The sequence below is a fragment of the Acidobacteriota bacterium genome (assembly GCA_034211275.1).
Taxonomy (GTDB): Bacteria; Acidobacteriota; Thermoanaerobaculia; order Multivoradales; family JAHZIX01; genus JAGQSE01.
Genome location: JAXHTF010000039.1, coordinates 1 through 41,924 on the forward strand (window position 1 = coordinate 1; position 41,924 = coordinate 41,924).

At 65.6% G+C, this 41,924-nt stretch carries 29 protein-coding genes and 1 pseudogene; 16 read left to right on the forward strand and 14 right to left on the reverse strand.

From position 1 onward, the window contains the following. A pseudogene (locus SX243_08800) lies at positions 1-106 on the reverse strand (glycosyl transferase). Next, positions 93-293: a mersacidin/lichenicidin family type 2 lantibiotic gene (locus SX243_08805; GenBank protein ID MDY7093055.1), complete on the reverse strand. Its 201-nt coding sequence runs from the start codon at positions 291-293 to the stop codon at positions 93-95. The pseudogene SX243_08800 and the gene SX243_08805 overlap by 14 nt, the downstream one beginning before the upstream one ends. Before the next feature lie 407 nt (positions 294-700). Here SX243_08805 and SX243_08810 point away from each other — a divergent pair, with 407 nt between their 5' ends. Both SX243_08810 and SX243_08815 read left to right on the forward strand, forming a co-directional pair. Further along, on the forward strand, positions 701-1,390 hold the full coding sequence (locus SX243_08810; protein ID MDY7093056.1) for a hypothetical protein: 690 nt from the start codon (positions 701-703) through the stop codon (positions 1,388-1,390). Continuing rightward, positions 1,383-3,596, forward strand: a complete 2,214-nt coding sequence (locus tag SX243_08815) for a peptidase domain-containing ABC transporter (GenBank protein MDY7093057.1) — start codon at positions 1,383-1,385, stop codon at positions 3,594-3,596. The genes SX243_08810 and SX243_08815 overlap by 8 nt, the downstream gene beginning before the upstream one ends. A gap of 8 nt (positions 3,597-3,604) precedes the next feature. On the opposite strand, the gene SX243_08820 is transcribed toward SX243_08815, so the two are convergent. Beyond that, entirely contained in the window at positions 3,605-5,761 is a 2,157-nt protein-coding gene (locus SX243_08820; protein ID MDY7093058.1) for a 3-hydroxyacyl-CoA dehydrogenase NAD-binding domain-containing protein, read from the reverse strand. A gap of 216 nt (positions 5,762-5,977) precedes the next feature. Here SX243_08820 and SX243_08825 point away from each other — a divergent pair, with 216 nt between their 5' ends. From SX243_08825 to SX243_08845, 5 genes are all read left to right on the forward strand, one after another. After that, positions 5,978-6,715: a competence/damage-inducible protein A gene (locus tag SX243_08825; protein ID MDY7093059.1), complete on the forward strand. Its 738-nt coding sequence runs from the start codon at positions 5,978-5,980 to the stop codon at positions 6,713-6,715. A 656-nt stretch (positions 6,716-7,371) separates the two neighbouring features. Further along, positions 7,372-10,377 (forward strand): ribonucleoside-diphosphate reductase subunit alpha, encoded by a 3,006-nt coding sequence (locus SX243_08830; protein MDY7093060.1) that lies wholly within the window; start codon positions 7,372-7,374, stop codon positions 10,375-10,377. Between the two features lie 145 nt (positions 10,378-10,522). Next, entirely contained in the window at positions 10,523-11,518 is a 996-nt protein-coding gene (locus tag SX243_08835) for a ribonucleotide-diphosphate reductase subunit beta (GenBank protein MDY7093061.1), read from the forward strand. Positions 11,519-11,541: 23 nt separating this feature from the next. After that, positions 11,542-12,084 (forward strand): DinB family protein, encoded by a 543-nt coding sequence (locus SX243_08840; protein MDY7093062.1) that lies wholly within the window; start codon positions 11,542-11,544, stop codon positions 12,082-12,084. Between the two features lie 323 nt (positions 12,085-12,407). Further along, on the forward strand, positions 12,408-12,827 hold the full coding sequence (locus SX243_08845) for a hypothetical protein (protein ID MDY7093063.1): 420 nt from the start codon (positions 12,408-12,410) through the stop codon (positions 12,825-12,827). Positions 12,828-12,901: 74 nt separating this feature from the next. On the opposite strand, the gene SX243_08850 is transcribed toward SX243_08845, so the two are convergent. Beyond that, positions 12,902-15,598 carry a tetratricopeptide repeat protein gene (locus SX243_08850; protein MDY7093064.1) on the reverse strand — a complete coding sequence of 899 codons (2,697 nt, stop codon included), beginning with the start codon at positions 15,596-15,598 and terminating at the stop codon, positions 12,902-12,904. A 404-nt stretch (positions 15,599-16,002) separates the two neighbouring features. Between SX243_08850 and SX243_08855 the strand changes: the two genes are divergently transcribed. The 3 genes from SX243_08855 (at position 16,003) to SX243_08865 (ending at position 18,185) form a co-directional block, all read left to right on the forward strand. Beyond that, positions 16,003-16,500, forward strand: coding sequence for a helix-turn-helix transcriptional regulator (locus tag SX243_08855; GenBank protein MDY7093065.1), 498 nt, complete (start codon positions 16,003-16,005; stop codon positions 16,498-16,500). 150 nt (positions 16,501-16,650) lie between these two features. Next, complete coding sequence (locus SX243_08860) at positions 16,651-17,436, forward strand: thioesterase domain-containing protein (GenBank protein ID MDY7093066.1); 786 nt, start codon at positions 16,651-16,653, stop codon at positions 17,434-17,436. Further along, on the forward strand, positions 17,433-18,185 hold the full coding sequence (locus tag SX243_08865) for a 4'-phosphopantetheinyl transferase superfamily protein (protein ID MDY7093067.1): 753 nt from the start codon (positions 17,433-17,435) through the stop codon (positions 18,183-18,185). Before SX243_08860 ends, SX243_08865 begins: the two co-directional genes overlap by 4 nt. A gap of 6 nt (positions 18,186-18,191) precedes the next feature. On the opposite strand, the gene SX243_08870 is transcribed toward SX243_08865, so the two are convergent. Next, a complete protein-coding gene (locus SX243_08870) occupies positions 18,192-19,046 on the reverse strand; it encodes an alpha/beta fold hydrolase (GenBank protein MDY7093068.1) in 855 nt (284 codons plus the stop codon). A 139-nt stretch (positions 19,047-19,185) separates the two neighbouring features. Here SX243_08870 and SX243_08875 point away from each other — a divergent pair, with 139 nt between their 5' ends. The 4 genes from SX243_08875 to SX243_08890 all read left to right on the forward strand — a co-directional run bounded on the left by SX243_08875 (position 19,186) and on the right by SX243_08890 (position 24,203). Beyond that, positions 19,186-21,051 carry a PQQ-dependent sugar dehydrogenase gene (locus SX243_08875; GenBank protein MDY7093069.1) on the forward strand — a complete coding sequence of 622 codons (1,866 nt, stop codon included), beginning with the start codon at positions 19,186-19,188 and terminating at the stop codon, positions 21,049-21,051. 122 nt (positions 21,052-21,173) lie between these two features. Next, on the forward strand, positions 21,174-22,466 hold the full coding sequence (mtaB, locus tag SX243_08880; GenBank protein MDY7093070.1) for a tRNA (N(6)-L-threonylcarbamoyladenosine(37)-C(2))-methylthiotransferase MtaB: 1,293 nt from the start codon (positions 21,174-21,176) through the stop codon (positions 22,464-22,466). A 34-nt stretch (positions 22,467-22,500) separates the two neighbouring features. Continuing rightward, the gene (locus SX243_08885) at positions 22,501-23,082 is read left to right on the forward strand and encodes a hypothetical protein (GenBank protein MDY7093071.1); all 582 of its coding nucleotides are present in this window, start codon (positions 22,501-22,503) and stop codon (positions 23,080-23,082) included. Then, the gene (locus SX243_08890; protein ID MDY7093072.1) at positions 23,079-24,203 is read left to right on the forward strand and encodes an aromatic ring-hydroxylating dioxygenase subunit alpha; all 1,125 of its coding nucleotides are present in this window, start codon (positions 23,079-23,081) and stop codon (positions 24,201-24,203) included. The genes SX243_08885 and SX243_08890 overlap by 4 nt, the downstream gene beginning before the upstream one ends. On the opposite strand, the gene SX243_08895 is transcribed toward SX243_08890, so the two are convergent. Both SX243_08895 and SX243_08900 read right to left on the reverse strand, forming a co-directional pair. Then, complete coding sequence (locus SX243_08895) at positions 24,163-25,377, reverse strand: serine hydrolase domain-containing protein (GenBank protein ID MDY7093073.1); 1,215 nt, start codon at positions 25,375-25,377, stop codon at positions 24,163-24,165. The genes SX243_08890 and SX243_08895 overlap by 41 nt on opposite strands. 100 nt (positions 25,378-25,477) lie before the next feature. Beyond that, on the reverse strand, positions 25,478-26,293 hold the full coding sequence (locus tag SX243_08900) for a symmetrical bis(5'-nucleosyl)-tetraphosphatase (protein ID MDY7093074.1): 816 nt from the start codon (positions 26,291-26,293) through the stop codon (positions 25,478-25,480). Between the two features lie 186 nt (positions 26,294-26,479). Between SX243_08900 and pyrE the strand changes: the two genes are divergently transcribed. Further along, positions 26,480-27,178 carry an orotate phosphoribosyltransferase gene (gene pyrE, locus SX243_08905; protein ID MDY7093075.1) on the forward strand — a complete coding sequence of 233 codons (699 nt, stop codon included), beginning with the start codon at positions 26,480-26,482 and terminating at the stop codon, positions 27,176-27,178. A 103-nt stretch (positions 27,179-27,281) separates the two neighbouring features. Beyond that, positions 27,282-28,970 (forward strand): zinc metalloprotease, encoded by a 1,689-nt coding sequence (locus tag SX243_08910; GenBank protein ID MDY7093076.1) that lies wholly within the window; start codon positions 27,282-27,284, stop codon positions 28,968-28,970. A 198-nt stretch (positions 28,971-29,168) separates the two neighbouring features. Here SX243_08910 and SX243_08915 read toward each other — a convergent pair whose 3' ends face one another. The 7 genes from SX243_08915 to SX243_08945 form a co-directional block, all read right to left on the reverse strand. Continuing rightward, positions 29,169-32,411, reverse strand: coding sequence for a VWA domain-containing protein (locus tag SX243_08915; GenBank protein MDY7093077.1), 3,243 nt, complete (start codon positions 32,409-32,411; stop codon positions 29,169-29,171). An 83-nt stretch (positions 32,412-32,494) separates the two neighbouring features. Next, a complete protein-coding gene (locus tag SX243_08920) occupies positions 32,495-36,175 on the reverse strand; it encodes a protein kinase (GenBank protein MDY7093078.1) in 3,681 nt (1,226 codons plus the stop codon). A gap of 150 nt (positions 36,176-36,325) precedes the next feature. Next, entirely contained in the window at positions 36,326-37,837 is a 1,512-nt protein-coding gene (locus SX243_08925) for an ion transporter (GenBank protein ID MDY7093079.1), read from the reverse strand. A gap of 89 nt (positions 37,838-37,926) precedes the next feature. Then, the gene (locus tag SX243_08930) at positions 37,927-38,694 is read right to left on the reverse strand and encodes a 3-hydroxyacyl-CoA dehydrogenase (protein MDY7093080.1); all 768 of its coding nucleotides are present in this window, start codon (positions 38,692-38,694) and stop codon (positions 37,927-37,929) included. Positions 38,695-39,004: 310 nt separating this feature from the next. Continuing rightward, entirely contained in the window at positions 39,005-39,517 is a 513-nt protein-coding gene (locus tag SX243_08935) for a hypothetical protein (GenBank protein MDY7093081.1), read from the reverse strand. 412 nt (positions 39,518-39,929) lie between these two features. Further along, positions 39,930-40,349, reverse strand: a complete 420-nt coding sequence (locus SX243_08940; GenBank protein MDY7093082.1) for a DUF4279 domain-containing protein — start codon at positions 40,347-40,349, stop codon at positions 39,930-39,932. A gap of 15 nt (positions 40,350-40,364) precedes the next feature. Then, on the reverse strand, positions 40,365-41,924 hold a 1,560-nt coding region (locus SX243_08945), incomplete at its 5' end, for an RHS repeat-associated core domain-containing protein (GenBank protein ID MDY7093083.1).

The following is a 41,924-nucleotide window of genomic DNA, read 5'->3' on the forward strand; positions in this document are numbered from 1 at the left end:
AATTATCATCGTCGAGGAAGACGACAAATTCTCCACCTGCTTCTTGAATGGCGCGCTGTCTGGCAAAGGCGAGTCCTTGCTGAGGCTCGAAGCTATATCTCAGGGGACAGGGGGAAGACCATGTCCGGACAGAAACAACGGCAAGAGTCGCCGCCGGCCACCGAACGGAGCTCGTCGTCGGCGAGCTCGATAACGCCGGCGGGGTTCTGCGGCAGCTGAGCCCGCTGCTCGTCGTTGAGGCTCAGGCGGAACTCTTCGTCCTTCCAGGCGCGGATGATGTCTTGCTTCTTCATGAAATGTCCTCCTCACAAAAGGATGGATGAAAGATGCCCTTCCCACGATGGAAAGGGACGACGAAATCGGATGCTGCCGAGGCAGGTGTGGAAAAAGAATCGAAAGAAGAGATGGGATCGAAGGCAAGAGGCGGAGAGACAGGCAGCTGGGAAGCCCCTCGAGGGGCACAGGTAGCGACGACGAGGGGAGGCCGGCGGGGGGTGCTCGTCGTCTTGATCGCTTCGCCTGTGGTTATCATGAGTGCGATAACTTTAGTGCGCACGCGGATTTTGTCAAGGCCTGCAACGAGTCTTTTGGTGACGGATCCGCTCCCTGAGGCTTCGTCCGAGGCAGTCTTGACCTGCTCTTCACGTCGCTGCTACGTTGAGCAATCTCTATCGCAAAACCTCCTCGACGCAGACGCCCAATGCCCGATTCAACCCCATCGACCCCACCCTCACCGCCGCCCTCCCGGCCGGGGCTGTACCGTCGCGAAGCGCTGGAGGTCCACAACGCCGGTCTCGAGGGACGGGGTGATCCGCTGCGCTTGTCCCCGCGCTGGATGCGCTGGGCGTATCCGCTCCTGGTGCTCAGCGTCGCGGCGGGGCTGGTCTTTGCGGCTTTGGGGAAGGTCGAGGAGACCGCCGCCGGTGTGGCGGTAGTGCAGCGGGCCGGTGCGGGGGACCCGCGGCTGACCTGCGGTACCACCGACCCAGTGCCGGCCCGATGGATGGCGACGGTGCTGGTGCCGGCGCGCTTCCTGCCGCGGCTCGAGCCGGGAATGCCTCTGTGGCTGGACGTCGAGGGGGTGGCGGAGACGCCGTTCTCCCTGGTCATTGGGGAGGTAGAGCCGCGGGCGTGGTGGCCTCGGCAGATCGCGGCGGGGGAGGCCGCAGACCCCGGCGGAGCTGAAGCCCTCGGCGGAACCGAGGCTGCTCTGGCGAAGATCGAGGCCGGTGCGGGGCCGGTAGCGGTGGTGCGGGCGGCGATCTGCCCGCCGCCGGGAACTCGCCTCTTCGACGGATTGCCGGGCCGGGGAGAGATCGTCCTCGGTTCCCAGTCCATTCTCCAGACTCTGGTGCCGGCGCTGGCTCCGGTGAGGTCCGAGGATGGCTGAGGCCGAATCCGGCGCCTCGCTGCGCGACCGCTTCCCGGCGCTGGCCCGGCTGGGCTTTCCCCGGCGCCGGCGGCGCATTCCCTTGGTGCATCAGACCACCGGTACGGATTGCGGCCCCGCCTGTCTGGCCATGGTGCTGGCCTACCACGGCAAGATCATGCCGCTGGACGAGCTGCGCCAGGTGGCCGGTGGTGGCAACCGCGGTGCCGACGCCCTGGCGCTGCTGGAGACCGCTCGCTGGCTCGGGCTGCGAGGTCGCGGGGTCAAGGTCGAGAAGATCGAGGATCTCCAGCTGCTGCCGACGGGCAGCATCCTGCATTGGGGCTTCAACCACTTCGTCGTCCTCGACCGTCTGCAGGGCCGGAAAGCGCGGCTGGTGGATCCGGGGGCGGGGCGCCGCACGGTGGGCTGGGAGACCCTGAGCAAGGAGTTCACCGGCGTTGCGCTGGTCCTCGAGCCCGGCGAGGACTTCGAGCCCGGCGGCCGCATCCGGCGGGGAATCTGGCGCTATCTAGTGAAGCTCCTGGGCGAGTCGGGGCTGCTGGGGCGGCTGATCGTGACCTCGGTCTTGGTGCAGGGCTTCGTCCTCGCCATTCCGGTGCTCACCGGGGTGCTGGTGGATCGGGTGGTGCCGCGGCGGGACGCCAGCCTGTTGGCGTTGGTGGCGGTGGGCATCGCGCTGGTGGTGGGCTTCCATTTTCTGTCCTCGCTGGTCCGCGGGCATCTGCTGCTGCATTTGCGCACCCGCCTCGACGCGCGGATGACCCTCGACTTCTTGGAGCACCTGGTCGATCTTCCCTATGCCTTCTTTCAGGAGCGCGCCTCCGGCGACTTGTTGATGCGCCTCAACAGCAACAGCACGGTGCGCGAGATGCTCACCGGTGGGGCCCTGTCCACCGTTCTGGACGGGGTCATGGTGAGCCTGTTGTTGGTCTTGCTGTTGGTGGCCAGTCCGCAGATGGGCCTGTTGGTGTTGGTCCTTGGCTTGGTGCGGGTGGCCCTCTTCCTGCTCACCCACCGCCGCTACCGGGAGCTCATGTCCGACGCCCTGCACACCGAGGCGCGCTCCCGCAGCTACCAGGTGCAGATCCTCCAGGGCATCGAGACCTTGAAAGCCACCGGCGGTGAGCAGCGGGCGGTGGAGAGCTGGTCCAACCTCTTCGTCGACGAGCTCAACGTCGCCTTGGCCCGCGGCCGGCTCAGCGCCTGGGTGGACTCCTTGGGCGCCAGCCTGACCCTCGCCTCACCGCTGCTCATCCTTTTGGCCGGCGGCGCGCTGGTGCTTCAGGGCTCCCTCAGCCTGGGCTCCATGTTGGCGTTGGTGACCCTCGGCGTCGCCTTCCTCCAGCCTTTGGCGAGCCTGATGAACACCGCCTTTCAGCTGCAGCTGATGCAGTGCTACCTGGAGCGTCTGGACGATGTGATGCAGGCGCCCAAGGAACAGGACCGGGGCACCGCTCAGCGGGCCCGGGAGCTCCAGGGCGCGGTGGCCTTGGAGGGGGTGAGCTTCCGCTACTCGCCCCGGGCCGAGCGGGTGATCCAGGATCTGTCAGTGGAAATCGAGGCGGGGGAGATGGTGGCCGTGGTGGGTCCGTCGGGGGCCGGCAAGTCGACCCTCGCCCACCTGCTCAGCGCCCTCTATCGGCCGGAGGAGGGGCGGGTGCTCTACGACGGTGTGTCGCTGGAGGCCCTGGATTTCCGCTCCGTGCGCCGGCAGCTGGGCATCGTGCCGCAGAATCCGTTCCTCTTCGCCTCCAGCATTCGCTCCAACATCGCCGCCGCCGATCCCGGGCTACCCCTGGAGCGCGTCCGGGAGGTCGCCCGCATGGCAGAGATCGACGCCGAGATCGAGGCCCTGCCCATGGGTTACGACACCCTGTTGTCGGAGAACGGCGCTTCCCTCTCCGGCGGTCAGCGCCAGCGCCTGGCTTTGGCTCGGGCGCTGATTCAGCAGCCGGCGGTGCTGATCCTCGACGAGGCCACCAGCGCCCTCGACGCGGTCACCGAGGAGCGCATCCAACGGCGCCTGGAGGCTCTGGACTGCACCCGCGTGGTCATCGCCCACCGGCTGAGCACGGTGCAGAAGGCGGACCGCATTCTGGTTCTGGAGGCCGGCAGGCTGGCCGAGCAAGGCCGCCACCGGGACCTATTGGCGGCCGGCGGCGTCTACGCGCGGCTGGTGCGGGCGCAGCTGGGGGAGGAGTAGCTCGACCCTCAGTCCTGGTGAAACGTCTCGCCCTTGGCGGCCATGTCCCGCAGCAGCTGGGCGGGGCGGAGGCGTTCGCCGTATTGGTCGGCGTAGTGGTCCAGGCGCTCGACGATGTAGGCCAGGCCCTGGCGGTCCGCCTCCTTGAGCAGGCCGCCCCGGAACGGCGGGAAGCCGAAGCCGAAGATCACCGAGATGTCCACGTCCACCGGGTTCTCGATGACGCTGTCCTCCATGCAGTAGGCGGTCTCGTTGAGCATCTGCATCCAGCAGCGCTCGATGATCTCCTGGTCCGGGATCGCCGGCTCCGCCTCGGACCAGTCCAGGAGCTCGTAGACCGAAGAATCGACGCCCTTCTTCTTGCCCTTCTCGTAGCGATAGAAGCCTTTGCCGCCCTTGCGGCCGGTGCGGCCGTCGTCGAGCAGGCGGTCGAAGAGTTGGGGCGGCTGGATGCGGTCGCCGAAATACTCCTGGAGCACCTGGCTGACGTGGCCGCCAATGTCGATGCCCACCTCGTCGATGAGGGCCATGGGGCCGACGGGGAAGCCCCAGCCGGTGAGGGCCTTGTCGATCTGTTCGACGGTGGCGCCCTGCTTGAGAATCCACGAGGCCTCGTTGAGGAAGGGGGCGAGGACGCGGGTGGTGAAGAAGCCCGGACCGTCGTTGACCACCACCACTGTCTTGCCCATGCGCTGGGCGACCTGGACGGTTACCGCCACCGCCTCGTCGGAGGTGCCGGGGTGGCGGATGACCTCCACCAGCTGCATCTTGTGCACCGGGCTGAAGAAGTGCATGCCCACCACATTCTGCGGCCGGCTGCTGCCCTCGGCGAGGCGGGCGATGGGGATGGTGGAGGTGTTGGAGGCGAAGATCAGGTCGTCACCGGCCACTTCCTCCGTTTGCTGGATCACCTTGTGCTTGATGTCGACGTCCTCGAACACCGCCTCGACGACGAAGTTCAACCGGCTGAAGCTCGAATAGTCGACGGTGCCGTGGATGCGGCTCATGGCGAGGGTCAGGTCCACCGGCTTCATCTTGCGCCGCTTGACCAACCCCTGGAAGAGGTCTCGGCAATGCTTGAGGCCGCGGCCGACGCTCTCCCAATCGCGATCCTTGAGCTCCACCCGCACGTCCTTGTAGGCGAGCACCTGGGCGATGCCGGAGCCCATGAAGCCGGCTCCTAACACGCCGAGGTGAGAGATGTCCCGATCGCTCTGCTTGGCCAGGGCGGCGGCGCGGGCCTCGACGTCGTTCTTCATGAAGAAGATGCCCATGAGGTTCTTCGCCTCGTCGCTCACCACCAGCTGGGAGAAGGCCTGGGCTTCCAGGTCCAGAGCCTCCTCCAGCGGCAGGTTGAGCCCCTGCTCGATGACCTCGATGGCCTTCAGCGGCGCCGGGTAGTGGCCGCCGGTCTTCTCCATCACCCCCTCCCGGGCCTTGCCGAAGATCATCGACCGGGCCACCGGCAGCGCCGCCACGACGTTGGTGGCGCGGCTGGCCAGGGAACGCTTGCCCTTGTTGTGGCCCTGCTCCTTGCCCTGCTCCACCAGCTGCACCGCGGCGGTGCGCAGGTCCGCCGGATGGCAGACGGCGTCCACCATCCCCAGGCGCTTGGCCTTCTTGGCCTGAACCTGTTTGCCGGTGAGGATCAGGGGCAGGGAGTCGGCGACGCCGATGAGCCGCGGTAGCCGCTGGGTACCGCCGAGGCCCGGAAAGAGGCCCAGCTGCACTTCCGGCAGGCCGAGCTTGGTCTTGCCGTGGTCCGTCGCCACCCGCAGGTCGCAGGCCAGCGCTAGCTCCAGGCCGCCGCCCAGACAGGCGCCGTGGATGGCGGCGACGGTGGGGAAGGGCAGCTTGTGGATGCGCTGGCAGAGGGCGTGGCCCCGCTGCAGCATGGCCCGCACCGACTCGGCGTCGGAAAGCTCCTGGAGCTCCTCGATGTCCGCACCGGCGACGAAACTGTCCTTCTTACCGGAAATCAGCACCAGCCCCCGGGGGGGATTCGCCTCCAGGCGATCGAGGAGCGGATCGATCTGTTCCATGACCCGGGTCGAGACTGTGTTGACCTTCTTCTCCGGATCGTCCATCACCAGCCAAGCGATGCCGTTTTCAAAAGTCAGTTGGAGGGCGCCGGAGGCGCCGGAATGGGTCATTGGATCAGCCATGGAAAAAGTCTCCTGATTCGAGTCGAAGTGCGGATGAGCGGCCTCGGAAGAGGTTGTTCGACAGGGTCTATCGCCGAAAGGCCTGCCCATCTGCCATCGTAGGAGGCCATGCCGCAATGTGTCAAGAAATTGTCGTCCTCTTCGCCGGGGCCGCCGCGCTGCGGCAAGGGGGCGAGGCGCGCCACGCCGGAAATGCCTGTCGTATGATCAAAGGTCATGGGCAGGACCGCTGCAGCGCTGATCATCGGTAACGAGATTCTCACCGGCAAGGTGCAGGAGGAGAACGTCTCGGTGTTGGCCAAGGAGCTCTTCGCCCTCGGTGTGCGCCTGCAGCGGGTGGTGATCTGTGCCGACCAGGTGGAGGTCATCGCCCGCGACCTGACCGAGCTGCGGGAGAGCCACGACCTGGTGTTCACCAGCGGCGGCGTCGGTCCCACCCACGACGATGTGACGGTGCAGGCGGTGGCCCGCTCCTTCGATCGCCCGCTGGTGCGGTCCTTGGAGCTGGCGGGGCTGCTGGAACGCTACTTCGGCTCCCGCTGCACCGAGCGCCACCTGCGCATGGCGGATCTTCCGGAGGGCTTCCAGCTGGTGCGCTCCGGCAACGCCCGCTGGCCGGCGGTGGTGGTGGACAACGTCTACGTGCTGCCGGGGCTGCCGGAGGTCTTCCGCATGAAGATGCCCATCCTGCGGGATTGGTTGGGGGCCGGCGAGGCCTTCATCAGCCGCGCCATCTACACCCGTTGTGACGAGGCCGAGGTGGCGGACCTGCTGGATCGGTTGGTGGCGGACCACCCGCGGGTGGCCATCGGCAGCTATCCGGTGTGGAATGAGCGCCACTATCGGGTCAAGCTCACCGTCGACGGCACCGATCCCGAGGCCGTGGCCAGCGCTACCACCGCGCTGGAAGAGGCGCTACCGGAAGGGTCCCTGGTGCCTCCTCCCGAGAGCTGACTCGCACACTTTCCCGCCGCCCGATTCAGAGAAAAAATTCACATCGTTTCCGGCGTCTCCGCAAGTCCTTGCTGCGCGCCCGTTTCCTCGCCCCGGCGAGGCCCCGCGGAGGGGCTGGGCGGGCTGAACAGGCTTCCCGCCGCGGCTTTGGGGTGATACTAAATATAGGGGCCGGCTTGACAGGGGCACCTACATCTTGTAGGTTGTTCGATATGTCGCTATAAGGGACAACGGCGGCCCCAGCCTGCTGATCCGAGGCTTTCCGCGGCGGCGATTCGCGGATGTTTTCGGCCGGCGGGCTGTCTTCAGCTGCACGCCTGAAGAGCGAATTTGGAGCTTTCTTTTACCGTGATGACCATCCCCCAGCCTGCCAACCCGAAGGGCCCCCCTGACGGCCCAACTTCGGCACTGGCGGATCGGGTGGATGAGTCGCGAGCGCCCGGCCTCGAGATGGTTCTCGAGGCCCAGCAGGAAGTCCCGTGGTCTGGAGCCCCGAAGGAAGGGGTAGCCCGGAGCCGTCGGCAGCGACGGCTCGAGCCGGTTCCGCCGGCCAGTTCGTTCTAAGGGTTTCCGGCACCGATGGAGCATCGGTGCGCTCAGTTTTCATGCGCCGGTGGAGGCCATCGGCGTGTCTAGCAGGAGAGGTAGTTCAGCCTATGCGAGCGCTCAAGGTCGTCAAGCGTACGGGAGAGGTGGTCGGTTTCGACTCGGACCGAATTCGCAACGCCATCGTCAGAGCGGTGGCCGCCCTCGGCACGGAAGTGCCGGATGCCAGTCTCGACCAGATCGTCGACGACATCACCGACGAGGTAGACAATCGATTCAACGAGTTCTACCCGAACGTCGAGAACATTCAGGACATCGTCGAGAAGCACCTGGTGCGCCAGGGCCTCTACGAGATCGCCAAGGCCTACATCCTGTACCGGGCGGAGCGCCAGAAGGTGCGTCTGGAGGCCAAGCGGCGGGCCATCGAGAGTGCCCGGCTGGGCAAGCTGACGGTCAAGCGCGACGACGGCCGCACCGTTCTATTCAACGTCAAATACGTGCACGACGCGGTGCTGGCGGCGGCGGAGGCTCTGGGCTCGATGCCCGGGATCGACGTCCCGGACGTCGATCCCGTGGTCCGGGAAGTGGTCAACAACGTCTACGACGAGATTCCCACCGGCCGCATCTCCCAGGCCATGGTGATGGCGGCGGCGGCGTTCATCGAGCGCGACCCGGCTTATAGCTACCTCGCCGCCCGGCTGTTGCTGCGCAAGCTCTACCGCGATCACCTGCGGCGTTCGCTGCACGGCGAGGAGCTGGAATCGGCCTATCGCGGTGCTTTCGTCGAGGTGCTGCGCTCCGGCGTCGAAGCCGGCCTCTACAACCCCAAGCTGCTGGAATTCGATCTCGAGCGGATCACCGCCCATCTGCGTCCGGAGCGCGACGAGCTCTTCCACTACCTCGGCATCCAGACCCTCTCCGAGCGCTATCTGATGCGCAAGGACGACCGCATCCTCGAGCTGCCTCAGCATTTTTGGATGCGCGTCGCCATGGGCTTGGCGATCAACGAGCCGGAGCCGGAACAGCGGGCCCTGGAGTTCTACGAGCTCCTCTCCCAGCTGCGCTACGTGGCCTCGACGCCCACCCTCTTCCACTCCGGCACCCAGCACCCGCAGCTCTCGTCCTGCTACCTGACCACCATCGACGACGACCTGAAGCACATCTTCAAGTCCCTGGGGGACAACTCCCAGCTTTCCAAGTGGTCCGGCGGCATCGGCAACGACTGGTCCAACATTCGCGCCACCGGTTCCCCCATCAAGACCACCAACGTGGAGAGCCAGGGCGTCATCCCGTTCCTCAAGATCGCCAACGACGTCACCATGGCGATCAATCGCAGCGGCAAGCGCCGGGGGGCCACTTGCGCCTACCTCGAAACCTGGCACCTGGACATCGAGGACTTCCTCGATCTGCGCAAGAACACCGGCGACGAGCGCCGCCGCACCCACGACATGAACACCTCCAACTGGATTCCGGACCTGTTCATGAAGCGGGTGCTGGAGGACGGTGAGTGGACCCTCTTCTCCCCCGACGAGGTGCCGGACCTGCACCACATCTACGGCCGCCGCTTCGAGGAGCGCTACATCGAGTACGAAGCGCGGGCCAAGCGCGGTGAGATGACCCTGTGGAAGACCGTCTCGGCGGTGCAGCTATGGCGCAAGATGCTCACCATGCTCTTCGAGACCGGTCATCCCTGGATCACCTTCAAGGACGCCTGCAACGTACGCTCGCCCCAGGACCACGTGGGGGTCATCCACAGCTCCAACCTGTGCACCGAGATCACCCTCAACACCTCGGCGGAAGAGACCGCGGTGTGCAACCTGGGATCGGTGAATCTGGCCCGCCACTTCACCGCGGACGGCATGGATCGGGAGATGCTGGCGAGCACAGTGCGCACCGCCATCCGCATGCTCGACAACGTCATCGACATCAACTTCTATCCCACCCAGGAGGCGCGCAACTCGAACCTCAAGCATCGCCCCATCGGCCTCGGCGTGATGGGCTTCCAGGATGCCCTGTTCAAGCTCAACGTGCCGTTCTCCTCGCAGCGCGCGCTGGAGCTGGCGGACGAGACGCAGGAGGTGATCTCCTACTACGCCATCCTGGCCTCTTCGGAGCTGGCGGCGGAGCGGGAGCCCTATCCCTCCTACCAGGGTTCGAAGTGGGATCGGGGCATCTTCCCCCTCGACACCCTGGATCTGCTGGAGGAGGAGCGCGGCGTGCCGGTGGAGATCTCCCGGGCCCAGCGCATGGATTGGGAGCCGGTGCGCGATCATGTGCGCCAGCACGGCATGCGCAACTCCAACACCATGGCGGTGGCCCCCACCGCCACCATCTCCAACATCTCCGGCTGCTTCCCGTGCATCGAGCCGATCTACAAGAACATCTACGTCAAGGCCAATATCAGCGGCGAGTTCACCATCGTCAACTCCTACCTGGTGGAGGACCTCAAGGTGCTGGGGCTGTGGGACGAGGAGATGCTCGACAAGCTCAAGTACTACGACGGCAACATCTCCCAGATCCAGGAGATCCCGGACGATCTGAAGGAGAAGTACCGCGAGGCCTTCGAGATCGATCCCGTGTGGTGCCTCAAGCTCACCGCCGCCCGCGGCAAGTGGATCGACCAGAGCCAATCCCACAACGTCTTCATCAAGGGTGTTTCGGGCAAGAAGCTCCACGACACCTATGTCGCCGCCTGGCGTTTCGGCCTGAAGACCACCTACTACCTGCGCTCCCTGGGCGCGACCCAGATCGAGAAGTCGACCCTGGACGCGTCCAAATACGGCTACACCCAGAAGCGCGAGTACGCCGCCACGGCCGCCTCGCCGCCGGCGGCGGTGCCCGCTACGGCCCCTGCTGCCGCGGTGCCGGCTGCCGCTGAGGCTCCAAGCCCCGCCGTCCCGGCGGCCACCCCGTCTTCTGGCACCCCGTCTTCTGGCACCCCGTCTGCTGGCACCCCGTCTGCTGGCGTCGGTCGCCGCAGCGCTCCCTCTCTGATGCCTTCGGCGCCGGATTCGGGCCCCCAGGGGGGCGGGCAGGAGGCGCCGCGGTCGGGAGCGAAGAAACCGGAGCCTCAGCTTTGCCGCATCGACGACCCGGAATGTGAGGCTTGCCAATAGGCCATTCGTTCAGGTTCTTTGAAAGACCGTGTCTCTCTCGAGCACGGTGTTCTTTTGAAGACAGTGATTCTTTGGAAATCAGTTGACCGCCCGCCCCGAGCTCGCTTTCCGCGCCTCGGGGCGGCGTCCCGGAGGTCCCCCGATCATGCCCATCATCAATAGCTCCAAGACCGATCCCAACAAGATTCTGCCCATGACCTACAAGTGGGCGCGGCAGCACTACAAGGACGGCATCGCCAACAATTGGACGCCGGAAGAAGTGTCCATGCAGAAGGATGTCGAGCAGTGGAAGTCCGCCCGCGTTCTCAATGACGACGAACGCCGGTTGATCCTGTGGAACCTCGGTTTCTTCTCCACCGCCGAGTCCCTCACCGCCAACAACATCGTGCTGGCGGTCTACAACCACGTCACCAATCCCGAGGCCCGCCAATACTTGCTGCGCCAGGCCTTCGAGGAGGCGGTGCACACCGACACCTTCATCTACTGCTGCGACACCCTGGGGCTGGATCCGGACGAGATCTACAACATGTACCTGACCATCCCGTCGATCCGCGAGAAGGATCAATTCGTGGTGGACATCACCCGCTCGGTGCTCGATCCTGGGTTCACCACCGAGGGGACGGAGAATGTGCGCCAGTTCGTCCGCGACCTGGTGGGCTTCTACGTGATCATGGAAGGGATCTTCTTCTACGCCGGCTTCGCCATGATGCTGGCCCTCAAGCGGCAGAACAAGATGATCGGCATCGGCGAGCAATTCGAATACATCATGCGCGACGAGAGCCTGCACCTGGCTTTCGGCTGCGACCTGATCAACACCATCAAGGCGGAGAATCCGGAGGTCTGGTCCCAGGAGTTCCAGGACGAGCTGGTGGACCTGATCACCCAGTCGGTGGCCCTGGAGCAGCGCTACGCTTTCGACGCCTGCCCCAACGGCTTGCTGGGCATCAACGCCGAGCAATTCGGAGAGTACGTGGAGTACATCGCCGACCGCCGCCTGGAGCGCATCGGGCTGCCGCGGGTCTACGGCCGCCACAATCCGCTCCCCTGGATGTCTCAGTCCACCGATCTGTCGAAGGAGAAGAACTTCTTCGAGACCCGGGTCACCGAGTACCAGTCCGGGGCTTCCCTGAGCTGGGATTGATCCACCGCTGAGGGAGCGAAACCATGCTGCCCGAGCTAGAACGTCGCTTCAACCGCCTCGAGGATGACCGCCGGGCCTTGATGGAGGAGCTGGCCGCCTACCCCCGGGAGGCCGTTGAGCAAGCCCCCGAGCCCGACGCCTGGTGCATGCGCCAGGTGGCCCAGCATCTGATGATGGTGGAGCAGGCCTTCCTGCGCTACAAAGACACCCACTCGGTGCTGCGGCCGCCGAATCTCCGCCAGCGCATCGGCCGCTGGGGAGTGAAGCTAGTGTTGGGCATGGGCATCAAGATCAAGGCTCCCTCCCGGCACGTGCTGCCGGAGGACGAGCTGACCCTGGCGGAGGTCGATAGCCGCTGGATCGAGGTGCGCCAGGACTTCGGCGCCTGGCTGGAGGGGCTGTCCCCGGAGCAGGCCCGAGAGCTGCGCTTCCTCCATCCTTTCGCCGGTCCTCTCGACAGTCTGGCCTTCCTCGACTTCCTCGCCGACCACTTCGAGCACCATCGCCGCCAGGTCCGCCGCATCGCTGCCAGCTCCGCCTTTCGGGCCCTCACCGACCGCGGCTAGCCTGCCCCTTTCTCACTCTTCGGCGCCGGAATTCCCGGATCGTACCGAGGCTCTTTCTCGAGCCTCGGCGCGGTCCGGTTTTTCTTTTTTGTTCCGAAATATAAATAGGCAAAAATACCGTCTGGTCGTCAATGTTTTTGAGCGAGATATGTGAAGGTGATAGAATTCAAGGGAGTGTATTTGGAGTCCTATTTATGTAGGACGGTAGATCGACGGTCGGGCTATTGGTTCCGTCGAGGTCCTTGGAGAGTTCGCGCCGGTCGTCTACTCGATTCTTCTCCCAACCCGGTTTTCGGCTTTATGCCGGCCAGGAGGTCCAACTCATGCCCATTCGACAAAGCACCGATCCACTTCCGGACATGTCGGTGACCGTGTCCTTCAATCCCTCCAACGAGAGCTTTTCCTACAGCGGGGATATCGATCCCAATACCGAGGAGATCCTGGTCCAGGGAATTGGGGTCTGCACGATCGCCCTAACGGTCGAGGGAGCGACCTGGGCCAGCCCGCCCATCAAGTGGGTCACCGCTTCGAAAGAAGCCATGTCGGAGCCCCCGCATATGACCGTTACTCCGGTGAGCGAGAAGGTGATCGAGATCGAGAATGACTGTCACGAGGCGACCGCCGGGGTCTTCGCCTTCTTGGTCTGTGTCAACAACAACGGGACCAATGTTTGCTCGGATCCGGCAGTGCGAAACGATCCCACCGGTGGTGGCGGGGGTGGTGGTGGCGGCGGGGGTGGTTAGAAGATTTCTCGCGCGAACTAACGTGGCTGCGCGGATGGCCTAGGCTTGGTTGGTGGCTTTCGTTTGAGCTTTCCTCAGCCCTCCCCGTTGTTCGAGGATGGGGAGGGCTGAGCTTCGAACAGAACCCGAAAACCGGACACCTTTCGCAGGGAATCGAACCAAGGTAGCTCGTACCAGCGTTTCTGGTACCCGGCGTCCAGAGCCTGCTCAGCACAGCTGATCGCCGAGAAGTGCTCACCTACCAGCGCGTAGACCAGTGAACTCTCGAACAGCACGCCGGGATTCTTCGGTGCCTGCTGTAGAGCGCTCCGTACCGCATCCACCGCTTCAGATTCTCGGCCCAGATGAGCCAGTGCTTGGGCTCGAATGGTCAGCACCGCGGGATGGTCGGGTTGCGGTTCTTGATCGCAGAGTCCGAGTGCCTTGGCGTATTCTTCCCGGCTCTCGTCCGGGTGACCTAGAAGCTTCAGTGTGTCTGCCAGGTTGAGGCGATCAGCGGGGCTCTGTGGGCTTACCTCGACGGCCTGGAGAAAGGGTTCCATAGCTCCTTCGTAGTCTCCCTGCAGCATCAGCGCAAGGCCGAGGTTGGAGTAGTAGTTGGTCATCGACTCTCCGGAGCCGATAAGCTGCTGATAGATCTCCGCGGATCTTGCGATGTCGCCGAACTCCAGCTCTAGCTGCGCCAGTCGCGAGAGCGCTTGGCTGTTGTCTTCATCCCGAGACAGAATCGCTTCCAGGAGTTCTCGAGCGCGGTGCACGTGCCCCTGTTCTGCTTCCATGAAGGACAGTCGGCTCAGGATGCTCCAAGATGGGCGTTGCTCCGCGGCACGGCGCATCAGCTGAAGGGCTCGATCATGTTCCTGACGGGCACCGAGTAGCCGAGCACGATTGACCAGATTCTCGGTATCCCCAGGCGTTATGCTTTCCATCCTATCGACGACGTGCTGAGCCTCTTCGAGGCGACCTCCCTCGAGGAACGCATTGAATTTCCTCTGAAGAAGATTAGGGTCGTCGGGAACCAGCCTGGAGGCCTCTTCTAAACGTTGTAGGGCGAGATCCAAGTCGGCTTCCGTGCGGTCGAGCTCGTGAATGCGCAGATAGGCGTCCGCTTCCAAAAGATAGGCTTCCAAGAAGCGAGGGGACTCTCGGCGGATCTCCGCAGCTTCTTGAGCAATCTCGCGGTCTGACATTGCGGAGCCGCGCTGATCATAGGCTCGGCGCAAGCGGAGATACTGTTCGTAGTCCTCCTCCCGTACGTCCAGCACGAGGTTCGGATTGCGGGGAGGATGTTCCGGGTAGAGACGATTCAAGTGCAGAGTCACCGCACGGGCCAAGGCATAGGGATCGTCGGCAGGGACTTCGAAACTCTTGGGTTGCCCCTTCAGCTGCCCGGTCTCGGTATCCACTCGCGAGAGCGTTGCCTGGCAGGAGCGGAAGCGGCAAACGAGCTTGGAGGTGAGGTACTCGCCCGCCGCCACGCTTCTTGCGATCTCCGCTGGCGAGCCTTGTAAGGACTCGACATGCTCGGGGGAGACCGGTGAGATACCGCGCAACGAAAGAAGGCTGTTGTTCACGGCGGTGCGAATGCCCGAAGGCAGCAGATGGGCCTCGGGTACGTCGTCTGCGGCTTCTAACTGAGTGGGCATCACCGCCACATAGACCGGCGGCATCTCCGGTTGCCAGAGCGACCGGGTAAACCAGCCTGCCGCGGCGAGAACGATCAGTGCCAGCACCACCACCAACCAGCGCCGTCCACGCCCTCCGGTCGTCGTCGTGTTGGGGCGGACGGCGGGAATGGGCCTCTGTACGGTGGGAGCGTCGGAGGAGGAGAGATGCTCCGCTAGCGATTTGTCGATCACCGTCGGTGGCAGGCCGGTGTGGGCGCCGGTGGCGCCGGTGGTGCGGGCGAGAGCGGGGCTGAAGCTGCCTAGGTCCCGGAGGATCTCCTCCAGCTCCGAAGAGACCGTGCGGGCGTTGGCGGGGCGCTTCTCCGGATCCTTCTGCAGCAACCTCTCGATGAGGTCCGAAAGCTTCTGCGGGAGCTCCGGATTGACCTCCCGGGCGGGGGGCTGGGGCAGGGTGCACACCCGGGTGAGCGTCTCCACCGGAGAGGCGCCGAGGAATGGGGAGTTGCCGGTGACCGCCTCGTAGAGCAGGGTGCCCAGGGAGAAGAGGTCCGAGCGGTGGTCCAGCTTGCCTCCCAGAGCCTGCTCCGGGGACATGCTGCGCACCGTCCCCAAGACCTTGCCCTCGAGGGAGAGAGTCGGCTCGGAGCTGTCATGCCAGAGCTTCTTGGCCAGCCCGAAGTCGAGAATCTTGGCGTGGCCGCCGGGGGTGACGATGATGTTCTCGGCCTTCAGGTCGCGGTGCACGATGCCCTTGTCGTGGGCTTCGGCGAGACCCTCGCTGATCTCGTGGGCGAGGCGCAATCCCTGGGCCAGATCGAGGGATCCTTCCTCCAGCCGGTGGGCCAGGGTGTCCCCGTCCACCAGCTCCATGATGATCCAATCGCTGCCCTGGGCGTCGAGGATGTCGTAGATCCCGACGATGGCCGGATGCTTGAGACCGGCGGCGGCGCGGGCTTCGCGACGCAGGCGTTCCCGGGCTCGCTGATCCTCCGCGTTCTCCGGATGGATCTTCTTCAGCGCCACCCAGCGGTCGAGCTGTTCGTCGTAGGCCTTGAAAACAGCGCCCATACCGCCGGCGCCCAGCCGGTTGACGATGCGGTATCGCCCGATGTGTTCGGGGGGCTGCTCGGGAGTCTCGCTCATCGGTGGCCAGCACCCCCGGCGGGAACATGGCAGGGGGCCTCGGGTTTCGCTCCGGGGTCCGGCGAAGATCTTCCAGCGTCGGGCCGGCCGCTGGAACGACGGTGCCTGGAGGGATGGTCCAAGACCTGAAGATGGAGAGCTGACGTTCTTTCGCCAGCATGGCGTTCGGGCATGGTCCATGGAGTTTAGCGCACTCTCCGATGGAGATGCGGACTCACGGTGGGGAGGAGCGATCGCTGCTGTGGCAGAGCGCCGGGGCGGGGGTCGGCGGGGGGCGGGACATCGGGGGGCGTTCCGGGCCTCGGCGAGAAAATCGCCTATGGCGTAACTCAGGCGGTAATTTTGTTGCCAGGCGAGTCGTCTTACTCTATCCTTGACCGTGGGCGAGACACTGGAGTTGTTGCATGCTGCGTCCGGATCGCCTAGGTCTCGCTCTCCGCTATCTTCGGAACCAAAGAAATCTCCGCCAGCGCGACGTCGCCGAGCGGGCCGGGATTACCGGCTCCATGCTCAGCGGTTATGAGAACGGCAAGAAGCTTCCGGCTCTGGGAAGTCTGGACAAGATTCTCCAGGCCATGGGCTTCACGTTGCGGGAGCTGGTGGACGTTCTCGAAGGTCCCCTACCCGGCGACCCTCCGCCGGATCCCGACGCGCCGCCGGCCCCGCGGTCTGCTCTGCCGCCCCCGGTGGTGCGCGGGAGCGGCCGGCCTTCCATGCCGCCGCTGCACTTCGACCTGGCAGCGATTTTCGGTGCCTCTTCCGAGCTACAAGAGGAAGAGGAGCAGGCCTTCGGCGAGATGCTCAAGGGGTACTGCCGTTGGCTGCGTTATCTGCGCGAAATGGCCGCCGCCCGGGAGCCCGATGAGGACGAGGATCCGGAGCCGCGGAGCCGGTCGTCCTGACTTCCTGCGGTGGATCCATCCGGGCGCCGCGGGCAGAAAAGCGCTTCGCGGTATGATCTAGCTTTGATCACGGGTGGCTGTAGCCGCCTTTTCCCTTCGTTCATGAGTTCTCTCATGGGTGACCACCTCAGCGACGAGACCTAGCCTGTTATGACCACAAATACTGCCGCCAACCGCTGGATCGCTTACCGCAAGCCCAATCCCCAAGCCCGCCTGCGCCTGTTCTGCCTGCACTACGCCGGCGGTGCCGCTTCCGCCTTTCGAGGTTGGCAGGCCGAGCTGCCGCCGGAAATCGAGGTCTGCCCGGTGCAGCTGCCGGGGCGGGAGAGCCGCCTGCGGGAGGATCGGCTGAATAGCGTCGAGGCCGTGCTGGACGTGCTGCCGGGGGCCCTGGAGCCCTTCATGGACATGCCCTTCGCGTTCTTCGGCCACAGCATGGGCGCGCTGTTGAGCTATGAGCTGACGGTGCGTCTGCGCCGGGACGGCCGCTCGCTGCCGGTGCGCTTGTTGCTCTCCGGCCGGCGGGCTCCCCAGGTGCCGGACGACGAGCCGCCCATCTACGATCTGCCGGACGACGAGTTCAAGGCCGAGCTACGCAAGCTCAACGGCACGCCGGAGGCGGTGCTCGAGCATCCCGAGCTGATGGAGTTGCTGCTGCCGGTGCTACGCGCCGACTTTACCCTCTGCGAGACCTACGAGTACGAGGCCAGTGATCCGCTGCCGGTGGCCCTCTCGGCCTACGGCGGGCTCTCCGACGACAAGGTGGAGCGGGAGGCGCTGGAAGCTTGGCGGGAACGCACCCGCGGCGCCTTCAAGCTGCGTATGTTCGAGGGCGACCACTTCTTTCTCCACGGCCCCGCCCGCGGCGACCTCATCGCCGCCGTGGCCCAGGACCTGATGCCGGTCTTGGCTCGGCTCCAGGGGCGTTTCGTGTGAGCCTGCGCTTTCCCCCGGTGGAGCGGCTGGATCCGCAGGAGCTGGAGCTGGCGGAGGGCGAGCTGCACGTGTGGGCGGTGCCCCTGGCGCCGCCCCAAGAGCGGGTGCAGCGGCTGGAGAAGCTTCTGGCCCAGGACGAGCTCGACCGCGCTTACCGCTTCCGCTTCGAGCGCCACCGGCGGCGTTTCATCGTCGGCCGGGGCGTCCTGCGGGAGCTGCTCGGGGCCTATTTGAGCGCGCCGCCGGAGCAGCTGACCTTTCACTATGGCGACAAGGGCAAACCGTCTCTGGAGCCTCGGTGGGGCGGCGGCCGGTTGGCCTTCAATCTCTCCCACTCGGAGGAGCTGGCACTCTACGGCCTGACCTTGGAGCGGGAGCTGGGCATCGACGTGGAGCATCTGCGGCCCATGCCCGATGCCGAGCAAATCGCCGAGCGCTTCTTCTCCATTTCCGAGCGAGACACCCTGCGGCGGATTCCGCCGGAGCGCAAATCCGACGCCTTCTTCAACTGCTGGACGCGCAAGGAGGCCTACATCAAGGCCACCGGCGACGGGCTCTCCATGCCTTTGGACCGCTTCGACGTCACCCTCGCGCCGGAGGATGAGGCGCGGATGATCAGCGCCGAGGGAGATCCGGCGAAGGCGGCGCAGTGGACCATGTATCACCTGGAGCCCGCCGACGGCTACGTCGGCGCTCTGGCGGTGCCGGCGAATCGCTGGCGGCTGGTCTGCCGCAGCCACAATCCGTAGCTGCTGTCAGTCTCCCGAATCGCTGTCCAAAGCCTCCAGAAAGCCCCACAGCTCGCTAGCAAAAGCCTCCGGCTGATCGAGAAACGGCCAGTGGCCGGCGTCGGCGATGGCCCGCCAGGGGATGCCGGCGGCCTCCAGGAGGGACCGCGAGTGAGCTCCGGTGCCGCGGGGATCTCCCAGCAGGTAGATCTGCGGCATGGGGAGCCGGGCCAGGCGCTCTGCCAGCTGCTCGGCGCGGGAAAGCTCCACCAGCTCCACCGCGTGGCGGTAGAGTTGCCGCGGGTCGCACAGGCTCATGCTGACGAAATAGGTGCGCAGCGCCTCCTGGAGGTCGTCCTGGCTCTCGCGGTAGACCGCCTGCAGCAACCGGAGGAAAGGAGCCTCGGGAAATTCCTCTGGAAGATAGCGGGCGATGCGGCTGCTGAATCCGCAGTCGTCGAAGGAGATGTTGCCCTCCACGTTGACCAGCGCTGCCACGGGTTGGGGGAGCTCTTCTGCCAACATCGTCCCCACCACACCACCCATGGAGTGGCCCAGGACCACCACCGGGCCTAGCTGAGGAGTCTCTCGGACATACTTCTCCAGCCAGCGGGCCAGTTCGGCGGCGGCCTGGGGTAGAGTCTGGGGCTCCTGCCGCCAGGCGGTCTTACCGTAGCCCGGCAGGTCCGGCACCAGGGCTCTCCAGCCGCCGGCGGCGAGACGAGCCGCCAAAACCTCGAAGCTGAGGCCGGATTCTCCCAATCCGTGGATCAACAACACGGTTCCGCGGAGAGCTGGGCCACGATGAGCTGGGCTTTGGGGAGCTGGGCTCTCCGGCTCCCACCGGCGCCATAGGATTCCGTCCTCGACCTGTTGCTTCATCGCCATCTCGACTCCCCCTCGACCTCTTCCACGCTTATGCTAATGTATGCATGCTTCATCGGCCGGTCCCCCCTCCGGAAAATTCGACTGCAGTGGTCAGGCTCGGCCTAGAAGGCCTGCCAACCAAGGAGGAACTCTCATGACTTCGATTCCCCGCTTCTCAAACTCCGACTCCCGCCGCGCCGGCGGGTGGCGTTTCGGTTTCCTCGGTCTCTTGATTCTGGCCCTCGTCGCCTCCGCAAGCACCGCCTGGGCGCAAAATCAGGAAGCCCAGCGCACTCCCAACCTGGTGCTCCAGCTGGTCACCGACGGCGTCGCCGGCCCCATCTCCATGGCCAACGCCGGCGATGGCTCGGGCCGGTTGTTCATCGTGCAGCAGGAGGGCGAGATTCGCATCTGGACCGGCTCGACCCTGCTGGCCACGCCCTTCCTCGACATCTCTCCCCTCACCTCCTGCTGCGGAGAACGGGGATTGCTGGGGCTGGCCTTCCATCCCAACTATGCGACCAACGGCCTGTTCTATGTGCACTATACCGACAACGGCAACGACACCGTCGTCGCCGAGTACGAGGTCTCCAGCAGTGATCCCAACGTCGCCAACGGGGCCAGCGGTGACATCATCCTGACCCAGAGTCAGCCCTTCACCAACCACAACGGAGGCCAGATCGCCTTCGGCCCCGACGGCTACCTGTACATTGGCCTGGGCGATGGTGGCAGCGGGGGGGATCCCCTCAACTCCGGTCAGACTCTGACCACCCAGCTGGGCAAGATCCTGCGCATCGACGTCGATGGCGACGATTTTCCCGGCGATCCCGACCGCGACTACGCCATTCCCGCCAGCAACCCCTTCGTCGGCAACGCCAGCGCCTTGGACGAGATCTGGGCTTACGGCTTGCGCAACCCGTGGCGCTTCAGCTTCGACTCGCTGACCGGCGATCTCTTCATCGCCGATGTCGGTCAGGGCGCCATTGAGGAGATCGACTTCCAGCCCGGCGGCAGCGCTGGCGGGGAGAATTACGGCTGGCGCCGCATGGAGGGCACCCAATGCTTCAACCCTTCCACCGGCTGCGACACCGGGAACCTGGAATATCCGATCCTCCAATACGGCCACAGCTCCGGCCGCTGCTCGGTCACCGGGGGCTTCCGCTACCGGGGCAGCGACTATCCCAATCTCCAGGGCTACTACTTCTACGCCGATTACTGCACCGGCGAGATTTGGGGTGCCACTCCGGATCAGAACGGGGACTGGCTCGAGCGCTATCAGCTCAACGCGCCGTTCAACATCACCACCTTCGGTGAGGACGAGGACGGCGAGGTCTACGTCGCCAACTACGGTGGCGGCGAGATCTACCGCCTCACCGACACCAGCGCCGCCGACGCGCTCTTCGACGACACGTTCGAGGGCGGCGACCTGGGCCAGTGGGCCAGCTCCACCGGCGGCGAGGATCTGGCGGTCACTGCCGCTGCGGCCCTCGAGGGCAGCCTGGGCCTGGAGGTCACCGTCAACGATCTGAACCAGCATTATGTGGTGGACGAGAGCCCCAACGCCGAGGAGCATTACCGCGTGCGCTTCAGTCTCGATCCCAACTCCCTGACGATGGTGCAGAACAAGCGCCACAAACTCCTCACCGCGTTCTCCAGCACTCCGTCCCGGCGGCTGCTGACCCTCGTCTTCCGCGGTGCCGACGGCACCTACTATCTGTTGGCCAAGGGGCACAACGACGACAACAGCTGGTCCAAGACCGCCTGGATCGATCTCGGGACCGATCCCGTGATCCTCGAGGTGGAATGGCTCAAGGCCACCTCCACCAACGCCTCCGACGGCGTGCTGCGCCTGTGGGTGGACGGCGTGCTCCAGGACACCCTCACCGGCCTCGACTTCGACGACGGCGAGGTGGACTTCGTGCGCTTCGGAGTGGTCGGCGGCCTCGACGCCGGCACCACCGGCACCTTCTACATGGACTCCTTCGCGTCGCGGCGGCACAACTACATCGGCGTGCCGTGAGTCGAGCCTGCTGCTCGGTCGCTTCTAGGACCTGAGCTGTAGTCGGGGGCTCTTTCACAGCCTCTGCGCAGGCGCTGGAAGGGATTTCGTTCGCCATGGCCCTCGGGTAACATCGGCGGGCTATGCGGGTCTTCTTCACCAACCTCGGCTGCAAGCTCAACCAGGCGGAGCTGGAGCACCTGGCCCGGCGGTTTACTGCCGCCGGGCATCAGGTGGTGGCTTCGGTGGAGGCCGCCGACGTGCAGGTGATCAACTCCTGCACCGTCACCCACTTGGCGGCGCGGACCTCGCGCAAGACGGTGCGCCAGGGGCGGCGCAAGAACCCCGATCTGCGCACCGTCCTCACCGGCTGCTACGCCAGCGATCCGGACGGCCAGGAGGCGGCCTTGGAAGAGGTGGATCTGCTGGTGCCCAACGACCAGAAGGATCGCCTGCTGGAGCTGGTGGAGGAGAGCTTCGAACCGCTCTTGGAGCCTGGGGCCCCGGAGTCCCTCGACGGGGCCTCCGAAGAGTCTCCGAGCCTGCCCTTCGGCCCTCTCGAATTCGGCAACAGCCGCGGGCTGGTGAAGGTGGAGGACGGCTGCAATATGCGCTGTTCGTTCTGCATCATCCCCTTCACCCGTGGCCGCCAGCACAGCCGGTCGGTGGAGGAGTGTGTGGAAGAGGTGGACGGCCTGGGGCGGGCCGGCTATCAGGAGGTGGTGATCACCGGCGTGCAGATCTCCGCCTACCGCGACGGCTCGGCGCGCCTCGCCGACTTGGTGCAGGCGCTCCTGGAGCAAACCTCCGTGCCGCGGCTGCGGCTGACCTCCATCGCCCCCTGGCAGCTCGATCCACGGCTCTTGGAGCTGTGGCAGGATCCCCGCCTCTGCCGCCACCTCCACATGTCGCTCCAGAGCGGTTGTTCAGCGACCCTGCGCCGCATGCGCCGTCCCTACACCGCCGAAGGCTACGCGGAGGTGCTCGCATCCGCCCGGCGGGCGGTACCCGGGCTGGGAGTGACCACCGACGTCATCGTCGGCTTCCCCGGCGAGACGGAGGAAGAGTTCGAGGACAGCCTGGCCTTCACCGAGGCGCAGCACTTCGCCAAGATCCACGTCTTCCCCTATTCCCAGCGCCGCGGCACCTCCGCCGACGCCCTGCCCGGCCAGGTGAGTCCGCAGGAGAAGAAGCGGCGGGTGGCGCGCATGTTGGAGGTGGCGGAGGCGTCCCACGAGACCTTCCGGCGACGACACCTGGGACGCCGGGAGGAGGTGGTGTGGGAGAGCCGGCGGGACGGCTGGTGGCGGGGCATGACCGACAACTACATCCGCGTCTTTACTCGTTCGTCCCGGCGGTTGCCGGCCGAACCCACGGTCACCGAGCTCCTGGCTCTGCGGGAAGACGGGGTCGAGGGAGTTCCCAGCGCCGGCTGATTTCGACCGGTCATCTCATGGAAAGGGTTGCTGCATGGCCGAAGACGGTGAGTACCGAGTCAAGGGTAGCTCCCTGACCACCAAGCTCGCTTTCGTCCGCGAGCGGGCCGGGGCAGAGGTTGAACAGAACCTGCGACAGGAGCTTCGGTCCGAGGGATTGTTCCTGATCCTGGAATCCGATTGGTATCCGTACCGTCTCTTCGACCGCCTCAACGTGCTGGTGGCCGAGGCTTGCTTTGGCGGCGACCTGCGCCGCCTGACGGAGGTGGGGAGGCATTCAGCGCACAAGGTGTTGGGGTCGACCTACGGAGTGTACTCCGGGGGTGCTAGCTTCGAGAGCTTCCTGAGCAAGGTGGCGGGGCTGCACGACCGCTTCTACAGCCACGGCGAAATGCGTCACAGGCTAGGGGCGGACGGCCGCTCCTGCACCATCTTTCTCGATGGAGCTCCCGACTATTCGGATTCGGATCTCTACGTTGCCTGCGGCTTCTACGCGGGAGCCGCCGAGCGCTTCGGTCTCGAGGGCGTGGAGCATCGCTTCGAGCGCCGCGATGGAGGAGCCCGTTTGCTCTTGTCTTGGAGCGGGGAAGGGGCGGGCACCGGAGGTGGGGCTTGAGCCGCCCCCTGCCGCCCATCGATGCGGACATCCGCCGCGCCTCGACGCTGCCCGGGTGGTTCTACCGCGACGCCGACCTCTTCGCCGCCGCCCGGGAGAAGATCTTCGCCCGCAGCTGGCAGTTTGTCGGGGATGCGGATCAGGTGCGGGTGCCCGGGCAGGTGCAGCCAGTAGAGCTGCTTCCGGGCTGTCTCGACGAGTCTTTGGTGCTCACCCGCGACGGCGAGGATCGGCTCCACTGCCTGTCCAACGTCTGCACCCACCGCGGCCACCGGGTGGTGGAGGCGCCGGGGAAGGAACGGAATCTGCGCTGCCGTTACCACGGCCGGCGCTTCGGTCTCGACGGCTGCTTCCAGCAGATGCCCGAATGCGCCGACGCGGTGGACTTTCCCAGCGACCGCGACCACCTGCCGAAAGTGCCGCTGGAACGCTGGGGCAAGCTTCTCTTCGCTTCCCTCGATCCGGCCCGGCCGTTCCGGGATCTGATGGACGAGCTGGAGCGCCGGGTGGGCTGGTTGCCCATCGACGAGATGACCTTCGACGCGGCCCGCTCTCGGGACTATCTGGTGCGCGCCCATTGGGCTCTCTACTGCGACAACTACCTCGAAGGCTTCCACATCCCCTTCGTCCACGGAGATCTGGCCGAGGCACTGGATTACGGCAGCTACCGCACCGAGCTCTTCCCCCTCTCCAACCTCCAGCTGGGGGTCGCCAGCGGTGCCGAGGAAGTCTTCGATCTACCTGCGGACTCCGTCGACGCCGGTCAACGAATCGCTGCCTACTATTGGTGGCTCTTTCCCAGCACCATGCTCAACGTCTATCCCTGGGGTGTCTCGGTGAACGTGGTCGAGCCCCTGGCGGTGGACCGCACCCGGGTGCGCTTCCTCTCCTACGTCTGGGATGAGTCGAAGATCGACGGCAGCGCCGGAGCGATGCTCGACCGGGTGGAGCGGGAGGACGAAGAAGTGGTGGAAAACGTCCAGCGCGGCATCGGCTCCCGCCTCTACCACCGTGGCCGTTTCTCCCCCAGCCGCGAGCAGGGCGTGCATCACTTCCACCGGTTGTTGGAGGAGGCGCTGCTCAGGAAGCCAGCCCCAAGTCCTCGTAGATCCCCTCCGTGATGGCCTGGGTGCGGGCCCGATGGGGCTCGTCGCCGGGCAGGCCGTTGACCGCCAGGGCGACCACCAGGTTGTGTACGGGGTCGGCGAAGGCGGCGGAGGATTGGCGGCCGCTGTGGCCAAAAGTGCGGCGGGAGGCGTGGCGGCCGTAGCCGTAGGGCATGCGGGCCTCGTCCGGAGCTGCGCCGTCCGCGGGGCCGGATTCGTCGTCTTCCTCATGGTAGTGCTCGGAGTTGACGATCAGCCCCAGACCCCAATCCATCGGCGCCTTGAAGGTGCGGTCGTAGAGGCCGACCCGGTGCGGGCAGGTCAGAGCCTCGACGGTTTGAGGCAGCAGCAGGCGCTGGCCGTCGAGCTCGCCGCGGCGCAGGAGCATTTCGTAGAAGCGGGCGAGCTGGTGCATGGGGCCGGTGCCGGAGGCGGCGGGGTTGGTGTGGGTCATGCGGTCTTCCCGGTGCATGGGGAAAGGGCGCCAGCCGGGCTCGCTGCCGGGGCTGCCCTCGCCGTTTTCGACCGCCGTGTCGTAGAGCGGAGCGATGCGCTCCGGGTCCTGGCGGAAGACCTCCGCCGGCATTCCCACCCAACACTGATCCATCCCCAGGGGCTCGAAGAGAGCCTCCCGGCTGTAGCGGTCGAAGGGCCGTCCGTCGATGCGGCGGATCACCTCACCGAGGATGAACCAGCTGCCCTGCTGGTGGTAGCCGGCCCGCTCCCCAGGGACCCAGCGGGGCTCGATCTTGGTGGCGCAGATGCGCTCGATGAGCTCGTCCCAGGAAGCCTTGGGCCACGGCAAGCCGAGCATGCGGAAGCCGCCGGTGTGGGTGAGGATGTGGCGCAGGGTGATGCCTTCCTTGCCCTTCTGGCCGAACTCCGGCACGAAGCGGGTGACCGGGTCGTCGAGCTCCAGCTCGCCCCGCTCCCACAGCTGGGCGATGCCCACCGCCGCCATCGGCTTGGTGCTGGACAGCCAGATCATCCCCGTGTCGCGGGTCATGGGCTGGTCCTGCCGGCGGAGCCCGAAGGCGAAGTCCGCCACTACCCGGCCGTCCCGGGCCACGTAGAGCTGCCCGCCGTGGTGCAGACCGTCTTCAACCCCCCGGCGCAGGGCGTCGAGGGTGCGGGGCCAGGCGTTGAGGGGGACGTCGACGGGGTCGAGGGGGAAGGCGGATTGGCTCATGATTCAAAGTCTTTTCTACGTCGTGGTTTTGGGGCCCGGTGGCGAACCTTGCTGCTGGGCCTTGCTGCCGGGCTTTCCTGCCGGGCCAGCGAGGGAGATCCTAGCCGTCGGGGCGGAGGTGGGCCGTTTCCTTGGCCCGCTGTTGGAAGATCTTGCCGTCCTCCAGGCGCACGGCGGTGAGCTTGCCGCCCCATGCCGCACCGCTGTCGAGGGCGAGGATACCGGGCTGGACCCGCAGTCCCAGGGCCGCCCAATGGCCGAAGATCGCCGTGGCGTCGGAGCTACGCCGGCCCGGAACGTCGAACCAGGCCAGCTCGCCGGCGGGAGCCTCTTCCGGCGGCCCTTTGTGGGGGGTCGGCTCGCCGTCGGCGGTGCAGCAGCGCAGGCGGGTGAAGGCGGTCAGGCTGCGCTGGAGCTCGGCCTCGGCGCCGGCTGGCTTGGAGGCGGGGCGCTGCAACAGCTGCCGGCGAGAACCGCCGAGAAGGGCAGCCTGCACCCGCCGGGCTTCGCTCTCGGCGTCTTCCGGGGTCCAGTGGGGCAGTAGGCCGGCGTGCACCATCAGCCAATTTCCCTCGCGATGGAGCAGCGGCTGCTCCGCCAGCCATTCGACCAGCCGATCACCGTCCTTGGCTTCCAGCACCGGTTTCAGCATGTCCTTCGAGCGCAGCCGGGCGAGGCCGGCGGCGAGGGCCTGGAGGTGCAGGTCGTGATTTCCTTGCACCACCCGCAGGCGCTCGCCCATCTGCCGGTGCAAATCCCGAGCCCAGCGGAGCACCGCCAGGGAGTCGGGGCCGCGGTTGACCAGATCCCCCACCAGCCAGAGGCGGTCGTGGTCCGGGTCGAAGCCGATGCGGCGGAGGAGCTTGCGAAGGGTCTTGTAGCAACCGTGGACGTCGCCGAGTGCGTAGGTGGCCATAGCAGCAGGCACCATGTCCCATTCGCCGCGGCGGTGCAAGGGTTTTGGAAGGACCATTTGGGGACGAGGCTGGCCACTTGGAGGTCAGCTGTGTCAAAATGGAAGGCCACTCTCATATAGCCGGGCGTCGATTCTTTGAGTCCGTCCGCTGCTCGTCGGGGAGCATTGTCGACCCGAGTAAATTTGATGACCAGCACTCTCTCCACGGAAGATCTCTCCACAGAGGGATTGCTGCGGCTACGGCAGAGCCTGGCGTTCCTGCTCTGGCAGGCCGGGGCTGTACGCTTCCAGCTGGAGGAGCCGTTTCTCTTGGCTTCGGGCAACCGCAGCCCGGTGTACGTCAACTGCCGGCAGATGATCTCGGATCCGGTTTTCATGGGACTCTACGTGGCCTGCGCGCGCTGGCTTTGCCGGCAGCGCAAGGTGACCGTCGACGCCGTCGCCGGGGGTGAGACCGCCGGCATTCCCTACGCCGCCTATCTCGCCCAGGCTCTCGACCGTCCCATGCTCTATGTGCGCAAAAAGGCCAAGGGCTACGGTATCGCCTCGAAGGTGGAAGGTAGCCTCGAGGCGGGTGCCCGAGTGCTCTTGGTGGAGGACTTGATCACCGACGGCGGCAGCAAGATGGGCTTTGTGGAGGCGCTCCGGGAGGCCGGCGGCGAAGTTTCCGACGCCTTGGTGCTCTTCGACCGCCAGCAGGGCGGGGAAGGAACTCTCGCCGAGCACGGAATCCGCCTCCATGCGGTGGCGGACCGCGGCACCACTCTGACGGTGGCGCAGGAGTGTGGCCTGCTTTCCCCCCAGCAGCGCGACTCTCTCGATCATTATTTTGCCGACCCGGCCGTCTGGCACCGGGAGCGCGGCTATGAATTTCATCCCGCCTGAGGGCCTCGGCTCTCGCCCTACCATCGACGACTCGGCTCGATTCCAACCCCCTGTCCACGCTTGGTTGTACTGATTTCAAACCAGAACTCTAGGAGGCTTTTTCATGCGACGAACCCTTCACCTCTTGCTCGCCTTGGCTTTGCTCGCCGCCGCGGTGCCCAGTCTGGCCGCCGACGGCATCACCAAATTCCCCGATGCCGAATCCAACACCCTGATCGTCAACGGTCACACCTTCGACGGCTGGGAGGCCTACTTCAAGTCCGACTACTTCCGTTCCAGCGGCATGCGCTGCTTGACGCCGGAGGTCCGCAACACAGTCGGACCTTGGCCCGAGGGTGGTACGGACTGCACCGGTAGCTCCACCAACCCCGATCCTTCCTACGATCCCGGCATGACCTACCAGGTGCCGGTGGTGGTGCACATCATCGAGAACGATGGCGGTACCCAGGGCGTGGTGCCCGACGAGCGGGTGTATAGCCAGATCGACGTGCTCAACGAGGACTTCCAGGCCCTGGCGGGGAGCAACGGCGCCCCCGGTACCTTCACCGGTCTGCGTTTCGTGATGGCCGACGAGGATCCCCTCACCGGTCTCCAGACCAATGGCATCACCCGCAGCAACAACACCAGCTGGTACAACGACAGCGGTGCCTACTGGAACACCCTGAGCTGGGACCCCAGCAACTTCATGAACATCTACACCAACAGCGCCAGCGGCGCGCTGGGCTACGTTCCGGGCCTGCCCCAGGACGGCATCGCCGGCACCGCCGGGGACCGGGTGGTCATCCTCGATACCACCTTCGGTAAGAACGCTCCTTTCTCGCCCTTCGACCTGGGCCGCACCGGCACCCACGAGCTGGGCCACTACTTCGGTCTGGAGCACACCTTCAGCGGTGGCTGTGGCACCGCCACTATGCCCGGCTGCTACACCTCCGGTGATCTGATCTGCGACACCAATGCCGAGAGCAACCCGTACTTCGGCTGCGGCGCGCCCCGCTCTACCTGCAGCTCGCTGGATCCGCGGGAAAATTACATGGATTACAGCGACGACATCTGCATGAACCAGTTCACCCAGGAGCAGATGCGCCGCATCCGCTGCACCATCCAGGGCTATCGTGCCTCTCTCTACGAGCCCATCGAGCCGGACCAGCTCTTCCTCGATGACTTCGAGAGCGGCGACACCAACTCCTGGGATACCGCCGGCGGCAGCGGCTCCGGCACTCTGCTGAGCGTTACCGGCGCCGCCGCTATCGAAGGCTCCAATGGTCTCGAGGCCAGCTTCGACGGCAGCAGCACCGTCTCCGACTACCTGGTGGACGAAGGTGTGGGCGGTCTCGACCGCTACCGCGCGCGCTTCTACTTGGATACCGCGACGCTGACCATGGACACCAACAAGCGCTTCAAGATCTTCACCCTCCTCGCGGGGGCGCCGAACTACCGCCTGGCCACCCTGGTGCTGCGCTACAACAACGGCGACTACTTCCTGCGCGCCAAGGCTCATGACGATCCGTCCAGCGCCGCCTGGAACCAGATCGCCTGGGCGACTCTGGACAACGCCAACCCCAACATCATCGAGATCGACTGGAAGCGCTCCAGCGGTCCCGGGAACGACGACGGCTACCTGCGGCTGTGGGTCAACCGCCGTCCCATCGGCGAGGCCATCAACATCAACAACGACGAGCGCGCCGCCGACTTCGTGCGCATCGGTGTGGCCGGTGGGTTGGACGTCAACACCAACGGTGACCTCTACTTCGACAACTTCGAGTCCCGCGAGTCCCTCTACATCGGCAACTGAGGAGCGCGCTACTCGAATCGGGACCGCAAGGTCCTGAAACGAAGAGTCCGAAACAACAAAACGGCGGGCACCCATCTCCGGGTCGCCCGCCGTTTTTTTGTCGCCTTGAGGTTGAGTCCTAAGACCTCCGGTAGGGTGGGCGCCAGCCCACCATCGCAGCCCTCGGATTCCAGCCTGGAGCGTAGCCGGGAAAAGATCTCAGTAGCTCGGGAAGTACCCCGAGATGGTGCGCGCTTCGAGGCCCTTGCCGTCGACCTTGACGGTGACCTCCCGCCATTCCTCGTCGCCCTCGGTGCGGGCCTCGGAGTAGTAGGTGAGGAGGTATTGGCTGCGCAGCTCGGTGTCGATCTGGCGGTAGATCTCTTCCAGCTTGTCGGTGTTGGGGATGAAGTAGGCTCGGCCGCCGGTCTCTTGGGCGAGCCGCTCGAGCTTGCGGGCGAAGGATTTCACCGACGCCGTCAGGTCGTCGCCGCGGGCGATGCCCGGGTGCAGGACGATGAGGTAGATGGGAATCCCCAGGCGTTGGGCGAAGCGCTGACAGGTGCGGAAGCTCAGCGCTTCTTCCTCTTCGGCGCCGTCGGAGAAGACCACCAGGGCCTTCTTGCCGGAGGAGCCCTGGAGCTCCATCAGTGAATAGACGATGGACTCCCAGATGTGGGTGTCACCGTCCGCCTCCAGGCTCTCGATCCCGTCCACCACCCGATACAGATCGCTGGTCATCTCCCGCACCATGCGCGGCTCGGTGTCGAAATCCACCAGGAACGCGCGATCGCGGCCGGAGAGGAAGCCGCGGACGAAGTCGCCGGCGGCCTGCTGGACGATCGGCAGTTTGACGAACATGCTGGCGGAGGAGTCGAGGGTCAGCCCCATGGTGAGGGGCAGGTCGCCGGCGTCGTTGAAGCCTGCCAGCTCCTGGACCTCGCCGTCCTCCTCGACGGTGAAGCGATCCGCCGAGAGCCCTTGCACCGGCCTCCCGTCGCGGTCCGTGACCACGGTGTAGAGCTCTACCAGCCGAATCTGCACCCGTTCGGCGAAGTCCCGCTGATTGAGGAAGACCACGTCCTCGCTGGTGCGGCCATCGTCGAGGGTGGCGACGGCGCGGATGAAGCCCTCCGGATTATCCGTTGGGATCACCAGCCGCTGGCGGTAGGGAGGGCCGTAGAGGGTGGCGACCCGGCGGTCGTTCCAGCTCAGCTCCAGGCGGTCCAGGCGCCGGTCCACCGGCACGTTGACGTCCATCTGCACGTCCACCGGTCCGGTGCGGCGCCCCGGCAGGGGATCGACGATGCGCACTCGAAAGCCGCTCCCCAGATCGTTGATGGAGAGGGTGTCCTGGCCCAGCTCCCGGCCGGTGGCGTCGAAGGCCACCACCCGTACCGTGTGGGGCCGGGGCAGGCGGCCCAGGCGCAGCCGGGCTTCGAAGGGGGCGTCCCGGCTGCGCTCCACCCGTTCGCCGTCGAGGTAGAAGTCCACCGAAGCCACCTGCTCGTTGCTCACCAGGGTCTGGAAGCGCACCTTGCCCCGCAGTACCTCGTCGGACGGTGGGAGCAGGCGGATGGGTTTGTCCCGGGGCAGGTAGGCCGCTTCCGCCAGGGCGTCCAGCTCACTTGCCTCGAGGGCGGGGGCTGCGGTGCCGCTGTCCTCCGACGCCAGATCCGCGTCCAAGGTCGCCGCCAGGGCTCCGCCCCAGCCGCTACCGTCCAGAGCTTCCACCACCACCGCCACCCGGTCGGCACCGGGGACCAGCTCCACGGGGAGGTCGAGCGCTACCGGTAGCGTCGGGTTCTCTACCCGCCGGGTTTCGTAGGACAGGCTGGCGGGGCCCCGGGCGGTGCCCTGTGCGATGGTCCAGCGCACCTCCACCGGCCGTTCCAGCACGCCGTCGCCGGCGATGGCGGCGCGGGTTTCCGCCACCGGCAGGAGATCCGCCTGGGCAGCGAGGCGGCCGGCTCCGTTTCCGGCGTCTCCGCCGTCGTCCTCGCCAGCACTCCTCGCGGGTCCTGCCGGAGACGCCGCCAGGGAGGCTGCCAGTTGCAGGCTCCCCTCGCCCTCCCGCCCCGAGAGCAGCAGGCGAGCCCGGGCCGCCGACACCGCTGTCGGTACCTCGCTGGCAGTCCACAGCGGGCCCTGGACCCGCAGGCCGGTCCGCCGGCTTTCCACCAGCAGCGGCAGGCTGCCTTCGGCGCCGTCCCGCGGCACCGTCAGCACCGCGCTATGACCTAGCTCGTCCAGCGTCGCCGTGAGCTGTTGGCGATCTCCGATGCGCAGGCCGCCGCTGGCGGCAGCGAGCTCCTCCAGCGGACGATCCGGCGCCAGCAGCAGCGGCCCCTGGGGCTCGACCTCGTCGCTCTCGCCCAGAAGCTGACGGCGGATCTTGCGCAGGGAGGTGGTCTGCCAGGCACGGGGAGCCGGGGAGCTCTCGGCGCCGGAGTCTGCGGAGGCCTCCTGGAAGCGGTCGTAAGCGCGCCCCGCCTCGTCGGTATCGAGGTTCACTGAGGCGGTGAGCTGGAGGGGTAGCGCCATCCAGCCCAGGGCCGTAATGCCTGTTACCCACTCGTGGGTCGGCCCTTCCAGCGGCAGCCGTGGAGCCGCCGGTGCCAGCGAGCCTCGCAGCTCCTCGGGCAATTGCTGCAAGTAGAACTGTCGGGCCTCCAGGTCGTAGCCGCCGGAGACCAGGATCACCAGCTTGCGTCCGGCGGCGCCGGAGCTCCGGCCGGCGAGCCAGGAGAGCATCCAATCCTGCTGGCGCTGGACCAGGCTCACCTCTTCTCCCACCGCCTGGGCGATGAGCTCCGCCAGCGCGTCGTCCCCGCCGGGATCCAGATCCCGACGCTGGCGCAGGTGGGTCAGCCGTTGGAAGGTGCGCCGGCGCAGGGAACGGAGGGCGTCGCCGTCTCCGGCTCCCAGGGCGATCTGCGACAATGCCGCATCCACCGCCGCCGGGTCGCGGGTGGGAGGCAGCACCGGTCGCGGCTCGGGAGCGGCGCGCACCACCTCCACGGTGCCGAGGGCGGTGAGGGCGTCGGCGTGCTCCGCCAGCGCCACTCCGGCGCGGCGCAGCTCGTCGTCGCTGGCCATCACGCTGTCCAGGTACAGGACGATGTGCCAAGGCTCGAGCTCCGCGCCGACGCGTACCGCCTCCACCGGCTTCGAGTCGCCGGCGATGGAGAGGGCGAAATCTCCTTCGGCGAGGTCCGGGGGCACGTCGCCGGCGGCGGATAGCCGCACCGGGATGCGCAGGGTTGCCGGCGGTGGGCTCCCTGCCCCCAGGGTCGTGGATGCCAAGGGAGCGGCATCGGGTTCTGGAGTGACTACCGACGCCTCGGTCTGCTCCAGGGGCGCCGCCTCGGGGGGCGGATCCGGAACCGCCGGCTGAGCTCCCAGGCTTCCGGCGAGGGCGAGACAGAGGAGAATGGACGACAGGATGGTCTTGGTTTTCATCGCGCACATATCGGGATCTGCAACCGGATGGGAGGTGAATTCCTTCCCGGAGGCGGCTCCGAGTTGGGGTTCGAAGGGAAGAATCAGGCCTCGGTGTCGGGTTCGCTCTCGGCCCGGCGAGCCTCGCCCCGGTGAGCGCCCGCCCGGCGGATGGAGCGGGCCAGACGGTTCTGCTCCCACAGCTCTTCCCGGGCCTCTTCGTCGAGCCGCTGGCTGACGGTCTCCAGGAGCTCCAGGGCCTGCTCCAGATGGTTCCCCGGCACCCGTGCCCGATGCAGCAAGAGGTGAGCCTCTGCCCGCACCAGGATCGGAGCGCGGTCGGTGATCTCGGTCTGTTGGGGCGAGCCGCCCAGGAGCAGGTCGAGATAGATCTGGGGAAGCGGGCCCAGGCGCTCCAGGCGGAAGTCGCGGCTCAGCTGGGCTGCCTCTTCCAGCATGGTCTGGGCGCGCAGCGAGTCGCGTTGCTCGTAGAGCAGCCGGCCGAGGGCGAAGGAGGTTTGGGCCAGCGTGCGGGTGTTGCCCAAGTTGTGCTGGAGCTCCAACGCCTGCTCGAAGCAGCTCTCCGCCGGCACCGGATCGTGTCGAGCCCGATGAAGCTCCCCCAGCCCCAGCAGGGCCAGGCTCTCCAGGTGGCTCATGCCGCGCCCGCGGCAGCTCTTGAGACAGGCTCGAAGATGCTGCTCGGCGAGCTCCAGGCGGCCGCAGTCGAGGTGTAGCAACGCCAGTCCGTAGAGCCCTCGCAGTGCGCCGCGGCTGAAGCCGATGGCTCGGGCGACGCGGATACTGTGCTCGAATTGTTGTTGGGCTTCGGTGACGATGCCCAGAGCGTGCAGCGCGGACCCCACCAGGGTCGCGGTACGCGCCTCGTCCCGTCGATCCTCGATCTGCTGGAAGATCTCCGCCGCCGCCTCCAGATGTTTGAGAGCCTGGTCATAGGCTCCCCGGCCGAGGTGAGCGTGGCCGAGGGTGAAGCGCGCACGACCCTCCGCCTGGGGCATGGACAGCTGGTCGGCCAGCCGCAGCAGCTCTTCCCCCGTCACCAGGGCTGCGGAGAGGTCCCCCATCTCCACCAAGACCGTGCCCAAGGCGGCGAGAATCTCCGTCGCCAGCTCGTCGCCTCGCCGGTCCTTCGGGGTCTCTCCCTGGATTCGCTGCCGAGCCCGCTCGAGAACTTCGCGGGCGCTGGTGTAATCCTCCTGGGCGGCGCGGTAACGAGCCAGAGCGAGCTCGGCGGACGCGAGTCGTAGCGGATCCGCCAGAGCGCGGGCGGTGGCCACCGCATCCTCGGCGGCGGCCCGCTGTTCCTGCCGCTGACCCCGCATCTCCAAACACTCCAACTGACGCAGTCGGATGTCGCAGCGCAGGACCAGGTCCGGTCCGTCGAGGACCTTCAGGGCCTCTTCGGCAAGCTCCAGCAGAGCGTCGTTCTGATATCGCACGGAGAGATGATGGAGGGCCGGCAGCACTGTGCGCAGCGCCCGGCGCGGGGCTCCGCCGCGCAGATAGTGATGGCTCAGGAAGAAGGCATCTTTGCCGGCCAGCTGTTCCAGCCTCTCGGCGTCCAGCTCTGCGCTCTCCGGTTCTTCTACATCCGAGGCTTCTCTGTCCGAGGCTTCTCCATCCGGCGGATCGCTGTGCGGTCTCTGGGCTGCCCGCACCTGGCTCGATGGCTCCTGGCCGACCTCCTGAAGCTTCTCCTCGTAGGCCTCTGCCAGCCGCCGGTGCAGCTCTTGCCGGCGCCGGGGGGATAGGCCGTTGTAGACCACGTCCTGCAGATGGTGGTGATCGAAGATGAACTCCGGTCCCGATGAGTGGATCACTCCGCTGTGAGCCTCCAAGGCGGCGAGACGGGCCAGAACCTCGAGCCGCTTGACCCCCAGCACCCGAGCGCAGAGGTCCGGATCGAAGGAGAAGCCCTGGACCGCGCCGGCATTCAACAGCTCCTGATCCTGACCGTCGATCTCCTCCAGACGGGTGAGCAGCAGCTCGCGCACCGAGCTGGGGATGGTGATCCGGCTGGGGTCGATGGCGAAGTCGCCCTCTGCACTGTCGTCGCTCTGTTCCCGCAGCTCCCGCACCATCTCGATGATGAAGAAGGGGTTGCCGTCGGAACGGGAGGCGAGCTCTCGGCCGATGGTCTCGGCGGCGGCCTCCGAGTCGAGCAATCCCCGGAGCATCTCTTGCACCTGGCGTCGGGATAGCCTCCGCAGCGGTAGATGGTGCACGTGATCGAGACGTTGGAGCGAGCCCAGCTCCTCCTCCACTTCTCCCGGCTGCACGGTGCCGATGAGCAACATGGGTAGCTCGGCGGCCTGATGGGCCAAGGTGGCGAAGAGGGTCAGTCCTTCGGCGCTGCCGTGGTGTAGATCGTCGACGACCCAGATCAAGGTGCGGTCCGCCGCCAGCACGCTGGTCAGGTAGATGAAGACCGCCTGCACCGCATCGCTGTTGAGGGGGGTGGCGCCGGGGGGCAGGTTGGCGCCGGTGAGCAAGGCCACGAACCCCGGCACCATGCGCGGCGTCGCCGCCAGGAGGGGGGTGAGCTTGCGTTCCAGGTTGTGATCGCCGAAATGGTCCAGCACCGCGCGACTCATGGGGCCCGGGGCGGCGCCCAAAGTGCCCGGTGCTCCGGAGCCGTAGAGCAGGTGGAAGCTGTCGTCCTTGGCCACAATCTGGCGCACCAGCTCGTCCACCAGGCGTGTTTTGCCCACGCCCGCCTCGCCCTCGATCACCAACACCTGGCCGCGTCCGGCCCGGGCCTCGCGATAGAGGGCTCGCAGGGTCTGCATTTCTCGAAAGCGGCCGATGAATGCGGTTTCACGACTCAAACGGGCCTGGCGCAGGGCGCGCTCCGGCCGATCCAGCGTCAAGTCCTGTTGCTGCCGGCCCCACCACGTGGAGGCTTCGCCCTGCTCGAGCACCGTGATGACGTCGAAGGCGGAGGCCATGCGGTCCTCCGGGTGCTTGGCCATCAGGCAGGCGATGAGCTCTTCGAGCCAGGGGCTAATCTGTGGATTCAGGTCTCCGGCCTTGGGCGGCGTGTGGTTGAGCTGCCGCTGCATGGTTTCCTGGGCGCTGTCGGACTCGAAGGGATGGATCGACGTGGCGGCCTCGTAGAGCAGGATGCCGACGGAGTACAGATCCGCCGCCGGCCCGACCTCTTCCCCCCGCACTTGCTCCGGCGAGGCGTAGAGCAGGGTACCGACGAAGTACCCTTCCCGGGTCAGCCGCGGGCTGTTCTCGATCAGGAACGCCACCCCCAGATCCATCAGCTTGACCTGATAGTCGGGGGTGATGAGGATGTTGCCCGGTTTGAGGTCCCGGTGCGCGGCGCCGACCTCGTGAATCGCTTGCAGGCCCTCGGCGATCTGGTGCGCCATGTCCACCAACAAGGCCTCGGTGAACGGCCCCAGCTCGCGCATCAGCTCGCGGAGAGTGCGTCCTTCGACGTACTCCATCACCAGATAGTGGAATTGCCCGTCTTCGCTGCGGTCGATGTCGTAGGTGCGAACCACCGACGGGTGATTCAGCTGCCGCCCCAGCTCCGCTTCCCGGAGGAAGCGTCGCAGAACGGTCTTCGATTCCAGGCAGTGGGGATCCAGAACCTTGACCGCTACCCGCGTACCCTTGGGGCCGTACGGGCGATCCTCTTCCAGCTCCGCGAGGTACACCGTGCCCGCACCTCCGGACCCCAACGGCCAGAGCAGCCGGCAAGGGCCGAGGGGGTTCGGTACTCGCTCCGAGCCTTCCATCTCAACGGTCATGGATTGAATTTCGGCCGGCGTGCCGCGGAAGGGCCCTTCGGTGCGACGGCGAATGCTCGGGGATTCGAAGAGCGGTGGGGAGGGCGGTGAAACCCCGAGCCGGTCCTGCCGGGATCGTCGACTGCAGGGATGCTACCACGCGGCCCAGGGCTATTCGGTGCGTTCCGGGCTCGGCGTCGGCTCTTGTAGCACCGGTTCCTGAGCCAGGTAGATGAGCTGGGTGTTGGAGTCCACGGTCAGCTGGTCCGAGGGGTTGAGCTGCTCCTGACCGCTGTGGCTGTCGCGCACTCCGATGAGCAGAACGCCGAAGCGGTCCTTGAGCTCTCGGCTCAGCTCGCCGAAGGTGGTGGGGGTGGAGCAATCTTCGGGCAGGTCGCCGACAAAGATGCTGTGGGCTCCCACCAGGGCCACCCGGCCCAGGATGGCGGCGGTGCCGGGCATGGTCACCGCGTGGGTGAGCAGAGAGAAGCCCAGGCGGTTGCTCTCGATGACCTCGTCGGCGCCGGCGGTGCGGGCGTGCTCCACATTCTCGGCGTCGAGAACCTCCGCCACCATGTAGAGCGGCCTCGTGCGCTGCTGGTTGAGGGGCTGGCGCCGCAGGTAGGAGCGAATGGTGAAGGCGGTGAGGATGGTCGACGCGTCGGCCTGCTGCGGTGCCAGGCTGCGGCGGCCCACCAAGATCACCGCCGCCGCGTGGGTCAGGCGAACCTTGTCCAGCTCGCTCTCCTTGGTCGGGTCGCCGGAGACCCAGATGAAGCTCGGTGGCACATCCTCCGGACGGTCCCCGGGGGCAAAGATCATCACCGGGTTCTCCTCCGGATCGATCTCCGCCTGCACCGAGTCCAGGAGCAGCCGCGCTCCAGGGTCGTAGCCGCAGATCACCACGTGGTCGATGTAGCCACCCATACGGAATTGCTCCTCGCGAATATTCATCACCGTGTTCACCAGCGTCCGGCCGACGATGCCGGCGAAGAGGGCCAGGATGAACATACCGGTGACCATCAGCGCACCGCCTACCACCCGGCCCAGGGCCGAGCTGGGGCTGATGTCGCCGAAGCCGACGGTGGTCAGGGTGACCAGAGCCCACCAGATCCCGTCGGCGATGCTGTTGATGTTGTCGTTGCTGCGCCCCTCGATGAGAAAGATGCTGACGCCCCCCAAGGTCACGGAAGAACCCAGGATGGTGAGGGCGAAGCTGTAGAGCAGGGCGTTGTCGCGGAAGGCCCGGGCCAGGGATTGGAACGGGTTGTGGTAGCGGAAAAGGTGTGCTGTGCGCACCAGCCGCAGCAGTCGCAGGGCCCGTAGGCCGCGCAAGGCCGGAATCACCGCCAGCACGGTGACGACGTCGATGAGAATCAGCGGTTGTAGGCAAAAACGCAGCCGATCCACCACGTGGGAGCGCAGCCGCTGCCAGCGGTTGAGCTGAAAAAGGTCCAGGCTGGGAGGGCGATAGGAGAGCACCCGCAGAGTGAGCTCGGCGGCGAAAAGCCAAAGCACCGCCGTGTCGAGGAGGCGCACCTCCCGGCCCCAGCCCGAGGCTTCCAGCAGGAGCAGCAGCACCGAGAAGCCAATGAGCCCCCAAACCACCCCCTGCACCCACCGGTACACGGCGGTGTGGGGGCGGTGGAAAGCGTCGTGGACCAGGTCGAAGAGTCTGCGCATCGAATCCGCCGTCGAGTCGAACGGCTATTGAGTCATGCACTGCGCTTCCCGGCCGGGACGACGGGCCCCGGCAGGGAAGCCAGCGTCACCTAGCGAGGCGCCATGCGTAGCGCGCCGTCGAGGCGGATGACCTCACCGTTGAGCATCGGGTTGCGCACGATGTGCTCCACCAGTGCACCGTACTCCGCCGGCTGACCCAGGCGGGACGGGAAGGGGATCTGCTCGCCGAGGGATTGGCGGGCGGCCTCCGGCAGGCCCGCCAGCAGCGGGGTGTCGAAGAGCCCCGGCGCGATGGTCACCACGCGAATGCCGTGGCGCGCCAGCTCCCGAGCCGCCGGGAGTGTCAGGCCGATGACCCCGGCCTTGGAGGACGCATACGCCACCTGGCCGATCTGCCCTTCGTATCCGGCGATGGAAGCGGTGTTGACGATCACTCCCCGCTCACCCTCGTCGTTGGGCTCGTTCTGCGCCAGTGCCTCGGCGGCCAGCCGCATGACATTGAATGTGCCGATGAGGTTGATGCGGATCACCTTCTCGTATTGCTCCAGCGGCAGCGGTCCGTTCTTGCCCAGCACCTTTCCGGGATCGCCAACCCCGGCACAGCTCACCGCACCGTGGATGCCGCCGAAGGCTTCCTGGGCTACCCCGATGGCGGCCCGCACCGCCGCCTCGTCGGTGACGTCGGTCTTGGCGAACTGCGCCGCCTCCCCCAGATCCGCCGCCACCGCCTCGCCGGCTTCAGCGTTGACGTCGAGCAACACCACCTTCCCCCCTTCCGCCACCAACCGCCGCGCCGTCGCCTCCCCCAATCCCGATCCACCCCCGGTAACCAAGAACGCCTGACCCTGAATCTCCATCTCGTCCCATCCTCCTCAAAGCCCCGACCCTGGTGTGGGCGGGGAAGTGTTCGTCGTGCCTAGCCTGCTGATGCTAGCAGGGGTGGAGTTCAGAGAGGTGTCGACTGTCGTTGCCCGTAGGGGTGCCGAGGCCGTTTAGCTTTGATGCCCGAAGAGCCTCAGCGTGTCGTAGGTCTAGTTCCAGATGGGACTGAGTCGCTCTGCTGAGAAGCCGGCTGACCCTACCCACACTAAGTTGAGGAGAGTCTTTATTGGGTCCAATTCTCTCACCAGCGGGAGTGCTTACGTGACGCTGGGGAGGATCTGCGCGTCATCTTCCTTTTCGTGGCTCCTCCCGAAGAAGGCTACCTGCTCCAACTGTCAAAATACTCTTTTCAGTGTGGATGCTGTAGTTGTCGACATCGTCTTCCAGATTGGTCTCGACCGCAAAAGCCTCGAAGCGAAGGCCCTCCTCAAAATCAATCAGCAGATCATATCCAGGAGCAAGAGCCTTCGCGTCGGCTACTCGGCACCCGATTAGTTTGCCTAAAGACTTTAGCATTGCCATGCCTTGGCGATTGTCATTGGCGGAGCCACCCAGAACCTGCGTCCGAGAGTCAACTCTCCACGCGCACTCCACAAGAATAGAGATCTCACCCTCGAAAGTTCTCTGGTCTTCAGTAAGAGAGGGATTACGAAGCGGTCGCGCACGTCTTATCTTTCTCCCAAAGTCCAAAGCTACGACTGAGCCTGTTCCCGAGCCAGCCACATAACTCCAGCAGGTGAGCCCCTTCAATTTATCGATTATTGCTTCGAGTTTCCTGCGACAGCCATCTTGATTCATTACAACTCCCTGGACTGAGGAAATAGTTCCTTCGCCAGTTCTTTGAGCTCTTGGTAAGAGAGGTCTGAGCCGCTGATCTCGCGACTTAACTCCTGCCGCTGATCTACGCCTACCAGCCCATGGCAAAAATCGGCCCGCGCAGCGAGCGGCACTTTTTGCCGCATCCTCGTCCGAAAATCTCGCCAATAGCCTCATCGCCTGAGGTTTTTAAACCTTGATTCGACGGAGAACTGCTCCCTCTCGCTGGCACCCAGCTCTTGCAAGGCCTGCTAGACCTTCAAGTTCCCAACGAAGGCGCCGAACCTATCGAACCCTTTTCGAGACGCTCTAAATATTCGGATCACCCACATTAGGAAGTCTTGCAAACGCGCCAGTCGTGGTTCTCGAAAGGAGAGGGGTTCGCGTGATTTGATCATTCGGAGTAGTCGAAGATGTCGAGGCTGTACGTAATTCCGAAATAGGCCAGTCGACGCAGAGTCTCGGGCCCCAGAATGTAAAGCGGCCGATCTTCCTGAATGATCACGCTTGTGGAGAATCCGGCGCTCCACCTGGTTCTCTTCAATAAATCAATGATCGCTTTTCTTTTCGGCCATAAGTGATCCATGAGTTGACTGAGCCCCTCATCGATCTCCCAGCTGGGCTGTTTGTCTAGCGCTATAGTCCACACTGAGGTTACCAGGCGAACTTTGCTACTTGGCCTGAGACGTTCTCCTTTTCGGCCAGCCTCAGTTGGCTCTAGGCCGATCTCGCAGGTGCAATGATCGGGGTCCAAGTCCGGATCTTCAATCGTAAAGCTTGTGGAAATAAGAGGTGAAGAGTCTTCTTGAAGCACCGTATCTCCTCAGGACTATTGAGTCAGGGATTCAAAGGGAATGCCGGTATGGATGACCTCGGAAGCTCCCTTCTTCACAGGAACTAGGACTAGCTGGCCGTCATCATCGACGCCGATATTGAACTTTCCAGCGGAAACGCGCCCAACGATCTCCTGCTTGGTCGCCTCGGGATCAATACCTTGCTTTTTGAGTCGGTTTGCCTTGAATACCTTAATATTTCCGGAGGAGGACTTGCTCAACCCAAGTGTCTTGGAAGCACTCTTCAGGACCTTCCCGCCAGCGGATCCGACACCGCCAACAATCGCCGAAGCTCGACCCAAATCTTGAGCTACGGCGGCGGCCTTCTCGGTTCCGCTCAGCTGGTCATTACCGACGGCCTCTCCGAGACCTTCGCCCAAACGAAGAACATCCGTTCCCAGCTTGAGAAAGTCGGCCCCTGCACCTGCAAGAGTGGCGAGAGCCACCCCGGTAGGGGTTCCGTCTGTATACCTCGCTACCGCGAACGACTTGTATTGGCCGATGCGTGCATCCGCCGAAGCTGCGATCTGCGCGCCGGTCCGAGCTTGCCCCGTAGGATCGACGAAGCGAACGGGATTGCCTCCAGTATACGCATACAAATTCCACCCATCCCGCCCCGGATCCACGCTCATAAACCGCTGCAGCGGAAACGCACACGTCCTCCCCCGCATGTAGTCCGAGAGCCCGTGAGTGTCCCGCTGGTGGCCGGTGTATTTGTACTCCTGCTCGTCGTCCTGGCCCGGGGCGTACTCGGTGCCGTAGGGGTAGTAGTGGTGCTTGCCGGTGAGGGTGCCGAGGCCGTTGGTCAGGACTCTCGGGCTGCCCAGGTGATCGGCGAAGAAGAAGCGGGCGCCGCCGCCGTGGGTGCGGGTGGCGATGAGGCCCATCGGGCCGTGGAGGAAGTCCTTCTTGTGGGTCCAGACTTCTCCCGGGTTGCCCGGCTGGTAGAGCCCAAAGCCCAGGACCTCGTACTCGCGCAGAAGCGAGCCGTCGAGGTTGCGGTAGGTCATCTTCCGGATTCCTGTCTGACCATCGAACTCCATCAGGCGAAGGTCCCCGGGGCCGTAGAGGTAGATGTACTCCTGGAAGGTGCCGTCGGGGAAGGTCCGCTTGTAGCGCTGCTGCATGTTCAACGCGTCGTAGGTCCATTCCCACACCGGGCTGATCCCATCGGCCTGGAAGCCCGCGCGGACCAGGTTGCCGGCGCCGTCGTAGAAGTGGTTGACACCGTCGATGGTCTTGCCGAGCTGGCGGTTCTTGGCGTCCACCATCCAGTACTGCCAAGGCTCCCCAGTGCGGCGGTAGCCGGTGAGGTTGTCGAAGGGGTCGTAGGTGTAGTCGGCGCTGAAGACCGCGTCGGGGCGGCTCACCGAGGCGCTCAGCAGCCTCGAGGTCTCGTCGTAGGTGTAGCGGTTGGCGCCGATAGCGCTGATGTTGCCGGCGCCGTCGTAGGCGTAGAAGCCGGTGTCGAAGAGGGTCTGGGTGTTCCCTCCTGGCTGCGGCTTGGCGAGCTGGAGCCGGGCGGGGCGGGCCATGCCGCTGGTGCCCTGGTTGTA

Coding starts and splice junctions, on each gene's coding strand:
- SX243_08805 (MDY7093055.1), bottom strand. CDS start 293: ATGAAGAAGCAAGACATCATCCGCGCCTGGAAGGACGAAGAGTTCCGC.
- SX243_08830 (MDY7093060.1), top strand. CDS start 7,372: ATGCGAGCGCTCAAGGTCGTCAAGCGTACGGGAGAGGTGGTCGGTTTC.
- SX243_08820 (MDY7093058.1), bottom strand. CDS start 5,761: ATGGCTGATCCAATGACCCATTCCGGCGCCTCCGGCGCCCTCCAACTG.
- SX243_08835 (MDY7093061.1), top strand. CDS start 10,523: ATGCCCATCATCAATAGCTCCAAGACCGATCCCAACAAGATTCTGCCC.
- SX243_08920 (MDY7093078.1), bottom strand. CDS start 36,175: ATGACCGTTGAGATGGAAGGCTCGGAGCGAGTACCGAACCCCCTCGGC.
- pyrE (MDY7093075.1), top strand. CDS start 26,480: ATGACCAGCACTCTCTCCACGGAAGATCTCTCCACAGAGGGATTGCTG.
- SX243_08840 (MDY7093062.1), top strand. CDS start 11,542: ATGCTGCCCGAGCTAGAACGTCGCTTCAACCGCCTCGAGGATGACCGC.
- SX243_08900 (MDY7093074.1), bottom strand. CDS start 26,293: ATGGCCACCTACGCACTCGGCGACGTCCACGGTTGCTACAAGACCCTT.
- SX243_08930 (MDY7093080.1), bottom strand. CDS start 38,694: ATGGAGATTCAGGGTCAGGCGTTCTTGGTTACCGGGGGTGGATCGGGA.
- SX243_08845 (MDY7093063.1), top strand. CDS start 12,408: ATGCCCATTCGACAAAGCACCGATCCACTTCCGGACATGTCGGTGACC.
- SX243_08925 (MDY7093079.1), bottom strand. CDS start 37,837: ATGCGCAGACTCTTCGACCTGGTCCACGACGCTTTCCACCGCCCCCAC.
- SX243_08855 (MDY7093065.1), top strand. CDS start 16,003: ATGCTGCGTCCGGATCGCCTAGGTCTCGCTCTCCGCTATCTTCGGAAC.
- SX243_08875 (MDY7093069.1), top strand. CDS start 19,186: ATGACTTCGATTCCCCGCTTCTCAAACTCCGACTCCCGCCGCGCCGGC.
- SX243_08885 (MDY7093071.1), top strand. CDS start 22,501: ATGGCCGAAGACGGTGAGTACCGAGTCAAGGGTAGCTCCCTGACCACC.
- SX243_08935 (MDY7093081.1), bottom strand. CDS start 39,517: ATGAATCAAGATGGCTGTCGCAGGAAACTCGAAGCAATAATCGATAAA.
- mtaB (MDY7093070.1), top strand. CDS start 21,174: ATGCGGGTCTTCTTCACCAACCTCGGCTGCAAGCTCAACCAGGCGGAG.
- SX243_08870 (MDY7093068.1), bottom strand. CDS start 19,046: ATGAAGCAACAGGTCGAGGACGGAATCCTATGGCGCCGGTGGGAGCCG.
- SX243_08810 (MDY7093056.1), top strand. CDS start 701: ATGCCCGATTCAACCCCATCGACCCCACCCTCACCGCCGCCCTCCCGG.
- SX243_08825 (MDY7093059.1), top strand. CDS start 5,978: ATGGGCAGGACCGCTGCAGCGCTGATCATCGGTAACGAGATTCTCACC.
- SX243_08910 (MDY7093076.1), top strand. CDS start 27,282: ATGCGACGAACCCTTCACCTCTTGCTCGCCTTGGCTTTGCTCGCCGCC.
- SX243_08850 (MDY7093064.1), bottom strand. CDS start 15,598: ATGAGCGAGACTCCCGAGCAGCCCCCCGAACACATCGGGCGATACCGC.
- SX243_08915 (MDY7093077.1), bottom strand. CDS start 32,411: ATGAAAACCAAGACCATCCTGTCGTCCATTCTCCTCTGTCTCGCCCTC.
- SX243_08815 (MDY7093057.1), top strand. CDS start 1,383: ATGGCTGAGGCCGAATCCGGCGCCTCGCTGCGCGACCGCTTCCCGGCG.
- SX243_08860 (MDY7093066.1), top strand. CDS start 16,651: ATGACCACAAATACTGCCGCCAACCGCTGGATCGCTTACCGCAAGCCC.
- SX243_08895 (MDY7093073.1), bottom strand. CDS start 25,377: ATGAGCCAATCCGCCTTCCCCCTCGACCCCGTCGACGTCCCCCTCAAC.